At 72.0% G+C, this 54,409-nt stretch carries 55 protein-coding genes and 1 riboswitch (2 of these 56 running past the window's edge); of the genes, 20 read left to right on the forward strand and 35 right to left on the reverse strand.

Annotated features, from left to right (window positions below; all coding sequences use genetic code 11):
* The 4 genes from ACFYV5_RS31870 to ACFYV5_RS31885 form a co-directional block, all read right to left on the reverse strand.
* Window positions 1–130, reverse strand: partial view of a peptidase inhibitor family I36 protein gene (locus ACFYV5_RS31870; protein WP_355114760.1) — the 5' portion only. It extends 242 nt beyond the left edge of the window; the window shows 130 of its 372 coding nt (coding positions 1–130); it begins with the start codon at window positions 128–130; its stop codon lies beyond the left edge, outside the window.
* Window positions 130–828, reverse strand: coding sequence for a hypothetical protein (locus ACFYV5_RS31875; RefSeq protein WP_389174250.1), 699 nt, complete (start codon window positions 826–828; stop codon window positions 130–132). Before ACFYV5_RS31875 ends, ACFYV5_RS31870 begins: the two co-directional genes overlap by 1 nt.
* A 388-nt stretch (window positions 829–1,216) precedes the next feature.
* Window positions 1,217–1,993, reverse strand: a complete 777-nt coding sequence (locus ACFYV5_RS31880) for a polysaccharide deacetylase family protein (RefSeq protein ID WP_389174252.1) — start codon at window positions 1,991–1,993, stop codon at window positions 1,217–1,219.
* 228 nt (window positions 1,994–2,221) lie between these two features.
* Entirely contained in the window at window positions 2,222–2,599 is a 378-nt protein-coding gene (locus tag ACFYV5_RS31885) for a hypothetical protein (protein ID WP_355114766.1), read from the reverse strand.
* Window positions 2,600–2,769: 170 nt separating this feature from the next.
* On the opposite strand from ACFYV5_RS31885, the gene ACFYV5_RS31890 reads away from it, so the two are divergent.
* Window positions 2,770–3,291 carry a DUF6328 family protein gene (locus ACFYV5_RS31890; RefSeq protein ID WP_355114767.1) on the forward strand — a complete coding sequence of 174 codons (522 nt, stop codon included), beginning with the start codon at window positions 2,770–2,772 and terminating at the stop codon, window positions 3,289–3,291.
* A 10-nt stretch (window positions 3,292–3,301) separates the two neighbouring features.
* Here the strand turns inward: ACFYV5_RS31890 and ACFYV5_RS31895 are convergent, their stop codons facing one another.
* Window positions 3,302–4,849, reverse strand: coding sequence for an ATP-dependent DNA ligase (locus ACFYV5_RS31895; protein WP_389174256.1), 1,548 nt, complete (start codon window positions 4,847–4,849; stop codon window positions 3,302–3,304).
* A 74-nt stretch (window positions 4,850–4,923) separates the two neighbouring features.
* Here ACFYV5_RS31895 and ACFYV5_RS31900 point away from each other — a divergent pair, with 74 nt between their 5' ends.
* Complete coding sequence (locus ACFYV5_RS31900; RefSeq protein ID WP_389174259.1) at window positions 4,924–5,067, forward strand: hypothetical protein; 144 nt, start codon at window positions 4,924–4,926, stop codon at window positions 5,065–5,067.
* A gap of 44 nt (window positions 5,068–5,111) precedes the next feature.
* Here the strand turns inward: ACFYV5_RS31900 and ACFYV5_RS31905 are convergent, their stop codons facing one another.
* Complete coding sequence (locus ACFYV5_RS31905; RefSeq protein ID WP_355114770.1) at window positions 5,112–6,098, reverse strand: DUF6397 family protein; 987 nt, start codon at window positions 6,096–6,098, stop codon at window positions 5,112–5,114.
* 128 nt (window positions 6,099–6,226) lie between these two features.
* Window positions 6,227–6,640: a roadblock/LC7 domain-containing protein gene (locus ACFYV5_RS31910; RefSeq protein WP_355114772.1), complete on the reverse strand. Its 414-nt coding sequence runs from the start codon at window positions 6,638–6,640 to the stop codon at window positions 6,227–6,229.
* 138 nt (window positions 6,641–6,778) lie between these two features.
* On the opposite strand from ACFYV5_RS31910, the gene ACFYV5_RS31915 reads away from it, so the two are divergent.
* Window positions 6,779–7,204 carry a PPOX class F420-dependent oxidoreductase gene (locus tag ACFYV5_RS31915; protein WP_389174263.1) on the forward strand — a complete coding sequence of 142 codons (426 nt, stop codon included), beginning with the start codon at window positions 6,779–6,781 and terminating at the stop codon, window positions 7,202–7,204.
* An 85-nt stretch (window positions 7,205–7,289) separates the two neighbouring features.
* Here the strand turns inward: ACFYV5_RS31915 and ACFYV5_RS31920 are convergent, their stop codons facing one another.
* The 5 genes from ACFYV5_RS31920 to ACFYV5_RS31940 all read right to left on the reverse strand — a co-directional run bounded on the left by ACFYV5_RS31920 (window position 7,290) and on the right by ACFYV5_RS31940 (window position 12,712).
* Window positions 7,290–7,910 (reverse strand): ATP/GTP-binding protein, encoded by a 621-nt coding sequence (locus ACFYV5_RS31920; RefSeq protein WP_389174266.1) that lies wholly within the window; start codon window positions 7,908–7,910, stop codon window positions 7,290–7,292.
* The gene (locus tag ACFYV5_RS31925) at window positions 7,891–8,307 is read right to left on the reverse strand and encodes a DUF742 domain-containing protein (protein WP_389174269.1); all 417 of its coding nucleotides are present in this window, start codon (window positions 8,305–8,307) and stop codon (window positions 7,891–7,893) included. The genes ACFYV5_RS31920 and ACFYV5_RS31925 overlap by 20 nt, the downstream gene beginning before the upstream one ends.
* Window positions 8,308–8,335: 28 nt before the next feature.
* Window positions 8,336–8,770, reverse strand: a complete 435-nt coding sequence (locus tag ACFYV5_RS31930; protein WP_389174272.1) for a roadblock/LC7 domain-containing protein — start codon at window positions 8,768–8,770, stop codon at window positions 8,336–8,338.
* Complete coding sequence (locus tag ACFYV5_RS31935) at window positions 8,767–11,616, reverse strand: nitrate- and nitrite sensing domain-containing protein (RefSeq protein WP_389174275.1); 2,850 nt, start codon at window positions 11,614–11,616, stop codon at window positions 8,767–8,769. Before ACFYV5_RS31935 ends, ACFYV5_RS31930 begins: the two co-directional genes overlap by 4 nt.
* A gap of 172 nt (window positions 11,617–11,788) precedes the next feature.
* Window positions 11,789–12,712, reverse strand: a complete 924-nt coding sequence (locus ACFYV5_RS31940; RefSeq protein ID WP_389174278.1) for an MHYT domain-containing protein — start codon at window positions 12,710–12,712, stop codon at window positions 11,789–11,791.
* 151 nt (window positions 12,713–12,863) lie between these two features.
* Between ACFYV5_RS31940 and ACFYV5_RS31945 the strand changes: the two genes are divergently transcribed.
* From ACFYV5_RS31945 to ACFYV5_RS31960, 4 genes are all read left to right on the forward strand, one after another.
* Complete coding sequence (locus tag ACFYV5_RS31945; RefSeq protein ID WP_389174281.1) at window positions 12,864–13,466, forward strand: class I SAM-dependent methyltransferase; 603 nt, start codon at window positions 12,864–12,866, stop codon at window positions 13,464–13,466.
* A 213-nt stretch (window positions 13,467–13,679) separates the two neighbouring features.
* Complete coding sequence (locus ACFYV5_RS31950) at window positions 13,680–13,985, forward strand: hypothetical protein (RefSeq protein WP_389174284.1); 306 nt, start codon at window positions 13,680–13,682, stop codon at window positions 13,983–13,985.
* A gap of 99 nt (window positions 13,986–14,084) precedes the next feature.
* Window positions 14,085–15,062, forward strand: a complete 978-nt coding sequence (locus ACFYV5_RS31955; RefSeq protein WP_389174287.1) for a hypothetical protein — start codon at window positions 14,085–14,087, stop codon at window positions 15,060–15,062.
* Between the two features lie 145 nt (window positions 15,063–15,207).
* Window positions 15,208–16,605 (forward strand): tannase/feruloyl esterase family alpha/beta hydrolase, encoded by a 1,398-nt coding sequence (locus tag ACFYV5_RS31960; RefSeq protein WP_389174290.1) that lies wholly within the window; start codon window positions 15,208–15,210, stop codon window positions 16,603–16,605.
* Window positions 16,606–16,627: 22 nt separating this feature from the next.
* Here the strand turns inward: ACFYV5_RS31960 and ACFYV5_RS31965 are convergent, their stop codons facing one another.
* The 3 genes from ACFYV5_RS31965 to ACFYV5_RS31975 all read right to left on the reverse strand — a co-directional run bounded on the left by ACFYV5_RS31965 (window position 16,628) and on the right by ACFYV5_RS31975 (window position 18,540).
* Window positions 16,628–17,176, reverse strand: coding sequence for an MOSC domain-containing protein (locus tag ACFYV5_RS31965; RefSeq protein ID WP_355114791.1), 549 nt, complete (start codon window positions 17,174–17,176; stop codon window positions 16,628–16,630).
* Between the two features lie 85 nt (window positions 17,177–17,261).
* Window positions 17,262–17,444: a hypothetical protein gene (locus ACFYV5_RS31970; RefSeq protein WP_355114793.1), complete on the reverse strand. Its 183-nt coding sequence runs from the start codon at window positions 17,442–17,444 to the stop codon at window positions 17,262–17,264.
* A gap of 16 nt (window positions 17,445–17,460) precedes the next feature.
* Entirely contained in the window at window positions 17,461–18,540 is a 1,080-nt protein-coding gene (locus tag ACFYV5_RS31975) for a fatty acid desaturase family protein (RefSeq protein ID WP_389174294.1), read from the reverse strand.
* Between the two features lie 276 nt (window positions 18,541–18,816).
* Here ACFYV5_RS31975 and ACFYV5_RS31980 point away from each other — a divergent pair, with 276 nt between their 5' ends.
* Both ACFYV5_RS31980 and ACFYV5_RS31985 read left to right on the forward strand, forming a co-directional pair.
* Window positions 18,817–21,906 (forward strand): DEAD/DEAH box helicase, encoded by a 3,090-nt coding sequence (locus ACFYV5_RS31980; protein WP_389174297.1) that lies wholly within the window; start codon window positions 18,817–18,819, stop codon window positions 21,904–21,906.
* Window positions 21,903–23,243 carry an SWF or SNF family helicase gene (locus tag ACFYV5_RS31985; protein WP_389174300.1) on the forward strand — a complete coding sequence of 447 codons (1,341 nt, stop codon included), beginning with the start codon at window positions 21,903–21,905 and terminating at the stop codon, window positions 23,241–23,243. The genes ACFYV5_RS31980 and ACFYV5_RS31985 overlap by 4 nt, the downstream gene beginning before the upstream one ends.
* Before the next feature lie 65 nt (window positions 23,244–23,308).
* Here the strand turns inward: ACFYV5_RS31985 and ACFYV5_RS31990 are convergent, their stop codons facing one another.
* Window positions 23,309–24,100, reverse strand: a complete 792-nt coding sequence (locus ACFYV5_RS31990; RefSeq protein WP_389174303.1) for a hypothetical protein — start codon at window positions 24,098–24,100, stop codon at window positions 23,309–23,311.
* A gap of 123 nt (window positions 24,101–24,223) precedes the next feature.
* Window positions 24,224–25,078: a bifunctional 5,10-methylenetetrahydrofolate dehydrogenase/5,10-methenyltetrahydrofolate cyclohydrolase gene (locus ACFYV5_RS31995; protein WP_389174305.1), complete on the reverse strand. Its 855-nt coding sequence runs from the start codon at window positions 25,076–25,078 to the stop codon at window positions 24,224–24,226.
* Between the two features lie 28 nt (window positions 25,079–25,106).
* Window positions 25,107–25,213, reverse strand: a riboswitch (ZMP/ZTP riboswitch).
* A 112-nt stretch (window positions 25,214–25,325) separates the two neighbouring features.
* Here ACFYV5_RS31995 and ACFYV5_RS32000 point away from each other — a divergent pair.
* The 3 genes from ACFYV5_RS32000 to ACFYV5_RS32010 all read left to right on the forward strand — a co-directional run bounded on the left by ACFYV5_RS32000 (window position 25,326) and on the right by ACFYV5_RS32010 (window position 29,417).
* Window positions 25,326–26,648 carry a GAF domain-containing protein gene (locus tag ACFYV5_RS32000; RefSeq protein WP_389174308.1) on the forward strand — a complete coding sequence of 441 codons (1,323 nt, stop codon included), beginning with the start codon at window positions 25,326–25,328 and terminating at the stop codon, window positions 26,646–26,648.
* A gap of 46 nt (window positions 26,649–26,694) precedes the next feature.
* Window positions 26,695–28,218 carry an aldehyde dehydrogenase family protein gene (locus tag ACFYV5_RS32005; RefSeq protein ID WP_389174311.1) on the forward strand — a complete coding sequence of 508 codons (1,524 nt, stop codon included), beginning with the start codon at window positions 26,695–26,697 and terminating at the stop codon, window positions 28,216–28,218.
* A 221-nt stretch (window positions 28,219–28,439) separates the two neighbouring features.
* Window positions 28,440–29,417 carry a teichoic acid biosynthesis protein C gene (locus ACFYV5_RS32010; RefSeq protein ID WP_355114806.1) on the forward strand — a complete coding sequence of 326 codons (978 nt, stop codon included), beginning with the start codon at window positions 28,440–28,442 and terminating at the stop codon, window positions 29,415–29,417.
* Window positions 29,418–29,542: 125 nt separating this feature from the next.
* Here the strand turns inward: ACFYV5_RS32010 and ACFYV5_RS32015 are convergent, their stop codons facing one another.
* The 4 genes from ACFYV5_RS32015 to ACFYV5_RS32030 all read right to left on the reverse strand — a co-directional run bounded on the left by ACFYV5_RS32015 (window position 29,543) and on the right by ACFYV5_RS32030 (window position 31,354).
* A complete protein-coding gene (locus tag ACFYV5_RS32015) occupies window positions 29,543–29,809 on the reverse strand; it encodes a DUF4235 domain-containing protein (protein ID WP_355114807.1) in 267 nt (88 codons plus the stop codon).
* Complete coding sequence (locus tag ACFYV5_RS32020) at window positions 29,806–30,270, reverse strand: DUF3618 domain-containing protein (protein WP_389174315.1); 465 nt, start codon at window positions 30,268–30,270, stop codon at window positions 29,806–29,808. The genes ACFYV5_RS32015 and ACFYV5_RS32020 overlap by 4 nt, the downstream gene beginning before the upstream one ends.
* On the reverse strand, window positions 30,267–30,683 hold the full coding sequence (locus tag ACFYV5_RS32025; protein ID WP_355114962.1) for a phage holin family protein: 417 nt from the start codon (window positions 30,681–30,683) through the stop codon (window positions 30,267–30,269). Before ACFYV5_RS32025 ends, ACFYV5_RS32020 begins: the two co-directional genes overlap by 4 nt.
* Before the next feature lie 173 nt (window positions 30,684–30,856).
* Window positions 30,857–31,354 (reverse strand): phosphatase PAP2 family protein, encoded by a 498-nt coding sequence (locus ACFYV5_RS32030; protein WP_389174318.1) that lies wholly within the window; start codon window positions 31,352–31,354, stop codon window positions 30,857–30,859.
* A gap of 349 nt (window positions 31,355–31,703) precedes the next feature.
* Here ACFYV5_RS32030 and ACFYV5_RS32035 point away from each other — a divergent pair, with 349 nt between their 5' ends.
* Window positions 31,704–32,909 (forward strand): esterase/lipase family protein, encoded by a 1,206-nt coding sequence (locus ACFYV5_RS32035; protein WP_389174321.1) that lies wholly within the window; start codon window positions 31,704–31,706, stop codon window positions 32,907–32,909.
* A 197-nt stretch (window positions 32,910–33,106) separates the two neighbouring features.
* Here the strand turns inward: ACFYV5_RS32035 and ACFYV5_RS32040 are convergent, their stop codons facing one another.
* From ACFYV5_RS32040 to ACFYV5_RS32055, 4 genes are all read right to left on the reverse strand, one after another.
* Window positions 33,107–34,237, reverse strand: a complete 1,131-nt coding sequence (locus tag ACFYV5_RS32040; protein ID WP_389174323.1) for a serine hydrolase domain-containing protein — start codon at window positions 34,235–34,237, stop codon at window positions 33,107–33,109.
* A gap of 36 nt (window positions 34,238–34,273) precedes the next feature.
* A complete protein-coding gene (locus ACFYV5_RS32045; protein WP_389174326.1) occupies window positions 34,274–35,461 on the reverse strand; it encodes a DUF4185 domain-containing protein in 1,188 nt (395 codons plus the stop codon).
* Window positions 35,462–35,522: 61 nt separating this feature from the next.
* Window positions 35,523–36,623: an alpha/beta hydrolase gene (locus tag ACFYV5_RS32050; RefSeq protein WP_389174329.1), complete on the reverse strand. Its 1,101-nt coding sequence runs from the start codon at window positions 36,621–36,623 to the stop codon at window positions 35,523–35,525.
* Window positions 36,624–36,772: 149 nt separating this feature from the next.
* On the reverse strand, window positions 36,773–39,268 hold the full coding sequence (locus ACFYV5_RS32055; RefSeq protein WP_389174332.1) for a helix-turn-helix domain-containing protein: 2,496 nt from the start codon (window positions 39,266–39,268) through the stop codon (window positions 36,773–36,775).
* 156 nt (window positions 39,269–39,424) lie between these two features.
* On the opposite strand from ACFYV5_RS32055, the gene ACFYV5_RS32060 reads away from it, so the two are divergent.
* Both ACFYV5_RS32060 and ACFYV5_RS32065 read left to right on the forward strand, forming a co-directional pair.
* Entirely contained in the window at window positions 39,425–39,652 is a 228-nt protein-coding gene (locus ACFYV5_RS32060; RefSeq protein ID WP_355114819.1) for a hypothetical protein, read from the forward strand.
* Between the two features lie 141 nt (window positions 39,653–39,793).
* A complete protein-coding gene (locus ACFYV5_RS32065; protein ID WP_389174335.1) occupies window positions 39,794–40,459 on the forward strand; it encodes a hypothetical protein in 666 nt (221 codons plus the stop codon).
* A 34-nt stretch (window positions 40,460–40,493) separates the two neighbouring features.
* On the opposite strand, the gene ACFYV5_RS32070 is transcribed toward ACFYV5_RS32065, so the two are convergent.
* Window positions 40,494–40,832, reverse strand: coding sequence for a thioredoxin family protein (locus ACFYV5_RS32070; RefSeq protein ID WP_389174338.1), 339 nt, complete (start codon window positions 40,830–40,832; stop codon window positions 40,494–40,496).
* A 304-nt stretch (window positions 40,833–41,136) separates the two neighbouring features.
* Here ACFYV5_RS32070 and ACFYV5_RS32075 point away from each other — a divergent pair, with 304 nt between their 5' ends.
* Complete coding sequence (locus ACFYV5_RS32075) at window positions 41,137–41,313, forward strand: hypothetical protein (protein WP_389174341.1); 177 nt, start codon at window positions 41,137–41,139, stop codon at window positions 41,311–41,313.
* An 8-nt stretch (window positions 41,314–41,321) separates the two neighbouring features.
* On the opposite strand, the gene ACFYV5_RS32080 is transcribed toward ACFYV5_RS32075, so the two are convergent.
* From ACFYV5_RS32080 to ACFYV5_RS32090, 3 genes are all read right to left on the reverse strand, one after another.
* The gene (locus tag ACFYV5_RS32080; protein WP_389174343.1) at window positions 41,322–42,143 is read right to left on the reverse strand and encodes a DUF6042 family protein; all 822 of its coding nucleotides are present in this window, start codon (window positions 42,141–42,143) and stop codon (window positions 41,322–41,324) included.
* Between the two features lie 281 nt (window positions 42,144–42,424).
* Entirely contained in the window at window positions 42,425–42,763 is a 339-nt protein-coding gene (locus ACFYV5_RS32085; protein WP_355114827.1) for a MerR family transcriptional regulator, read from the reverse strand.
* Between the two features lie 840 nt (window positions 42,764–43,603).
* Complete coding sequence (locus ACFYV5_RS32090) at window positions 43,604–45,844, reverse strand: glycoside hydrolase family 9 protein (RefSeq protein WP_389174346.1); 2,241 nt, start codon at window positions 45,842–45,844, stop codon at window positions 43,604–43,606.
* A gap of 321 nt (window positions 45,845–46,165) precedes the next feature.
* Between ACFYV5_RS32090 and ACFYV5_RS32095 the strand changes: the two genes are divergently transcribed.
* Together ACFYV5_RS32095 and ACFYV5_RS32100 are read left to right on the forward strand one after the other, a co-directional pair.
* Entirely contained in the window at window positions 46,166–47,287 is a 1,122-nt protein-coding gene (locus tag ACFYV5_RS32095; RefSeq protein ID WP_389174349.1) for a cellulose binding domain-containing protein, read from the forward strand.
* A gap of 69 nt (window positions 47,288–47,356) precedes the next feature.
* On the forward strand, window positions 47,357–48,475 hold the full coding sequence (locus ACFYV5_RS32100) for a lytic polysaccharide monooxygenase (RefSeq protein ID WP_389174352.1): 1,119 nt from the start codon (window positions 47,357–47,359) through the stop codon (window positions 48,473–48,475).
* A gap of 44 nt (window positions 48,476–48,519) precedes the next feature.
* Here ACFYV5_RS32100 and ACFYV5_RS32105 read toward each other — a convergent pair whose 3' ends face one another.
* The gene (locus tag ACFYV5_RS32105) at window positions 48,520–49,578 is read right to left on the reverse strand and encodes a hypothetical protein (protein WP_355114833.1); all 1,059 of its coding nucleotides are present in this window, start codon (window positions 49,576–49,578) and stop codon (window positions 48,520–48,522) included.
* A gap of 171 nt (window positions 49,579–49,749) precedes the next feature.
* Here ACFYV5_RS32105 and ACFYV5_RS32110 point away from each other — a divergent pair, with 171 nt between their 5' ends.
* Window positions 49,750–50,205 (forward strand): SsgA family sporulation/cell division regulator, encoded by a 456-nt coding sequence (locus ACFYV5_RS32110; protein ID WP_355114834.1) that lies wholly within the window; start codon window positions 49,750–49,752, stop codon window positions 50,203–50,205.
* Between the two features lie 55 nt (window positions 50,206–50,260).
* On the opposite strand, the gene ACFYV5_RS32115 is transcribed toward ACFYV5_RS32110, so the two are convergent.
* From ACFYV5_RS32115 to ACFYV5_RS32135, 5 genes are all read right to left on the reverse strand, one after another.
* Window positions 50,261–51,214, reverse strand: coding sequence for an aldo/keto reductase family oxidoreductase (locus ACFYV5_RS32115; RefSeq protein WP_389174356.1), 954 nt, complete (start codon window positions 51,212–51,214; stop codon window positions 50,261–50,263).
* Between the two features lie 53 nt (window positions 51,215–51,267).
* Entirely contained in the window at window positions 51,268–51,771 is a 504-nt protein-coding gene (locus ACFYV5_RS32120; protein WP_389174359.1) for a DUF6328 family protein, read from the reverse strand.
* Window positions 51,772–51,836: 65 nt separating this feature from the next.
* Window positions 51,837–52,520: a DUF4230 domain-containing protein gene (locus ACFYV5_RS32125; protein ID WP_389174362.1), complete on the reverse strand. Its 684-nt coding sequence runs from the start codon at window positions 52,518–52,520 to the stop codon at window positions 51,837–51,839.
* A 157-nt stretch (window positions 52,521–52,677) separates the two neighbouring features.
* Window positions 52,678–53,073 (reverse strand): hypothetical protein, encoded by a 396-nt coding sequence (locus ACFYV5_RS32130; protein WP_389174364.1) that lies wholly within the window; start codon window positions 53,071–53,073, stop codon window positions 52,678–52,680.
* 428 nt (window positions 53,074–53,501) lie between these two features.
* Entirely contained in the window at window positions 53,502–54,131 is a 630-nt protein-coding gene (locus ACFYV5_RS32135; RefSeq protein ID WP_389174367.1) for a hypothetical protein, read from the reverse strand.
* Between the two features lie 177 nt (window positions 54,132–54,308).
* On the opposite strand from ACFYV5_RS32135, the gene ACFYV5_RS32140 reads away from it, so the two are divergent.
* Window positions 54,309–54,409, forward strand: partial view of a YkvA family protein gene (locus ACFYV5_RS32140; RefSeq protein WP_389174370.1) — the start only. 223 nt of this gene lie beyond the right edge of the window; 101 of the gene's 324 nt are visible here — the first part of the coding sequence; the start codon lies at window positions 54,309–54,311; its stop codon lies beyond the right edge, outside the window.

Genomic DNA, 54,409 nt, shown 5'->3' on the forward strand with positions numbered 1-54,409 from the left:
CGAAGTTGGAGTCCTGCCAGGTGCAGAAGTGGCCGCTCGGACACTCGGCCGCCTGGACCGGCGCGGTCAGAGCGAGGCCGCCGGCGAGGGCGAGCAGGGCCGCGGCGGCGGTGGTGAGCATGCGCTTCATCAGGTGTGGATGCCTTTCCGTGTGGTGGTGCCCGCGGACAGTTCGGCTGCCCGCTGCAGTGCGCGGCTGCGCAGCTGCCGGTAGGTGGTGAGCTGATCGGCGCGCAGGGCGCGCACCTTCGCCAGCTCGGCGGGTTCCAGCCGGGCCCGTACGTCGGCGAGTCCGCTCTCGCGCTCGCACCGGGCGGCGACGGCGGGGTCCGGGCGGTCGGGGCGCGGGGCGCCGGGCGGGGCGGCGCACCGGGTCCAGCGCTCGAGCGCCGCGCGGTGGGCGGGATCGTTCTTCATCCGCGCCTGGGCTTCGGCGCGCAGGTTGTCGACGGTCACCTGGGCGCGGAACCAGTGGGCCTGGTCGCCGTACAGGGTCTGCCGGGCGGTGGCGAGGCAGCCGTCGGTGTGGGCTCTGACGGTGTGGCCGGTGGCGAGCGTGAGGGACAGCTCGCGGGGGCCGGTGCCGAAGAGGGCGGTCTGGAGGCGGCGGTCTTCGCCGTCCGTACGCGGCCGGACGGCGAGGGTGAGTCCGCGGGCGGCGAGGCAACGGTCGACGAGGGTGCGCTCGACGGTCTTGAGCAGCTCGTCCTGAGCCCTGGGTGACGGTGGGACGATCGGCCCGGGCGTGGTGGTGACGCAGCCGGCGAGGAGCAGCGCGGTGACCGCGGTACCGACGGCGCTGCGGACATGCGCGGTCCTGCGGAACATGGCGATCCCCCTCGCGACGCACCTGGTCAGCGGGCATCGTGGTGGTCGTCACGGCCCGTGGCGATCACTGCCCGGGTGGGTGCCGGCCATGCGGGAGGTCACTCGAAGGGGTCGAACGCGCCGGAGTGTGCGCCGCTCGCGGGACGGCTCGCGCCTGCGGGCGGAATCCAGTCCTCCGGGAACGACGCAGCCCCGGTTGGACGGGGGATTCCAACCGGGGCCGCTTGCCGTGACGACGAAGAGCGGTCACCTCTGGGGGGGACCTGGGGACCGGGCCCCTTCGCAGTCACATATGAATGAACGATAAACCTTCACTGCGTGTTCCGCGGTACCCGGGGTGCCCGATGTGAGACACCTCACCCCGTTTTCGCCACTCTCGCGTCTCGCCCTACGGGCGGTAGACCTCGCCGGGCTCGGCCTTGCCGGGCGCCAGCAGCTGCGGCACGGTCACGAATGTGAACCCCCGCCGCTTCAGCTCGTCGATGATCCCGGGGACCGCGGGCACGGTCCCGTCGTAGATGTCGTGCAGCAGAATGATCCCGTCACCCTCGGCGCCGTCGAGTATGCGCTGCCGTATGAGCGTGGAATCGGTCGTGGAGTAGTCCTTGGCCGTGACGCTCCACAGGATCTGCGCGAGACCGAGTTCGCGGCTCACCTCGGCCACCGTGCCGTCGGTGCGCCCCTGCGGCGGACGCATCAGCGTGGGCCGGCGCCCGGTGATCTTCTCGATCGCGTCCTGGGTGCGGGAGAGCTCGTCGCGCACCTCCTCGGCCTCCAGGTCGGTCAGTATCCGGTGGGTCCAGGTGTGATTGGCGACCTCGTGCCCTTCGTCGGCGATGCGCTTGACCACCTCGGGGTAGCGGTCCACGTGCTTCTTGCCGAGCAGGAAGAAGGTGGCGGGGACCTGCTCCTCCTTGAGCACGTCGAGGAGGTGCGGCGTGTCCTTCCCCGGGCCGGCGTCGAAGGTCAGCGCGATGCACTTCACCTTGGCGCAGTCGACCGTGCCGCCCGCACCCGCCTTGTCGTCCGAGCCGGCGGCCTCCCCCCTGGCTTCCTCCGGGGTGAGGGGGTCGACCCCGCAGCCACTGAGCGCCAGCACCAGAGAGGCCGCCGCCAGAAGGGCGACGGCCGGTCCACGGCGCTTCCCCGGCTTGGATCGAAACATGGTGCAACCCGCTTTCCCCGTAGACGACTCGAAGAGCCACTCGCGCCTGGTCAGAGCGGCTACGAGTGGCACGCCGAGCACACTACACACGGTGTATACATGCCATGCATAGGGGGTGGGGCAGCGATCTTCCCTACCGAGGCCGACGGTCGCCCGGGGCACACCTGTGCCCCGGGCGGCGCCCGTCCGCTCCGCCCGGGGCGTCTGCGTGCCGGTGGGGCCGGCCTGTCAGCGGGAAGCGAGCAGCAGCCGCGCCTCGGTCTCCTGGTCGCCGGAGACCGACTGCAGCGACCGGACGTCGAAGGTGGCGGCGAGTGTCTTCTCCATCTCGTCGACGGCGTGGTAGCCGCCGGTCAGGGTCGCTCCGACCAGGCCGTTCAGATGAACGGGAGTGATCTCCTCGCGGCGGCCCGCGGCCGTGTCGAAGGTGGCCATCCAGACCGTGGCCGCGGATGTCGTGGCCCCCCGTGGGCCTGGCGACGTCATGTCCTCGAGCTGGTAGAAGTGGTCGAGGGCGTCGAAGACCGCCTGGGCGTCCTCGCGGTCGCAGTCGCTCAGCTGCACGGTGACGTCGGTGTCGATGTGCATGTCGTACACGTCGCTCATCTCCTCGCGGCCAGACGGGCCGGTCGTCCTGCCAACGCTTCCAGCATCCCTCGCACGCGGAGGTCCCGCGAGGCTCCGAGGGCGCTTCGGAAACGATTCCCCGTGCGCGGTTGAGGATGCGCCCGTGCGGTTATCCGCAAAAAGGGGACGGGACGACGACTGGAGGTTCCGTGTCCAAACGACCAGGCCAGGACGGGGCGGAGTCCGAAGGTCTCAACCGCGGGCGTCACGAGACGCCGGAGGAACGCGCGGACCGGCAATGGGCCGAACTCATCCAGGAGATCAGGGTCGCCCAGACGGGCGTCCAGATCCTGTTCGGCTTCCTTCTCACCGTCGTCTTCACCCCCCGCTTCCCCGAGCTGTCGACGGCCGACCGGACCATCTACATCGTCACCGTCTCGCTCGGCGCCGCGGCAACCGGCGCTCTGATCGGCCCCGTGTCCTTCCACCGCCTGGTGGCGGGGCGGCGGATCAAGCCGCAGGCCGTGGAGTGGGCCTCCCGCCTCACGTTCATCGGGCTTCTGCTGCTGGTCGCGACGCTGGCCTCGGCGCTGCTGCTGGTGCTGCGGGTGGCCACGGCAACGCCGCACGTGCCCTGGCTGGTGGTGGCTCTCGTCGTCTGGTACCTGCTGTGCTGGTACGTACTGCCCCTCTGGGTGCGCCACCGGTACACGAACAGAAACGAATCGTGAACGCCGCGGCTCACGCCGTGCCGGTCACCTGCTCCACGGTGTCGGCCTCGGCGGCTGATTTGTCGGGGCGGTGGCGTACGACCCGGGCGAAGCGCAGGGTGACGCCCGCCGGGTAGCGGGTGGAGCGCTGGAGGCCGTCGTAGGCGATCTCGACGACGAGCTCGGGCCGTACGCGTACGGTGAATCCGTCGTCGCCCACGGCCAGTTCCCCCAGCTTCTCGGTCTGCCAGCGCAGCATCTCGTCGGTGAGGCCCTTGAACGTCTTGCCCAGCATCACGAACGTGCCGTCGGCGGCACGGGCGCCGAGATGGAGGTTCGAGAGCAGCCCGGTGCGACGGCCGTGGCCCCACTCCGCCGCGAGCACGACGAGATCGAGGGTGTGCACGGGTTTGACCTTCAGCCACGTACGGCCCCGTCTTCCTGCCACGTAGGGCGCGTCCAGCGCCTTGACCAGGACTCCTTCGTGCCCGCGCGCCAGGGTGTCGGTGAAGAACCGCTCCGCCGCCTCGACCTGGTCGAGGGAGCCGGGATCGTCGACGACGCACCGCCGCACCCGCAGGGGCTCGGGAAGCAGGCCGGCCAGGGCGGCATGACGCTCCTGCCCGGGGCGGTCGATGAGGGCCTCGTCGGCCACGGCGAGCACGTCGAAGAACACGGGCGAGAGCGGCAGCGCCGCGCTGGCCGTCTCCACGTCGACGCGTGAGCCGACCCGCGAGGCGATGTCCTGGAACGCCATCGGCCGGCCGGTGGCCGGGTCCAGGGCGATGACCTCGCCGTCCAGGATGAACGACTCGGCCGGCGTCTCCCGAGCACGGGCGACGACTTCGGGCAGCCGCCCGGTGATGTCGTCGAGGGAACGGGTGAACACCTGGACCCGTTCCCCGTGCCGGTGCACCTGGATGCGGAAGCCGTCGAGCTTCTCCTCCACGACGCAGGGGCCGAGGGCGGCGACGGCCTCGGGCACCGAGCCGGCGGTGTGGGCGAGCATCGGCAGGACGGGGGTACCGACCCGTAGGTCGAAGGCGCCGAGGGCGGCCGGGCCGTCGGCGAGCACGGCCTGCGCCACGCGCGGCAGGGACCCTTCCAGCATCACGGCACGGCGCAGGTCGGCGGAGGGGACGGTGGCGGCCCGCGCGACGCCCTCCAGCGCGATGGCGTCCAGGGCGCCCTGGCGCACGTCGCCGGAGAGCAGGCGGAGCAGGAACTCCTGCTCCGGCCGGGTGGCGGCGGCCATCAGCTCATGGACGAGCCGGGCCCGCTCCGCCTGCGAACCGGCGCCCGACACGGCCGCGAGCGCGGTCATGGCGGCGTCGGCGCCCGCGAGTGTGAGGGTGGGGTGCTCGGCGGGCGGCACGGCCGGCGGGAGGACGCCCTTGAGCACGCTCCAGCCGACCCCGATACGCCCCTGCGGGAGCCGGCCGGAGAGATACGCGATCACGAGCGGGCTCTCCTCGGGCGCCGCCTCCGAGAAGAGCTCGGCCAGCACGGCGATCTTCCGCGAGCGGGCTGAGGTGGCGGCGACCTGCTGGGAAGCGTCCGCGACTCGGGCCAGAAGCATGGCCCCATCCTGCCCCGCAGCCACGCGGAGCCGCACGTCGGACGAGGGCGCCTGCCCCCGCCGCACCGGTCCCCGTGCCGCGCGCAGGACGCCGACCGCAGGACGCCGACCGCGCCGCCGAGCGCATGAACCCGACGGACGCGGCCATCACCGCGTTCCCCGCGGGCCGTTCCTCGCAGCAGCTCGGAGCGGTCGCCGCGACCCGGCTCAGGCCATGACCGCGAACACCACGACCGCGCCGGTGCCGCCCCGCTCGTGATCCCTACGCCTCCCCCAGCACCACCGCCTTCTTCTCCTCGACGGTCGCCGCCCTCCGGCGTCGGAGGCGGTCGAGGAGTCCCCGGCGGGTGCGGCCGACACCCTGGGCCCCGCGGGCGGCCGGGCGCGGAAGCACAGCCGGACGCGGTGGCCGGGCGACGCCCTGCACCGCTCCCCCGTCCGGGCGCGGGGCCGGGCGGTCCGCGCGGGCCTCGTCCAGGGCGAGCGCCAGGCTCATACGGTGCCAGAGGATCTCGTCCGGGTCGTCCGCCAGCATCAACCGGTCCGCGATCTCGCGGGAGGCCGCCGACTCCGGACGCCCCGAGGGCGGTTCGGGGCGCAGCCGGTCCAGATGGGTGCGCTCGTAGGGGTCGTCGACGACCTCCCCGAGCTGGACCGGGTCGAGGAGCGAGGCGATCGCCGCGGCCCGCACCCACGGGTCCTCGGTCGCGCGGAGCAGCAGCCCCAGCCGCCGTGCCCGCCAGTTCCGCGGCCGCCGGTCCTCGCCTCCGTCGATCCGCTCGCGAAGCTCCTGCGGAAGCCTGCCGGTCAGCAGCTCCTGCCGCGTCAGGGCGAACTCGCCCAGCTCACCGGCGAGATAGAGCCAGACCACCGCGCGATAGCGGTTCAGATAGAACCGCACCGGGCTGAAGTGCCCCGTCCTGGCCAGCTTGGTGAAGCGGTCCGGTGTCACGGACAGCAGCGCGGCCGCCTCCGTCGTTCCGACTGTGCGGACGCGCTCGCGCAGTCCGCACGGAAAGTCCGGTGCGGCTCTGAGCCGGTCGACCTCTGCCTGCTCCACCCGGCGCCGCGCACCCGGGGCGCCGAGGACGCCGGCGGCTCCCGGTCCCCTCGGCGCACCGGGCGCCGCTCCCGGCACCGTCCTCACCAGGCCCAGTTGAACGGCGAGCTGGAACTCGTCGCGCCTCAGCTCCAGTTCCTGTGCGGCCCGCGTCGGTGCCAGTGCGCGCATGCCTTCTTCCACCGTCATGACGGTCCCCCCCGTGAGCGACGAATACTCTCGGTGACGACCGTAGCCCGCAGCGCCCCGTTCCCGCTCGGCCTGTGGACAACCGTGAGAGCGTCGTCAGGCGGCACCGACTCGCCCTGTGGACAACCTCAGAGCTCGGCGACGCCCGCCCGGCCCGGCTGCCGCGCCGACACTCCGAGGTGCTCACCGACCCGGTTCACGAGCAGTGTCATCTCGTACGCGACCTGACCGACGTCCGCCTCCGCCGCGCTCAGCACGCACAGGCAGCTCCCCTCCCCCGCCGCCGTCACGAAGAGCAGGGCCTCGTCGAACTCGACCATCGTCTGCCGCGCGCGCCCGGCCTGGAAGTGCCGGCCCGAGCCACGGGCCAGGCTGTGCAGGCCGGAGGACACGGCGGCCAGATGCTCGGCGTCCTCCCGCTTCAGACCACTGCTCGCGCCCGTCACCAGCCCGTCGTTCGACAGCACCAGCGCGTGCCGTATGTACTCGACCCGCTGGGTCAAGTCGTCAAGGAGCCAGTCGAGTCCCTTGTCCAGCGCCATGTGTCGGTCCTTCCCCCTGTGTGTTGCGTCCCCGTCGACCCGAAGTCCCCGTGGTCCGCGTGTCGCGCGCAAGCCTTACGCACTGTCGTGGACAGAGCAAGCACCCCCGGGCGCCTTGCGTGCCGCACCATGGGGGGCATGGCGAAGATGACCGAGGAACAGTGGCGGGCGTTCGTGTCCACGGGAACACGCACCGGCAAGCTGGCGACCGTGCGCGACGACGGCAGTCCGCACGTGGTCCCGGTCTGGTTCGTTCTCGACGGCGACGACGTCCTCTTCAACACCGGCAAGGACACCGTGAAGGGGCGCAATCTGGCCCGCGACGGGCGGGTGGCCCTGTGCGTCGACGACGACCGGCCACCGTTCGCCTTCGTCACGCTCCAGGGCCGCGCCGAGATCAGCGAGGATCCGCTCGAACTGCGCCACTGGGCGGCGCGGATCGGCGGCCGCTACATGGGCGAGGACCGCGCCGAGGAGTTCGGCGAGCGCAACGGCGTCCCCGGCGAACTGCTCGTCCGCGTACGGATCGAGAAGGTGGTCGCCGAGGGCGGCGTCTCCGACTGACCCCGTGACCTGCCGGCCTGCCCGCGTAGCCCGCCGCCCTGCCCTCGTAACCTGCCGGCCTGCCCTCGTAACTCACCGGCCTCCCTCACCCGACGGAATCCAGCAGCCGGGCCGTGTGCATGCGTCCGGCGTACTCGACGAGCCGGATCAGCACTTCCTTGCCCGAGTCACGGTCCCGCGCGTCGCACAGCACGACGGGCGTGCCGCGGTCCAGGTCCAGCGCGCGGGAGACATCGTGCGCGCCGTAGTTCCGGGCGCCCACGAAGCAGTTGACCGCGACGACGAAGGGGATCTTGCGGTGCTCGAAGTAGTCCACCGCGGGGAAGCAGTCCTCGAGTCGTCGCGTGTCGGCGAGGACGACGGCGCCGAGCGCCCCCTGGGACAGCTCGTCCCAGAGAAACCAGAAGCGGTCCTGTCCCGGTGTGCCGAAGAGGTAGAGGGAGAGGCCGGAGCGGATCGTGATGCGGCCGAAGTCCATCGCCACGGTGGTGGTGGTCTTCCGGTCGACGCCTCCGGTGTCGTCAACGGTCTCGCCGGCCCGGCTGAGCTGTTCCTCGGTGCGCAGCGGACGGATCTCGCTGACCGCGCCCACCAGGGTGGTCTTGCCGACGCCGAATCCGCCGGCGACCAGGATCTTCAGGGCGAGCGCCGTGGTGTCCACGCCGCCGTCCGCACCGGTGTTGCTGTCAGAGCGCTCGTAGGCCATCGATGACTTCCCTCAGGATCCGTTCGTCGGGCAGCTGTGCGGGCGGTACGGGTCGGCTGACCTTGACGAAGCCCGCTTCGAGGAGGTCGCCGAGGAGGACACGGACGACCCCGACGGGCAGATCGGCGTCGGCGGCGAGCTCGGCCACCGACTGCGTCTCGGCCCGGCACAGCGTGAGCAGGGCGCGGTGCTCCGGGCCGAGGAGCGACTCCTCGGCCCGGCCGGGCGGGTCGTCGTCGACGACGACGAGTGCGATGAGGTCGAACCGTACGTTGCTGGGTCCCGGTTTCGTACGGCCACCGGTCATGGCGTACGGCCGGACGAGCGGCCCCGCGTCCGCGTCGTACCACTGGCTGCCCGGCACGGTCGGGCCGTCGCCGGTGCTGTCCTCGTTCATGGTGTCTCCGGTGTCTCCGGTGCTCCGGTCAGCCGGCGGCCGGCGGGGTCGCGGTGAGCCGCGGCGGGGTGTGCAGGTGCTCGCCGACGCGCTTCACCAGGCGGGCCATCTCGTAGGCGATGAGCCCGATGTCCGCGCTCACCGAGCTGAGGACGGCGAGACACGAACCGTCTCCCGCTGCGGCGACGAACAGGAAGCCGTCGTCCATCTCCACCATCGTCTGGCGCACGCCTCCGGTGTGGAACTGGCGGCCCGCGCCCTTGGCGAGGCTGTGGAATCCGGAGGCGATGGCGGCCAGGTGCTCGGCGTCCTCCCGGCTGAGTCCGCTGGAGGCGCCGACGGCCAGACCGTCGTTGGACAGGACGACCGTGTGCCGGACTTCGCGGACTCGGACGACGAGGTCGTCGAGGAGCCAGTCGAGTTCACCGGAACGGTGGTGGGACACCCTCTCGTGGTCGATCATGCGTGGTCTCCTTCACTGCCGAGGTCACTGCCGAGGTCACTGCCCAAGTCGCGGCCGTGGTCCCGGCCGTAGTCCCGGGCGGGGACACGGTCGGGGGCACGGTCGGGGTCGTTGCCGAAGGCGCGTCCGGAGCCGGTGCCGAGGGGGCGCCGGGTGCCGGGAGCCGCGCCGCCGCCTCGCGTCCAGCCGTCGCGGTAGGCGGTCATGCGGTCCCTGACCTGTTCAGGGGTGCGTTCGTCCGCGCCCTGGACGGCCGGGGCGGACGGGAGGTCGGCCGGCGCCTCGCGCAGCTGCGGTACGAGGCTGGCCTGGCGTACGCGACGGGGCAGGTCGCCCGATTCGTCGACGATGCCGGGAGCCTCCGAGGCACGGGGGCCGCCCGGAACGGACGGGGCATGCGGCGCCGGGGCATGCGGGGGCGGTGGTCCCTGGGGTGCCGGAGCCGAACGGCCGCGCTGCCGCAGGGTCGTGACGCCGGCCGGCGTCTGCTCAGGGGATTCCGACCCCTCCGGCCCCGCGCCCTCCGGCTGCCCCGCCAGGGCCGGAATCCGCGGCGGCCGCGGCAGGGGCTGCGCCGGGGACGGTACGGGAGCCACGGCGGCGGGCTGCTGCCGCCGGTGGTGCGGGAAGGGGGCTCCCGGCCCGTTCTCGCCCCGTCCGCGCTCCCCGTGCGCGCCCGGCTGTGCGTAGCCGTGCGTCGCTTCGGAGGGCGTCGCGTCGGCGGGCGTCGCCCGGGACGCCGGCGGGCTCGGTGTGCTCCGCCCGGGCGGGAGCGCGCTCTGCAGCACGTCGTTGGGGAGCAGGACGACCGCTGTCGTACCGCCGTACGGCGAGGTTCGCAGTTGGACCTTGATGTCGTGGCGGGAAGAGAGCCGGCTGACCACGAACAGGCCGAGCCGGTCGCTGTCGAAGAGGTCGAGGGCCTCGGACTGCTCGATTCGCGTATTGGCCTCGGCGAGGCTCTCCTTGCCCATGCCGAGGCCCCGGTCCTCGATCTCCAGGGCGTATCCGTTGCCGACCGGTTCCCCGCTGATCCGCACCTTGGTGTGGGGCGGGGAGAACTGGGCGGCGTTCTCGATGAGTTCGGCCAGCAGATGGGTCAGGTCGGCCACGGCGCCGCCGACGACGGCCGTCTCCGGGAGCTGACGCACCTCCACGCGCGCGTAGTCCTCGATCTCGGAGACGGCGGCCCGTACAACGTTGGTCAGTGGGACCGGCATGCGCCAGGCCCGACCGGGGGCGGCGCCGGAGAGGATGATCAGGCTCTCGGCGTGCCGCCGCATCCGGGTGGTGAGGTGGTCGAGCCGGAAGAGGTCACCGAGTTCGTTCGGGTCGTCGACCCGGCGCTCCATGCTGTCGAGCAGGTTGAGCTGGCGGTGGACCAGGACCTGGCTGCGGCGGGCGAGGTTGACGAAGACGCCCGAGATGCCGCTGGCCAGTTCGGCGCGCTCCACGGCGGCGGAGAGCGCGGCCCGGTGGACGGTGGTGAGCGCCTCTCCGACCTGCCCGATCTCGTCACCCGGGGCGGGTCCCGGCGGGGCCTCGGCGTGCACGTCGATCTCCTCGCCGGCGCGCAGCCGCCGCATGGCGGCGGGGAGTTTACGGCGGGCGATCTGCAGAGCGGTGTTGCGCAGGCTGACCAGTTCGATGACCAGGGCCCGGCCGATGCGTACGGAGATGACGAGGGAGGCGGCGACGGCGGCGAGGCCGAGCAGCACCGCGGCGCCTCCGGTGGTCAGCACGCCGCCGGCGAACGGGTCCGCGCGGTCGGTCGCGGCACGCCGGGCGTCCGTCTCGAGGGCGGTGAGCCCTCCGCGTACGACGGCCATGGCGTCGTCCCAGGTCGCGGCGGGCACGGCCTGGGCGGCCTGCCGGCCGGGGGCCGCGGCCCGTACCCGGTCCTCCGCCGCGGTGAGCTGCTGGTAGCCGCGCTGGGCGGCGAGCCTGTTCCAGGCGGCCCGCTCGGGGCCCCGCAGGTCGGCGGTGGCGGACTCGGTGAGGACGCGGCGGGTCTCGACGGCTCCGGTGAACTGCCGAAGCCTGTCCGCGCCGAGCTCGCCGCCGAGGTGGGCGGAGCCGAGCAGGGCGTCCTCGCGGGCGAGCATCTCACCGGCGCGGCCGAATTCGAGCAGCACGCGCGCGTCGGCCCCGATCTCCGCGTCCTGGATGCCGGTCAGCGCGCCGTCGACGGCGAAGGCGGCGGTGATCGCGGCGGTGTACTCGGTGTACACCCGGTCCCAGTCGGCGGTGCCGGCGGTCGCGGCGGTACGGAGCCGGCCGAGTCCCTCCGCCTTGGCGACGAACTGCCCGACCCTGTCGGCGACGTCACGGGGCAGGTCCCCCGTGTCGCCGACGGTGTGCCCGTCGTCGAGGCGGAGGCGGGCGACGGCGGCGTCGGTGCGGCGCCCCTGCTCCTTGAGCTCCGTGACGCGTCCGGCACCGGGCGCCGTGACCTGGCGTACGGCGGCGCGGCGTTCGGCCTGCAGCGCGGTGACGGCGGCGGCGACGGGTTCGCGGATCTCCGCGTCGACCCGCTGGAGCTGGCGGAGGCGTGCGATGTCCTGCGCGGTGGTGACGGTGGCGAAACCCCAGAGGGCCAGCAGCGACACGACGGGGACCATCAGCAGCGAGACGATCTTCGCCCGGACCGTCCGGGGGCGCGGACCACGGCGTCGGGGCGGAGCGGCCGGCCGGGCCCGGCCGGCCGGCCCCATCGGGGCGGCCTGCCCGTCGGGGGCGCGCTCGGGAGGTTCGTCGGCGGGCGGCCCCGCGTGCGCGCGCCGTCCGCGCGCCGCCTGCGTCGGCGCGGTGGTGTCGGCGTCCTGGGTCCTGCGGGGAGTTCGCATGGCCTCCTCGTTCCGGCTGCGTCAGTCCTGGTGCGGTGTGCGTCCCTCGCGCCGGGCCGCCCGTTCGCCGCCCTTGCGGCGGTGGGCGGCAGACGCCGAGGGGGCGTGGCCTGGGTGTCGGCTGTGGCCCAGGCATGTCCCGGGTTTGGCCCGGGTGCGGCCTGGGTGCGGCCTAGGGGTACGCCCGCCCGCCGTCCACGTGGCCCGCCGGGTACGCGGAGGAGGCGCCGGCCGTCTCCCCCGGGTACGCGGAGGAGAACCTGGCGGCCGCGGTGCCGGCGGCAGACGGTTCGGGGCGGTAGCCGGGGGGTGCTACGTCCACCGCGTGCTCGTCGGGCTCGGCGAGGCGCTCGGCCGAGGCGTACGCGGCGCGTTCCCCGGCCGTCGGGGAGAGGGCGACGAAGGCCGAGGTGATGAAGAGGTAGGAGCCGAGTCCGACCGCGAGGGGGAAGATGAACTGCATGGCCGTGGCACCGGGCAGGGAGGCCGCGGAGGGCACGACCTCGACCCGGACGGCGGCCATGCCGGTGTAGTGCATGCTGCTGACGGCCGCTCCCATGACCAGCGAGGCGACCGCCACGGCGGCCGGTGCGTGGATGTTGAGCGCCGCCCACAGCGCCGCCGTCGCGGCGACGACCGCGATGACGACGGAGAGCGCGACGAGCAGGGGGTCGTACGTCACCTGCCCGTGCAGCCGGAGAGCGGCCATGCCCATGTAGTGCATGCTCGCGACGCCGACGCCGGTCGTGAGACCGCCGATCAGGAGGGAGCGGACCCGGTCACGGCCGTGACCGACGGCGAAGACGCCGACTCCGACGACTGCCATGGCGATGAGCAGGCTGAGGATGGTCAGCGGAACGTTGTAGCGGATGTCGGTCCCGGTCACGCCGAAGCCGAGCATCGCGACGAAGTGCATCGTCCAGATGCCGGTGCCGATGGCGGACGCGGCGGTGAGCAGCCAGTTGCGTCGCGATCGGCCGGTCGCTTCGAGCGCGCGTACGGTGCAGCGCAGTCCGAGGGCGGCGCCGGCGCAGGCCATCGCGTACGACAGCGCGGGTGTCAGCCAGCCGAAGGTGGCGTGGTCCAGGTGTCCCATGACTCGGGGACGCTAGTCCGGACAAGGGGGCGCATCAGGGGCGCATTTCGAAAGCTGATGGAATATGACATAGAGATGTTCCAGAACGATCGTGCCGCGCTCGAACGTGCGCACAGGACGTTCACCCCTGAGGCTGAGGCATCATGCACGCATGAGCGATGACCCCACCCACGTCCAGGAGTTCTTCGGTCCCCGCGCCGCCGACTGGGACGCCCGATTCCCCGACGACGGCCCCGCCTACGCCGCCGCCGTCGCCGATCTCGGGCTCCGCCCCGGGGACGCGGTGCTCGACGCGGGCTGCGGCACCGGCCGGGCCCTGCCCGCGCTGCGGGCGGCCGTGGGTCCGGCCGGGACCGTCATCGGCGCCGATCTCACCCCGGAGATGCTGGCCGAGGCGGTACGCGCCGGGCGCGACGGGTCCGCCGGGCTGCTCCTGACGGATGTCGCCCGGCTGCCGCTGCGCGACGAGGCGCTCGACGCGGTGTTCGGGGCCGGTCTCATCTCCCACCTGGCGGACCCCGCGAAGAACCTGCGCGAACTGGCGCGCGTGGTCCGCCCCGGCGGACAGCTCGCCCTCTTCCATCCCATCGGCCGGGCCGCCCTCGCCGCCCGCCACGGCCGGCGGATCACCGACGACGATCTGCGCGCCGAGCCCAACCTGCGCCCGCTCCTCTCCGGTGCCGGATGGCGGATGGTCAGCTACGTGGACGAGGAGGACCGTTACCTGGTGCTGGCCGTCCGCCAGGACCGGTGAGGCGCCGTCGTACAGGGTGAGCCCCCGTCGTACAGAGCGACGAGGACGAGGTTCATCCCCGCGGTCGGGACCGCGTCCGCTTCGACGCGGAGCGGCACGATGACGGCGGTGTTCCGCCGGGCGTGACGCGAACTCGACGCGCCCTTCTGTCCCGGCACTTCCGTGTCTACGGTGGAGGTGCCGGGCAACCGTGTCCGGGGAAGGCGGCAGGCCATGGCCCGTGTGCGAGCGATATTCAACGCCCTTCTGCCGACCGCGCGACGCGCGCCCCAGGATCCTGCCCAGCAACCTCGGGTGCGACGGCAGCACAACCTCTTCGAGGCCGCCGCGGTCTATGTGGTCGGCTGCGTGGAGGACGATCAGGACCGGATGGACGAGGCCGCCACCTGGGTCTCCCCCGAGGCCCTCTCCTTCGGCGTCAACGAGCTCGCCTGCCGCGCCGTCATCGCCCTCGCCCGCGAGCGCGACGAGTCGCCGCAGACCGTGGCTCGGTCGCTGCTGGGACTGCCGGGGGCCTGAGCCGTACGGAATCGGCCGCGCCACTTTCCTTCCAGGGACTCTCGACGCGCGGGTTACCCACTGGTTAAGGTGCGCCGACGACCAGATGGGGAGGCTGATGTGGCTACCGCCGACGACGACGCGCTGTACGTGCTGACCGCGGTGCTGCTCACGCCCGCGCAGTTCCCCAGCGTCCTGGGGGACGACTACCCGGCTGCCTGCGCGGCGCTGGGTCTCGAGCCGTACGCCGAGGGGTACGGGCTCGTCCTCGGCCAGGACGGCGAGGGTGCACGGTGGACCGTGATCATCGACGACGTGTCGCTGGTCGCGGTGGCCATCGCGTCCTGGGACTGCGGGATGGAGTACGACCTCTCCCCCGACGAGCGCTCGGTCGTGGCCGCGCTCCCTGGCTGGCCGCTCGCCGTGGCCACGGCCGCCCCTGGCCTCCCCGCGCCGCACGATCCGGAGCCCGAGGAGGGCGACCGCACGCCGCTGTCCCCGCCGGACGGCACCACCTGGGGACCGGCCCAGCGCAGGCTCGGCGCGGACGAGGTGGCGCTGCAGTGGGCGGCCTGGCGGGCGGAGATGGACGGCGAAGGGGACGGCAAGGACCCCGCGGCGGAAGCCGACGACGGCCCGGCGGACCGGCCCGGCATGGCCGACATGGCCGCCCGGGGCGGTAACGCTGCGGCGGTGGGAGCCGGTGACGGCCCGGCGGACCCGGCCGGTATGGCCGGCATGGCCGGCATGGCAGAACGCGCCGAGGGGGCTGGACCTGGCGGCGTTGCCGACGGCCGCGTCACCGCCCAGGGGGACGACCCTCGCGACCCCTACGACGGCGTCCGTCGCGCGCTCGCCGAGCTGCGCGGTTATCTGGAGGACGCTCCGCCGGTGGGCCGTGTGCGGTCCAGCTTCGCCGCCGGCGGGGCGCGGATGCTGCGGGCCGACGGCCCCGGCTGGTCGCTGGTCGCGCGGACCGACGACATGGCCTTCGTCCTCCTGGACGACGAACCCCACGAGGTCCTCCCCGTGGCACGCGGCCCGAAGCTGCCGGGCCTTCTGAAGGCCCTGGACGCGATGGCGGTACGTCCCTCCTGACGTCCCGTAGCACCTGACCCCGCCGGCCGCGGCCCCACATGGGCCAAGGGCCCGAGGTGTGGCCCCGGACCATGGCCGCACGGGAAGGGCGCGCCGCACGATGTGGCGGCGCACCCTCGTCCCGCCGTCCCGCCGGAGGCCGTCCATGCCGTCCCCACGCCTGAACCGAGGCGTCCCGCTGCTCGCCGCACTCCTCACCGCCCTGACCGTCGCCGGTCCCGCCGCGCCGGCAGGGGCCGCCGGGGAGCCGTCCGGCCCTCCGCCCACCTGCGCGGAGCACCACCGGATCCACGTCCTGGGCGCCGAGCACCGGCGGACGGCCTGCCTGGGGGATCTGACGACGGCCGGCCTGGCCGGTACCCCGTACACCGACATGGCCGATCAGGCGGGCCTCTCCGCGCAGGGCAGCAAAAATCCCTCCGGCGTCCCCGGCATCCAGATCGACGGCTACTTCCCCGACGACTCGCGGCTCAACGCGACACACGGCTGGGCCCACGACGCGCAGTTCGTGATCAGGCTCCCCGAGAACTGGAACGGCGGGCTCGTCGTGACCGGCGCCCCCGGCACCCGGCGCCAGTACTCCACCGACACGCTCATCTCCGACCACGTACTGGCCCAGGGCTTCGCCTACGCCGCCACCGACAAGGGCAACACCGGACCGGACTTCTTCACGGACGGGCGTCGGCCGGGCGACGCGGTCGCCGAGTGGAACGACCGGGTGACCGAGCTGACGAAGGCCGCGAAGAAGGTGGTACGGCAGCGCTACGGCCGGGCGCCCCACCGCACGTACATGACAGGCATCTCCAACGCCGGCTATCTGACCCGCTGGCAGCTGGAGAACCGCCCGGAGCTGTACGACGGCGGGGTCGACTGGGAGGGCGTGCTCTGGACGACTCGCGGCCCCAACCTGCTGACGAGTCTTCCGGTCACCGTGGCCCGCGCCCTCGGCCGGGCCTCCGACCAGGACATGATCGACGCCGGTTTCGCCCCCGGTTCGCGCTTCCTGTGGCCGTACCACGAGAAGGCGTACTGGGGCCTGACGCAGAAGGTCTTCCGGGCCGAGTTCGATCCGTCGTACGACCCCGGGTGCCCGGGCGCCACGGCGGGTTCGACGATCGAGCAGATCCTCTCCCCGTGCGTCTCCGACGCCTCGTACGACTACGCCTCCCGCCCCGCGTCCGTGCGCCGGGCCGTCGCCAAGGTCGCGCTGACCGGGCGCATCGGCAAGCCGCTGATCACCCTGCACGGCGATCTGGACACCTTGCTGCCCATCGCGACCGACTCCGACGTATACGCGGGGATGGTCGAGGCGCGGGGCCGGGCCGGGCTGCACCGGTACTACACGGTCCAGGACGGCACCCACGCGGACGGCCTGTACGACACCTATCCGGACCGGTTGCGTCCGATCCTGCCCTGCTACCGCTCGGCGTTCACGGCGCTCAGGGAGTGGGTCGAGGCGGGCACGGCTCCGCCCGCGGACCGTACGATCGCACGGCCGGCGAGCGGTGACGTGGTCAACTCCTGCGCGCTGGCGGCCCCGTAAGGGACCGGAACGGGGACGGAGCTCAGACCATCTCCAGAGGGCGGTGCGGCTCGGCCGGCAGCTCGACCCGGATCGGGTCGCCGGGCCGCACCTCTCCGCCGGTCAGCACGATGCTCATGATCCCGGCCTTCCGGACGACCTGTCCGTTCTCGTCCCGGCGGAGGACCTGCTTGAGCAGGCCGTGCCGGTAGGCGTCGATCTGGGCGCAGGGGTTGCGCAGGCCCGTGACCTCGACGACGGCCTCGGCGCCGAGGTGCAGCCGGGTGCCGGTCGGCAGGCCGAGGAGGTCGATGCCCCGCGTGGTGATGTTCTCTCCGAGAGCGCCCGGTGCGACCTCGAACCCGGCCCCGGCGACCTCGTCGAGGAGTTCCGCGTGGATCAGGTGCACCTGACGCAGGTTCGGCACGGTCGGGTCCTTGGCCACGCGGGAACGGTGCTTGACCGTGACGCCGGCGTGCACGTCCCCCTCCACTCCGAGACCGGCGAGCAGCGTGATGCTGTCCCGGTTCGGCTTGGTGAACGAGTAGACGCCGTTGCTGCTGACCGTCGTGACGGTAGCGCCGCTGCTCATGAGGTGAGCTCCTCTTCCCGATCCGATGATCACATGCGGGTGATCATCGTCGAGCCTACGCCAGACGCTCCCCGAGCGGTGGAGGTCAGCGGTGGAGCTCCTTGCGGGAGATCCGGCGTACGCGGCGCCGCTGGCCCGGGTCGAGGGCCAGGTAGGCGACGGCTGGTACGCCGAGCACCACCAGCAGGGACATCCAGAATCCGATGAGGGGCATGAGGAGGAGGCCGACGGCCACTCCCCCGATCACGATCTTCGTCCGTGTCGACATGTCCGACGCCTCCTTGTCACGCTGCCGAGCGCAGCGGCTCCCCGACCTCGTGCAGATGTCCGAGCGCCTGTCGGTAGGACTCGACGAAACCGGTCTCTGTGTAGGGGATACCCACCGTACGGCAGTGCGCACGCACGGCGGGCTGGGCGAGTCGCAGATGGGGCCTCGGCATGCTCGGGAAGAGGTGGTGCTCGATCTGGTAGTTCAGACCGCCGAGGAACCAGTCCGTCAGGGCCCCGCCCCGGATGTTGCGCGAGGTGAGCACCTGGCGGCGCAGATGGCCCCAGCTGTCACCGTCCGGATGGTCGTCGGGCATTTCCATGCCCTTGTGGTTGGGGGCGAAGGCCAGGCCGAGGTGCAGTCCGAGGAGCATCTGGTGGATCAGGGCGAAGACGAGGGCCTGGCCGACGGTGAGGGTGGTGAGCAGCAGGGTCGCGCACCCGGCGACGTGGGCGAGGAGCAGCGCGCCTTCGACGAGCCGCTCGCGCCGGGTCCTGTACGGACCGTCCGTGGAGAACAGCGCCTGGAATCCGTACACCTTGAGCGCGATGCCCTCGAGGGTGGTCAACGGGAAGAACAACCAGGCCTGGTGGCGGGTGAGCCAGCCGCGGAAGCCGGCCCGTCCGGTGGTCTGGGCTTGCGCGAAGACGAGGATGTCGGCCGCGACGTCCGGGTCCTTGTCGAGGTGGTTGGGGTTGGCGTGATGGCGGTTGTGCTTGTCGTTCCACCACTCCTGGCTCATGCCCAGCAGGAGGTTGGCATGGACCAGCTGGATGAGCCGGTTGCGGCGCCGGTCGGCGCAGATCTGGGCGTGCCCGGCGTCGTGACCCACGAAGGCGGCCCGGGCGGAGAGCAGGGCGAGCGGGACGGCCAGCGGCAGGGCCCACCAGGAGGGGCCGAGCAGGACCAGGCTCGCGACGACGGCGGCGAGTCCGAGGAAGTTGACGGCGATGCCGCGGGCGTACCACCCGGTCCTGCGTTCCAGCAGCCCCTGCTCCCTGATGGTGCGCAGCAACGGGGTGAACTCGCCGGCGCCGCCCCTTCTGGTGGCGGTGCCCCGATCGGGCGCCGTGAGCGTTGCTGTGGCCTGGGGCATGGCGGTCTCCGGTGTCCGTGGGCGGGGGCCCGGGCGCGGGCCGCCCGGACTCCCTCGAACGTACGGATCGCAGGTCGTCCGCAGGAATGACGGCATCCCCCGGGGTTCCAGGGGGATTGCCGGGGGACGGGGGTGGGGTTGGCTCCACCCTCCGGGTCCGGACCCGCCCCGGCGTGAGCGGGCGACGTGAGCCAGATCACGGCGGTTCCGTTCACGGGCGACCGGTCGGTTCGAGTACCCTCGGCCGCTCGACCCCGGTAGTCAAATTTGAGGAATGTGTTGTCGCCGTCCCGGAGACTCGATGAACTCGCCCGCTGCTCCGCCGTGTTCCTGCCCGCCGATCCGCCCCGCGCCGGCCGGATCGCCTTCCTGTCCCCGGACGCGACGTCTCCGTCGGCCACCGACGAACTGACGACGACAACCGCTACGACGACCGCTACGGCGACGGGGCTGACGGCGGTCGCCGACGCGCTGACGGAAGCGATGGGGGTGACGGCGGTCGCCGAGGAACTGACGGTCGTGACGGCCGTCGCCGACGGCGTCCGTCCGCACTCCGTTCCCGCCCTCCTCCTTCCGGTACGGGACGCCCTGCCGGCCCTCACCCGCGCCCGCTTCTCCGGCGCGGCCTCGCCCGCGGCCGCCTTCTGGGGGGCCGCCGCCCTCTTCGGCCTGCACCTCGCGGCCAAGGGGCTCTTCCTGCCCGGCCTCACGCCCACCGACCGGGACGCGTGGCGGGCCGGTCCCCTCGGCCCGGAAGAGCTGGCCGAGCTACGGGCGCTCGCCGCCTCGATGCCGCCCACCGCCCACTCCGTACCGCTGTCCCACTCCGTACCTCTGTCCCACTCCGTACCGCTGTCCGGCTCCCGCCCACTCTCCGACTCCGGCCCGCTGCTGCTCCCCGAGCCCGAGGGGCTGCTGCGCGCCTTCGTGGACGCGGTCGCGGACGGGCTGCCGCGCACGCCGGCCGCACCGCTCGCCGCCGGCGGGCCCGCGTTCGCGGCCGACGAACCGCAGGTGCTGCCCGCGCAGCGGGCATGGGCCGCGGACGTGGCGGCCGGCCATGACGCGGGCGTACGGCTCTCGCTGCGCCTCGAACTGCCGGGCCTGGGTGAGCAGGAGGCTCCGGCCTTCCGGGCCGTCCTGCAGATCCACAGCGTCGCCGACCCGGCGCTGGTCGCGGACGCGGCGGAGGTCTGGGCCGGATCCGGTCCGGCCGGCGGAGCGTTCGGGCCCCGGGCCCGGATGGACGCCCTCCTCGCGCTGCGCCGCGCCGCCCGCGCCTGGGCGCCGCTGGCTCCGCTGCTCTCGGCTGCCGTCCCGGACGCCGTCGAGCTGGCGGACGAGGAGGTCACCGATCTGCTGGGGCCGGCGGCTCGGGCACTCGCCGCGACGGGCGTCCAGATCCACTGGCCGCGCGACCTGGCACACCGGCTCAGTGTGCGCGCGGTGATCGGCCCGCCGGACGGCGATCCCTCCGCGACCGGGCGACCGGGCCCCGAGGCCCCGCACACCGCCGGCGCCGGCGTCGGCGCCGGCGTCGGCGCCGGCGTCGGCGTCGCGGACGACCCCGGCAGCGGCCCCGTCGGTCACCGCTCCTCCGCGCTCCCCTCCTTCCTGTCCGCCGACGCCCTCCTCGCCTTCAACTGGCGTTTCGCGATCGGTGACCAGGAGCTCAGCCGTGCCGAACTCGACCAGCTCGCCGAGGCCGGTCGCCCGGTGGTCCGGCTGCGCGACCAGTGGGTACTGGTCGATCCGGCCGAGGTGCGCCGCGCCCGCGCCTCGCACGACCGCAAGGTCACGCCCGTGGACGCGCTCGGCGCCGTGCTCACCGGTACGACCGAGGCCGACGGCCGACGGGTCGAGGTCCAGGCGACCGGCTGGCTGGAGCAGTTGCGCGCCCGTCTCGCCGACCCGGAGGGCGGACCGCAGGAGGTCGCCCAGCCTGCCGCGCTCGCCGCGACGCTCCGCGACTACCAGCTGCGCGGCCTCAACTGGCTGCACCGGATGACCTCCCTCGGCCTCGGCGGCTGTCTCGCCGACGACATGGGCCTGGGCAAGACGATCACGCTCATCGCGCTGCATCTGCACCGGCAGAGCGAGCCCGCCGCCGCAGGTCCCACGCTCGTCGTGTGTCCGACCTCGCTCATGGGCAACTGGCAGCGGGAGATCGAGAAGTTCGCGCCCGGCACGCCCGTGCGCCGCTTCCACGGCCCGTCCCGCAGCCTGGAGGGCCTGGCCGACGGCGAGTTCGTCCTGACGACGTACGGCACCATGCGGCTGGACACCGAAGCGCTGGCCGGAACGCCCTGGGGCATGGTCGTCGCCGACGAGGCCCAGCACGTCAAGAACCCGTACTCGGCCACCGCCAAACAGCTGCGCACCATCGGGGCCAAGGCGCGCGTCGCCCTGTCCGGCACTCCCGTCGAGAACAACCTCTCCGAGCTGTGGGCGATCCTCGACTGGACGACGCCCGGCCTCCTCGGCCGGCTCGGCACCTTCCGATCCCGCTACGCCTCGGCCGTCGAGGGCGGCGAGGACCCGGCCGCCGCCGAACGGCTCGCCGCGCTGGTCCGTCCGTTCCTCCTGCGACGCCGTAAGTCGGACCCCGGGATCGCCCCCGAGCTGCCACCGAAGACCGAGACCGACCGGGCCGTCTCCCTGACGAAGGAACAGGCGGGTCTCTACGAGGCGGTGGTGCGGGAGACCCTCGCGGCCATCGCCGAGGCCGACGGCATGGAACGGCGCGGTCTGGTGGTGAAGCTGCTGACCGGACTCAAGCAGATCTGCAACCATCCCGCCCAGTACCTGAAGGAGGAGCGGCCGCGCATCGACGGCCGTTCGGGGAAGCTGGAGCTCCTGGACGAGCTCCTCGACACGATCCTCGCCGAGGACGCGAGCGTGCTGGTCTTCACGCAGTACGTGCAGATGGCACGGCTGCTCGAACGGCATCTGGCGGCGCGGGGCGTACGGACGCAGTTCCTGCACGGGGGCACGCCCGTCGCCGAGCGCGAGGCGATGGTCGCGCGCTTCCAGGACGGCGAGGTCCCCGTCTTCCTCCTGTCGCTGAAGGCGGCGGGCACCGGGCTCAACCTCACCCGGGCCGGGCATGTCGTGCACTACGACCGCTGGTGGAACCCGGCGGTGGAGGCCCAGGCCACCGACCGCGCGTACCGCATCGGGCAGACCCAGCCGGTGCAGGTCCACCGGCTGATCGCCGAGGGGACGATCGAGGACCGGATCGCGGAGATGCTGCTGCGCAAGCGGGCGCTGGCCGACTCCGTGCTCGGCTCGGGCGAGGCGGCGCTGACCGAACTGACGGATGCCGAGCTGGCGGATCTGGTCCAGCTGCGAGGGGACGGACGATGAGCGGGTACGACGGGATGCACGACGCCGAGCGGACCTTCGCGGCGCTGCCGCCGGCCCAGGGGTCCGGTTTCGCCCGCACGTGGTGGGGCCGGGCCTGGCTCAAGGCGCTCGAGGACACGGCTCTCGACGGCGAACAGCTGAAGAAGGGGCGTAAGCACGCCCGTGGGGGTGCGGTGGGCGCGGTCTCCGTGCGCCCCGGGCGGATCACGGCGGTCGTACGGGACGGCGACGGCACGTCGTACCGCAGTGACGTGCTCCTGCAGGAGCTGTCGGAGGACGAGTGGGACCGGCTCCTCGACCTCGCGGTGGAGAGCGCGGGCCACATCGCGGCCCTGCTCGACCACGAGATGCCGCCGCACCTGGTGGAGGACGCGGCGGCGGCCGGGCTGGAACTGCTGCCCGGCATCGGTGATCTGGATCCGGAGTGCGGCTGCGAGGCGTGGGACCACTGCCCGCACACGGCGGCCCTCTGCTACCAGGTGGCGCGGCTGCTCGACGAGGATCCGTTCGTGCTGCTGCTGATGCGGGGGCGCGGCGAGCGCGGGCTCCTGGACGAGCTGCAGAAGCGCAGCGCCGCGCGGGCGGCTCCGACGAGCCCGGGCTCGACCCCTGGCTCGGCCTCGGCCTCGACCTCGGAGAATGCGGAGAGGGCGGTCGATGCGCAGGCGGCGGCCGGGGGCGTATCGGCCGAGGAGGCGTTCGCCGCGCGGAACATCCTGCCTCCGCTGCCGGCCCCGCCGGTGCTCCCTCCGGCGCCGGGCACGCCGCCGTCCCTGGACACCGAGACGGACCCTGCGCCCGGCCTCGACCCGGTGGCGCTGGAGTTCCTGGCGGCGGACGCGGCCGGGCGGGCCCACCGGCTGCTGGCCGAGGCGCTCGCCCCGGGACATGAACGCGCGGCGGTGGAACCGTCCCTGGCGGTCGGGCAGGACGCGGTGCGACTGGCCGCCGCCGAATCCGTCCCGCCGGGGATCGCGACCCGGCTCGCCGACGGGTCCGGTCGTCGGCGGGCGGATCTGGACCTGGCCACGCGCGCGTGGCGGTTCGGGGGCGCGGCCGCCCTGTCCGTACTGGAGGAGGAGTGGACGCCGGGACCCGAGGCGCTGGCCCGGGCGAAGACGCTGCTCGCGGAGGCCTGGGAGGACGCCGACCGTCCGGTGCTGCGGCCGGCGGGGGCGGCGCGCTGGACGGTGGTCGGCGCGGAGGCGCAGCTGCGGCTGGGCGAGGACGGCCGCTGGTGGCCCTACCGCAGGGAGCGCGGCCACTGGGTCCCGGCCGGCCCGGCGGACCAGGATCCGGCCGCCGCGCTCGCGGGTCTGTCGCTGGGCGACGGCTGAGGCGCGGGCTGAGCGTCAGCCGGATGCGCCGGCCGGATGCCTCACCCGATGCGCCGGCCGATGCGTCACCGGAGCGGCGCGGTGAGCTTGCGGGCCGCGCCGCCCGCGCCTCCGTCCGGCGTGTGCGCGGCGAGACTGCAGGCCACGGTGTCGGAGCCGAGGAGGTAGCCGCTGCGGTACGGGTACTGGACGAAGGTGGTCCAGCGCGTACCGTACGGCTGCTCCGCGGCCTTGCGGCGCAGCGGCTCCCGGCAGAGCGCCGCGGCCCCGTCGCGTACGTCCCGGTCGGTGCGGTGGTCGCCGGTGAGCCGGACCACGGCGACGAGTTGGGCGTCGTGCGGCTGGCCGCAGCGGCGCCGCACGACGGTGCCCGGCGCCTCCCGGTCGATGTCGAAGCACTCCCCCGGCCCGAGCCGCTGATAGGGCACGGGGACGGACGGGCCGGGCGCGGACGGGCCGGGCGCGGAGGGGCCGGGCCCGGTGGCGACGGACGACGACGGGCGGGATGAGCCGGGGCCCTGTGAGGTGGAGGCCGGTGAGGTGGAGGCCGGTGAGGTGGAGGCCGGTGAGGTGGAGGCCGGTGAGGTGGAGGCCGGTGAGGTGGAGGCCGGTGCCCCGGAGGCCCGCGAGCCGGTGCGGGGAGCGGGCCCGTCCGTGGGCGACCCGCCCTGGGGTGCGAGCTCCCGGCTCCCGCCCTGGGCGGTCCGGGCTGACGTACGATCCGTCGGCTCCGCCGAGAACCGGCCCGCTCCCCCGCCGGCGTGGCAGCTCGCGGCCACGAGACCCGCCACCACGAGCAGGACGGGCAGCACGAAGTACCGGAGCGGCGACAACAGGTCGGCGGAGAGCGTGGACATGCCGACCAGGGTCACTCACCGGCCGTCAGCTGCCGCGGTTCGAGAACAAGTTGCAGCACACCTTGTACCGAACTGTGATCAAACCCGTTCGCCCACGGCTCGTACGCGGCCCCCACCCCCGTGCTACAGCCCGAGCTGACGCTCCGCCCCCTCGACGGTCTGCGCGAGGAGCACGGCGATGGTCATCGGACCCACGCCACCGGGTACGGGCGTGATCAGCGAGGCCCGCTCGGCGGCGGTCTCGAAGTCGACGTCACCGACGTTGCCGGGGTTGTAGCCGGCGTCGATCACGACCGCGCCGGGCTTGATGTCCTCGCCCTTGATGAAGCGGGGCCGGCCCACGGCCGCCACGAGGATGTCGGCCTCGGCCACGATGGAGGAGAGCTCGGTGGTGCGCGAGTGGCAGTACGTGACGGTGGCATCGCGTCCGAGCAGCAGCAGGCCGGCCGGCTTGCCGAGGATCGCGGAGCGGCCGACGACGACGGCGCGCTTGCCGCTGGGCTCGACGTCGTACGCGTCGAGCAGGCGCATGATGCCGCCGGGCGTGCAGGAGACGAAGCCGGGAAGGCCGAAGCCCATGGCGGCGAAGGAGGCCATGGTGACACCGTCGACGTCCTTCTCCGGGGCGATCGCCTCGAAGGCGGCGCGCTCGTCGATGTGCGGTCCGACGGGGTGCTGGAGCAGGATGCCGTGGACCTCGGGGTCCTCGGAGAGCGCGGTGATCGCGGCGACGAGCTCCTCGGTGGTCGTCGCGGCGGGCAGCTCCACGTGCCGGGAACGGATTCCGGCCTTCGCGCAGCGGTTCTGCTTCATCTTCACGTACGTGACGGAGGCCGGGTCCGAGCCGACGAGCACCGTGGCGAGACAGGGCGTGACGCCGGTGCGGCGGGTGATCTCGGCGGCGCGGGCCGCGGTCTCCTCGACCGTGCGGCGGGCGAGCGCGGTGCCGTCCATGAGGGAAGCGGTGCTGGTGGACATGGGCCACTCCTGGGCGTCGTGAAGGACAGGTGATCGCCCAGGCGCACGGCAGTGACGGGTCCACGCGGGTGCGTGGAGTCCGCCGGGCCGCTCCCCGGTGGTGATCCACCTCAAGCGCCAGTCACGGCCCGAGCTCCACTCTACGTGAGGACCTCGTGAGGACCTGGGGGCGGCATGGGGCGGCATCCGGACAGGGCGCCATGCCGCGCTGTCCGGACGCTTGTGGGCGGCCTGCGCGCGGACGACGATGACCACGAACGGAACGGTGGACCTCGACGTGGAGGCCGAGTTGAGCGATGCGTGGGTGACCTCGGAGCCGGACCCGGGAGCGCTGCGGCGGGCGCACGACGCCTTCACCGGTGGGGGCCGGATGCCGCTCCCTCCGGTCCGTCCGCTGGTCGCCGACTCCTGGCGGCGCTCGGCCCGGGCCCGGGTGAGCCCGGACGGCGCGGCCTGTGTGGAGCTGGCCGACGAGGAGCTCGCCGGGCATCGCGAGGAGCATCCGCTGTCGGCCGCCATGCCGGTGATCCGGGAGCTGATGGGCACGTACGCGACCGATGGCGAGCATCTCCTCGCGGTCTGCGACGCGGCGGGGCGGATGCTGTGGGTGGAGGGCCACCCAGGGACGTTGCGGCGGGCCCGCGCGATGAACTTCGTCGCCGGGGCCCGCTGGTCGGAGTCGGTGGCCGGGACGAACGCGCCGGGGACCGCGATCGCCGTGGACCGACCGGTGCAGGTGTTCAGCGCCGAGCACTTCCAGCGGCCCGTGCAGGCCTGGACCTGCGCGGCCGCCCCCGTGCACGATCCGCACACCGGACGCCTGCTCGGTGCGGTCGACATCACCGGCGGGGACCGGCTCGCCCATCCGCACAGCCTGGCGTTCGTGCAGGCGGTGGCGCGGGCGGCCGAGTCCCACCTGGCCCTGCTCGCGCCCCCGCCGGCCGCGGACCGGGTACGCCTGACCGCGCTCGGCCGGGACGAGGCGCTGATCGGCGTGGCCGGCCGCCGGCTGCAGCTGAGCCGCCGACACAGCGAGATCCTGGTCCTCCTGACCCACCGCCCCGACGGAGTGAGCGGCGACGAACTCCTGACGCTGCTGTACGAGGACGAGTCGGTCACCCCCGTCACGCTGCGGGCCGAACTGTCCCGGCTGCGCGGGCTGCTCGGCGGGGAACTGGTGCGCTCGCGCCCGTACCGGCTCGACGCGGTGGTGGACGCGGACTTCGGCACGGTGGACCGGCGGCTCGGTTCGGGCGCGCTGTCGGCGGCGCTCGGCGCGTACGCGGGGCCGCTCCTTCCCGGTTCGCGCGCGCCGGGGGTCGTACGGCTGCGTGAGCGGCTCTCGGACCGCCTGCGGGCGGCGCTGGTGGACCGGGGTGATCCGGGGCTGCTCGCGGACTGGACGTACAGCACCTGGGGCGAGGACGACGTGGAGATGTGGCGGGCGCTGTCCGAGGTGGTGCCGGCTTCCGGGCAGGCCCCCGTGCTGGCCCGGCTGCGGGCGCTGGACGCGGAACTGTCGGCGGGCGCAACGGCCTTGCAACGTAGGGCTCCGCAGACTCGGCGGTGAGCGCCGGCCAGGGACGGCCGGCGCGGTCCCGAGGGAGGCCATGTCCATGACCCGTTACGCCGCACCCGGTACCGAGGGCGCACTCCTGTCGTACCAGGCCCGCTACGACCACTGGATCGGCGGTGAGTACGTCGCCCCGGCCCGCGGGCAGTACTTCGAGAACCCGAGCCCCGTCGACGGCCGTCCCTTCACCGAGGTCGCCCGCGGCACGGCCGAGGACGTGGAGCGCGCCCTCGACGCGGCGCACGCCGCCGCGCCGGCCTGGGGCCGTACCGCGCCCGCCGAACGTGCCGGGGTCCTGCTGGGGATCGCGGCCCGGATGGAGGAGCATCTGGAGGCGCTGGCGGTCGCGGAGAGCTGGGAGAACGGCAAGCCGGTACGCGAGACCCTCGCCGCCGACATCCCGCTGGCGATCGACCACTTCCGCTACTTCGCGGGGGCGCTGCGCGGCCAGGAGGGCGCGCTGAGCGAGATCGACGACGACACCGTGGCGTACCACTTCCACGAGCCGCTGGGCGTGGTCGCGCAGATCATCCCCTGGAACTTCCCGATCCTGATGGCGGTCTGGAAGCTGGCCCCGGCGCTGGCCGCGGGCAACGCGGTGGTCCTCAAGCCGGCCGAACAGACGCCGGCGTCCGTGCACTTCTGGATGAGCCTGATCGCCGATCTGCTGCCGCCGGGCGTGGTGAACATCGTCAACGGCTTCGGCGCGGAGGCGGGCAAGCCGCTCGCGTCCTCGCCGCGCGTCGCGAAGATCGCCTTCACGGGCGAGACGACGACGGGCCGGCTGATCATGCAGTACGCCTCCGAGAACATCAAGCCGGTCACGCTGGAGCTGGGCGGCAAGTCTCCGAACATCTTCTTCGACGACGTGTGGGCGGCGGACGACGACTTCCGCGACAAGGCGCTCGAGGGTTTCACGATGTTCGCCCTCAACCAGGGCGAGGTCTGCACGTGCCCCTCCAGGGCGCTGATCCAGCGCGGCCACTACAGCGAGTTCCTGGAGGCCGCGGTCGCCCGCACGGAACAGATCGTCCCGGGCCACCCGCTGGACACGGCGACGATGATCGGCGCCCAGGCGTCCAACGACCAGCTCCAGAAGATCCTTTCGTACCTGGACATCGGCCTGCAGGAGGGTGCGAAGATCCTGACGGGCGGTCAGCGTATCGAGCCCGGGGGTGAGTTGGCGGGCGGATACTACGTCCAGCCGACGATCTTCGAGGGGGACAACCGCATGCGGATCTTCCAGGAGGAGATCTTCGGCCCGGTCGTCGCGGTGACGTCCTTCACCGACTTCGACGACGCGATCCGCACGGCGAACGACACCCTCTACGGCCTCGGCGCGGGCGTCTGGACCCGCGACGGCAACACGGCCTACCGCGCGGGCCGCGCGATCCAGGCGGGCCGCGTCTGGACGAACTGCTACCACGCGTACCCGGCACACGCGGCGTTCGGGGGCTACAAGCAGTCGGGCATCGGCCGCGAGACGCACAAGATGATGCTGGACCACTACCAGCAGACGAAGAACCTGCTGGTCTCGTACTCACCGAAGAAGCTCGGCTTCTTCTAGGGGCGGAAGAGGAGGCGCCTGACCTGGGCTTCTGCCCGTCAGGCGCCTTTCGGCCGCCTGATGCACCGCACCGTTTGGCTGGTGCGGCACTCCCGGTTTCCCGCACCCCCGTCCTGTTCCGCGAACCTCTCACCAATGCCCACCAAGATCCGCACGGCACACCCACCTGTGACGGATAGCATCACGTGCCCCTGCCGCCACCCATGCCCCTGGAGTACCGCATGAACCACACCTCCGGCTTCTCCCTCTCCCGCCGCGGACTCATACGCACGGGCGCCGGAGTCTCGCTCGCCGCGCTCGGACTGGGCGTCGGCGCGCAGACCGCCTCCGCCGCGGTGGCCACCACCAAGCGGTTCGACCTCACGCAGCCGTCGTACGACCTGTTCCGGTCCAAGGACACGCACGGTCCGCGGGTCCAGCAGAGCTTCGCCTTCGACTGGGTGAACAAGTTCCTGTTCGTGGCGACCAAGCGGAGCGGAAGCGAGGAGTCCGCCGGCGACCTGTGCATCAACAAGATGGACTTCGACGGGAACTACCTCTCGTACATGCACCTCAACGGCTTCGGCCACGGCGTCGCCTTCGCCGCGCTGCCGAGCGGTTCCGGCACCGAGCTGTGGATCGAGTGCGCCACGAACACCAACGGGTTCGGCACCGCGCTCACCCCCGTCCGTTACACCGCCGACACCACCCTGGGCTCGCCGGCTGCCTCGGCCGCCTACCGGCCGATCTCCGGGGCCCTCGAGTACACCTGCTCCGTCGACCCGGTCCACCAGCGCATGATCGTGCGCTACCACACCAGCGCCGGCAAGCGCATCGCCGTGTACCCGCTCTCCGACTTCGAGACGCGCAGCTTCGGATCTCCGCTGGTCGACTTCAAGCAGCCGACGATCTCCGGCACTGCGCAGGGGTACACCCTCTACGGCTCGTACATGTACTACCTGACGGGTGACCCCTACCCCGGCGACGGCACCCCCACCGGCGACGGCAACACCTACGTCACCAGCATCGACATCAACACGGGAACCGTGAAGCAGGGCCCCGTCCTCACCAAGGCCGGCTCCACCCTCCACTTCCGCGAGCCCCAGGGCCTGGCGATCTACCGCACCGACGCCGGCGAGGCCCGCCTCTTCATCGGCTTCGCCACCGGCGTGGAGGGCGACCGGCGCTCCAGCATCTTCTACAAGAACGCGCTGATCTGAGCCAAGTGCGCCCGGTGGCCGACCGTCGGCCGCCGGGCGCCGACGGCCACGACGTTCCTCCCCGGGTGGCGAACGGCTTGCGGCGGCGCCTGCCCCCGGCAGGGCGGGCGCCGCCGCTGGTCGGTTCAGCCGGGCCAGGTGCCGGTCAGGCGCCGGGTGGTCGCGGCGCCGGCTCGGTCGACGGCGGCCTTGACGACGGCGAAGATCGCACCTTGCAGGGCCGCGGCGATCAGGACCTCTTGCCAGGTCCGGTTCTCGTCGGTGGCGTCGGGGGCGTCGTCGTCGTGGCCGATCATCTTCCACGCCTGCTTGAAGGCCGCGCCGGCGATCATGCCGCTGGCGGCGCCGAGGGCCAGGCCGACCGGCTTGTAGGCGATCTTCGATGCCTTCATCGACGCCTCCGGCTACGGCGCAGCAGGAGGAAGGCGATGAACGCTGCGGCTGCGGCGAGCAGCGGGGCGCGGTTGGTCTTCGCCATGCTCACAGCTGTCTCGGCCTTCTCGCGGACCGGGTCGGGGGTCCTCTCGGCGGCGATGTGTCCGGCGCGTGCGGCGCTGTCGCGGACCTGGGCCGAGGCGTGAGCTGCCTTGTCGAGGACCGGGTCGGGAGTCTTGTCCTTGACCAGCTGAGTGGCCTGCGCTGCCTTCTCCCTGAGCTGGTCGGTGACGTGGGTGGCCTTCTCGGCGGCCTGTTCCTTGAGCTCGGCCGCCTTCTCCTTGGCCTGGGCCTTCACGTCGGCCTTGGCCGCCAGCGCCTCCACGGTCTGACCCAGCTCGTCACGGGTGTGCTCGACCTGCTCGCGCAGTTCCTCAGGTGTGGGGGCGGATTCATGGCCCTGGGGCTGATTTTTCATCGGTGCGCCTTCTCCTTGATCTCGGCCACGTCGGCCTTGACGCCGGCGATGGCCTGCTCCGGGGCGGGGGTGCCTGCCTTGGCGATCTGCTTCTTCCCGGTGGCGGCCATCACCGCGGCAACCGCGGCCAGCAGGGCGGCGATGATCAGAGCCGAAGCCCACACCGGCAGGAGCAGGGCGAGGGCGGCGATCGCCCCGGCGACCAGGGCCTGCGCGGCCAGAATGCCGACCAGGCCGGCGCCACCGAACAGGCCGCCGCCCACACCGAAGCGTTTGCCCTTCTGGGTCATCTCCGCCCGGGCCAGCTGCATCTCTTCACGGACCAGCTCAGAAAGCTGCTGCGACGCTCGTGAGACGAGATCGCCCACCGACTCGTCGGTACTGCCGTGGCCCGGCCGTCCAACGGTGCTCATGGAATCCTCACCTTCCTCCCCGTGCTTGGCCGAACTCCGCAGCGCGATGGCGGCCACCAGCGTCGTTCCTGGTTGCCGCGTCAGCCGGCGGGCCTCCACCCTGTCGAGCTGTGCACGCTGCTGTGTGGGCGCGCCTACCCTGCAACCCGCCCGTCACTCGTCGGCCACGCGTCTCAGCCGAGGTTGCGGATCAGGAGACGGGGTGCTGTCCGGACCAGGGCGGCGGCGACGACGCCGGTCACCGCGCCGACCGCGACGTCGGAGGCGTAGTGCGCACCGCTGTGGACCCGCTCGAGGGCCACCAGCACTGTCGGTGCGGCGCAGGCGGCTCCCGCCGCCGGCCAGGACGGAGCGGCGGCCGCGGTGAAGGCCACGGCGGCGGCGGTGTGCCCGGACGGGAAGGAGGAGCTGTCGGGCCGGTCCTCGGCATCGTCGTGCGGGATCCACTCCTTCGGCGGACGTCGTCGCTCGACGAGCTTCTTGGCCACCCCGTTGGAGAGCAGTTCCGCGACCACCATGGCGGTGATACCGGCGGCTGCGGCCTTGCGGCCCCGCCGGCCACCTCCGGCCGCCATGGCGGCGGCGGCCGTCCACCACAGCTTCGTGTGCTCGGCCGCTTCCTCGACCGGAGGCAGGAGCCGACGTGCCCAGGCGGAGTCCCAGGCTGCCATCTGCCTGGTCAGCCGATGATCCTCGCCTCGCAGCTCCGCCCAAGGTTTCACGTCCTGCGACTTCCCGGCCCGCGCCCGTTCCACACGGTATTCACTCCAGACGGCGGCGGTCTTCATCACTCCTCTCGGGACGGCCGCCGGCGACGGCGTGACGCCGGTGGTCCGACCGGCCCCGGCGTCGGTCGGGTGAGCGATGAGAACAGGCCAACGACCTATGCCGGGGCGCGTCAAACACTTCCCGCGCGTGCTCCATCAGATGTGGTGAACTCCGCAGCTCAGAGGCGTGGTGGGGCCGGATCGCCTCCATGATGACGTCGTCTCACCCGCCCCCCGCACGAGGAGTACGACCATGTCCGAGACGGCCGAGCCCAACGTCGGTTCGTTCACCCTCGGCGGTCCGCTGACCGCCGAACCCGCCGGGACGATCGAGGTACCGGAGCACGAGGAATGGTCCCTGCCCAACGGCTTCGCCTGGGTCTTCCCCGGCGATGGCAACAGCGGCGGTCTCGTCCGGCCCGTGATCATGGCCGACGGCTTCAACCTCGGCCGGAGCAAGCTCGACGAGCTCTACCACGGGTTGGAGAACGGCTGCGAGTTCATCAGCGAGCTGCGCCGGCGCGGCAGGGACGTGATCCTGCTCGGCTTCGAGGAGCGCAGCGCATCGATCCTGGACAACGCGGAGGCGGCCGTCACCGCCATCATGCGGGCCACCGCCGAGCAGCGGGGCGATGCCCCCCTGGTCGTCGGCGGCTTCAGCATGGGCGGCATCGTCACCCGCTACGCACTCGCCAAAATGGAGCGGCAGCGGATGGACCACCGAACCGCGCTGTACTTCTCCTACGACAGCCCGCACCGCGGCGCTTCCATCCCGGTCGGCGTGCAGGCGTTCTCCCACTTCATCCCGCTCCCGAACAGCTTCGCGAAGCAGATGAACAGCCCGGCAGCGCGCCAGATGCTGTGGCAGCACTACGACAAGGACACCGGGAAGATCGGCATCGCCCCGGAGCGTACGGAATTCCTGGCCGCCCTGGAGCGGCTCGGTGGCTGGCCGATGATCCCGCGCAAGATCGCCGTGGCCAACGGTCGCGCCGACGGGGTCGGCCTGCCAGACGTGACGCCCGGCGAGGCCGCGCTGCGCATCGACCAGATCTACCCGGGCACCACCTTCTACACCCAGGCCCGGGGCGACGACGTGACGGCCGCCTTCCTCAACCGCAGGTTCCCCAAGGCCGACAAGACCATCACGACCGACGGCTTCCCCGAACTGGACGGCGCGCCGGGCGGAACCCTGCACACCTACAAGATCCTCGCCGACACGATGGAGAAGTTCGGCGGCAAGGCGGACCTGCGGCACGAGGACGTGTGCTTCGTCCCCTCGGTCAGCGCGGTGGCGGTCCGTGACATCGACAGGCAGGACGACCTGTACGTCGACATCAACGACCTGAACCCGGAGGAGAGCGAGCTGGACGACTTCCTCTGCTCGTCCACGACCACCGCACACACGGCCATCACCGGCGAGCTGTGCACCTGGATCATGGACCAGCTCCCCGACTGATCCCTGCCGCGCGCCGCCCGGGGCCGCCGCCCACCCCGCTGACCAGGCCGTGGTCGGCGGCCAGAGGTTCGGCGGCCGCGCCGAGCAGCCGACGCCTGCCGGCGGCGGCCCGGCTGTCCGGCGTGATCTCGAATGCCTGAGCAGCGGTGTTGGGCCCCTTCGTCACGTTTGCGGAGCCGACCCTTCGGACTCGGCCATCAGGCCCGGTTCTCGCACAGGGCCGTGTCCAGCAGTGTGGTCAGCTTCTGGCCGGATGGATTGCTGGCGAGGTAGGCGTTGGTCATCACGGCGGCGTGCCGACCGTCCTTGGTGACCATGGTGTGGCTGAAGTAGCCGGGGACCGCGCCGTTGTGCCCCCATGCCTCGCCGCCGCACGACAGGTCCACCTTGACGATCCCCAGGCCGTAGCCGCCGCCTCCGATGTCTCGTGCCTTCTCCATCTCCGCCAGCGCCGCCGGGGACACGACCTTGCCGGCGGTCAGGGCCGCGTAGAAGGCGCTGAGGTCCTGCATCGTCGAGATCATCGCTCCGGCCGCGCTGAAGACCGACGGATCGTAGGAGAGGACCGGGCTCCAGAAGTAGAACGATCCGATCCGCGCGCCGTGGTAGCCGGGCACGGCCGGGGCGGGCAGGGCGCGGTCGCCGGGGGCGGGGAAGACGGTGCGGGTCAGGCCGAGGGGCTCGATGATCCGGCGCGTGACGGCCTCGTGGACCGGCAGGCCCGTCACCTTCTCGATGAGCATGCCGAGGATCAGGTAGTTCGTGTTCGAGTACGTGAAGCCGGCGCCCGGCGCGGAGACCGGAGCCCGCTTCAGGCCTTCCTTCACGAGGGTGGCCATTGTGTAGGTGCCGTCCGGTTCGGCCAGGGCGACGGAGGCCAGGGGATCGTACGCCGCGATACCACTGGTGTGCTGGAGCAGGTGTCTCACGGTGATGCGGGTGCCGTCGTATCCGTTGCCGTTCACGGTGCCCGGCAGGTAGGTGCCGATGTCCGTGTCGAGGGCGACCCTTCCTTCGTCGACCAGCTGCAGGACGGTCGCCGCGGTGAAGGTCTTGGTCTGGCTGCCGATGCGGTAGTGCTCGTCGGCCCGGATCGGCTTGGTGGTGTTGATCGTGCCGGTGCCGGCGGACAGCGTCCAGGAGCCGGTGCTGTCGCCGGCGTGGACCGCGGCGCCGGGGCCCGCGGCGGACTGGAACGTGTTGAGCGCCGTGCGTGTGGCGGGGTGGTCGTCGGTCGAGGCGGCATGTGCCGTGGTCGTCGTCAGCGTGACGATCGCCGCGGCCGCCGCACCGATGGCGGCCGTGAGCCGCTTCCTGCTGTGCTTCACTCTGTTCTCCTCCGTCTGGCGGTTGCGGTGGTCCGGCTAGGGGTTGATGCCGTCGAACTGCAGGACCCGGTAGGGCGGTTGGTGTACGACGCCGGGCCACTGGGAGACGATGAGGGTCAGCGAGGTCGGGCTCGCGCTGCCCGGATGGATGTAGCCGCCGTACAGGTGGGGGACCTGCGGCTTGCCCCAGTGGCTCGCCGGCCAGCGGTTGTCGCCGACGATCTGCGGTTTGGGCGCGCTCCACACGGCGTCGGGCCGTGACGCGGTCCGGGTGCAGATCGAGTAGTCGGTGACGTCGAAGTAGCTCATGCAGTACCGGCCGCCGACGCGCTTGACCGAGAACTCGCCGATGTTGTTGCCGGTCAGGATGGGCGAGGGCGAGGCGGTGCTGGTCCACTGCCAGCGGCCGTCGAGGTACGCCCAGTTCTGCTGCGCGCCGAAGTTGCCGGCCCGGAATTCGTCGGGCCATATCCGGAAGAGCTGGATCGCGCCGCCGTCGGCGGTGTTGCGGTGGCTGCCGTTCCAGCGCTTGGAGAAGATGTACAGCCAGCCGTCGGGATCGACGCCCGCGAACGACCACATCCCGTACATGGACTGGTTCACGCCCTGCATGTCGCCGGCCCAGTGGTAGGGGTAGTCCCGCCAGGTGACGCCGTGGTCGTCCGAGTAGGCGATGCCGGACATCAGGGACCCGTCGTAGCCCGCGGGCGGTTCCCAGGTGCCGACCGAGGTGTACTGGATGTATGTGCGGCCGCCGAACTCGATGCAGTCGTTGGGTATTCGGCTCACCTCGAAGCCGAATCCGTTGTTCGCGTTGGTCCGGTAGTCGAACAGCTGCCCGGCCCGGCCGCCGGTGGGCATCGCCCAGGTGAACGAGATGGGGGTCGAGCCGGAGGCGTCGAAACCCGACTGGCAGAGCATGAGCGGCGATCCGAGGTAGTCGCCGTACTGCTGCATCTGGGACCAGGTGTCGCCGAAGACGTAGCCCCAGGTGCCGTCGTGCTCGCGGTAGTACGGGATGCCCAGGTCGCTGGAGCCCACCCCCTGGGCGGCGGCCGAGTCTCCGGGCTCGTCGCACAGCGGGGTACCGCGCTGCGCGGCCGAGGCGGGGGCGGCCGGGGCGAGGGCGGTCAGGCCGGCGCCGAGGGCGAGACCGCCTCCGGCCCTGAGGGCGGTGCGGCGCGAGACCTGGGGCCGGTGGTCGATGGGGGACGGTTCGGGCATGGTTGTTCCTCCGCAGGAGAGACAGGGTGTGGAGGTGTGCGCGGGCGCGCGTCGTGGTCGGTCAGCCGGCCGCGGCGAAGGCGGCTTCGAGGCGCGGGACGTAGTCGGCGAAGGCCGGGGCCCAGCAGCCGTAGTTGTGGCCGCCGTTGCAGCTCGGTGCCAGCGACGCACCGTTTCCGTAGTCGACGAGGCGGCTGGGGATACCCAGCTGGTCCAGGCGGCCCTTGACGGTCTTGGAGGCCGCCGCGGTGTGGACGTCGATGAGGTCGTTGTTGCCGGTGTAGAGCGTGATGCCGGTGCCGGACAGCTTGGCGAGGTTGGCCGGCGCGGCCGGATCGACCGCCTTCCACACGCGGTCGGCGTTGAAGACCGGATACGGGGAGCCGAAGATCGCGTCGCTGTCCACGTAGGGGCCGTGGCCGACGCAGGTGCCGGATCCGGAGCCGGACGAGCTGCTCGCCGCGCACCAGGCGCCCGCGAGGTTGAGCTCGGTGGCCAGGACGGCCCCGCGGACCTCCCACTTGCCGAAGTCGACGCCTCCCGACAGGGCGGCCACGTGACCGAACAGGTCGGGCCGGACCTGGGCGTAGTGGAGGGAGCCGTAACCGCCCATGGACAGTCCGACGACGGCCCGGTGGCCCCGGTCGGTGCGGGTACGGAGATGGGCGTCGATGAACGGGACGACCTGCTTGAGGTGGAAGGTCTCCCAGTTCGCGGCCCCCTCGGCGGTGTTCTGCATCAGCCAGTCGGCGTACCAGCCCTTCAGCCCGCCGTCCGGGACCACGGTGATCATCGAGTCCGAGTGCAGTGCCGGTGCGGCCGCGACGTCGTTCACGTTGCCGCCACCGCCGTGCAGGAAGTAGGTGACCGGCCAGCGCCGGCCGGGGTCGGTGTCGTATCCGGCGGGAAGGAGGATGCGGATCTTGTGCTTCCCGGAGAGCTGCTTCGTGGTGACGGTGATGGTGACGTCGGTGGGGCTGTGCACCTGCGTGTCTTCGGGGACCAGCGTCAGGCCGTAGCCGTCGCTGAAGGTGGGAACGGCGGTGGCGGTGGCCGAGGATGCGGACGCGGACGCGGAGACGGTGGCCGCCGACGCGGCGGTGCCCGTCAGGGCGGCGAGCGCGAGTGCCGCGCCGAACGCGGTGAGGCGCAGGGGTGTCATCGGGGACCCTTCGTCGAAGAGGCTCGCGACGCGGTGAGCTGCCGCGAGCCGGACGTCCCTCATGCTGCTGTCCCGTACCTCCCGGTGGACAGGCCACACCACCGGCCATTGGTGACCGGCCGCCCTCGGCCGGTGTCACGCTCCTGCGGTCACGAGGTGCCGGTCGAAGAAGGCGGGAAGACGGCCGGTGCGAAGTCCGGGTGGTGCCGGCGATACGTACTTCCGAGGTGGTGCTGCAGCCGGACGTGGCGGAACTGGTACACGGCGCCGGTCTGGCGCAGCACCCCTCGACGGTAGGCATCGTCCAGGAAGGCGGCGGGGTCCCAGGGGAGCCGGCCGGTCAGGGGCAGCCAGACACGGGCGAGCAGGAGCCACTGCCCCCAGGCGGTGAAGGCGAGCACGTAGGAGGCCGCGCCGCCGAGGCCGCCGACCGTTCCGATGAACAGGCTGTCCTTGAGTCCCCAGTTGAGTTGTCCCAGCGAGCCCTGGAGCAGCAGGACGACCAGGTGCCCGCCGAAGGCGATGGCCAAGGTGAACGTCGGGGCCAGGATGAGGAACTGCCGGCCCACCGTCGTACGGTTCGCGAACAGCAGGCTGACCGGGGTGGCCGCGGCGGTGACGTCGACGGGTGCTTCGAGCGCGGCCATGAGCCCGAAGACGAGACCGGCGGCCGAGCCGAAGATCAGCCCGAGGACCAGCATGTTGATCAGCGTGCCTTCGACGACGCGCGGGTCGGTGAGTGATGTCCCCGCCGCCAGCGCGCGTCCGAGGGTGAGAGCGCATGCGCATCCGATCCCCATGACGGCCCCGCCGAACAGACCGTGCCCGAACCGAACCGTGAAGGTACGCAGGGGCCGGCGGCCGAGACTGTCGTGCGTGGGGCGCAGCCTCAGCCGGACACGGGCCGGTTCGAAGGTCGCTCCGCGATCGGACCTGTCCGCCATCGCGTAGACGGATCCGAAGGCCAGCCCTGCCGCCGGTCCCATGAGGCTTCCCTGCAGAAGGAGTTCGCCGATGCCGAGCGGGGTGAGCAGCAGGCCGACCAGCCACTCGGCCAGGGTGATGCTCAGGGCGGTGGCCAGGACGACGGCCAGGGTCCGCGTCGAACGGGGCAGCGCGTCGCGGAGCTGCCACCACGCGAGGTCCTGCTGCTCACGGTCGAGACGGACGAGGTGGTGGGCGAGGTGGCCGAGCCATCGCTCGGCACGGACGGGGTCCGCGTACGGCGTTTTCGGCTGCCGGCCGGCGGTGTCCCGTTCCGGGGCGTGGCGCCGGTAGACGGCGGGCACGAATCCCGCCAGCAGATGCTCCTCCAGGCTCTTCACCGAGGGGAACCGGGTGGCGTCGAGGAGTTCGGCGGGATCCCGTCCGGGCGTCTCGCTGTACAGGGTGCGGGCGAGGATGACCATGAGCGGGGTGGTCAGCACCGTGGCGAGGTCCGCGGCCGTCGGGGTCTTCGGCGTGCGGAGTTCCGCGAGGAGCGCGTCCCACCCCGTCCCGTGCGCGCTGGTGCTGTCGCCGCTCTCGTCGGACGGGACGGTACGGGTGGTGCGCGGCAGGTAGCCGGCGAGGTCGTCGAAGGTGAGGTCCGTGAGCTCGATGCCGCCCGCCCAGACGAGCGGCGCGTGCGCCGCCCGGACCGCTTCGGCGTATTCGTCGCGTCGGCTGGTGAGGACGAGGGGGGTGGAGGTCGCGTTGAGCGCGTCCAAGGCTTCGCGCCGCAGTCCTTCGGCGATCTCGTCGAATCCGTCCAGGACCGGGAGGATGAGGTCGGCGTCGACCAGCGCGACGGCCAGGGTCGCCCCGCGGGATCCGCGGCGGGCCAGATGGGGGTGGTCGCGCAGCAGCCGGCCGATCAGCCAGTCCCGCAGAGTGGTGGTCGACGGGTCCCAGCCACCGATGCTGAAGATGACCGGCACGCGTCCGTCCGGGGCCGGGGCTTCCAGGAGGTCCAGGGTGAGCCTGATCGTGAGGATGGATTTGCCCGAGCCGGCCCGTCCGAGGATCGCCATGCGTCCGGACGGGATCCTGCGGTAGATCTCGGCCACGCTCCGCAGGTCGCCGTCCAGATCCACCTCGCGCGGTGCCTCACCCGGCCCGAGACGCTGGATGTTCTCCGCACGGTCGGTCAGACCGGCGGGCGCCGGCTTCCACCGGACAGGGAGGGGGAACGGGTCATGGACCCGGCGTTGGGCCTCCTCGCGGCGCCAGCGGCGCCGGACCTCCGTCGCGAGCTCTCGCGCGGCGTCGGCGAGTGCGTCGGGGACGGGCAACAGGGTGGGCGGGGCGGGCACAGGTGGCGGCAGTTCTTGGCCGGGGTGGCGAGTGTCGGCGATCGGGGGCGCGAGCGCGGGCCCGTCCTCTGGTCCGGGATCGGTTCGGGGTTCCGTCCCGGCTCCGGATCGGGCAGCAGGGACGCTGCGCGCTCCGGCGAGGGTGGCCGCCAGGCGTCGGCGGCTCTCCTCCCCGAGGTCGAGCGCGTCCGCGAGCAGATTCACCGTCCCCATCCGGTGGTTGGTGGATCCGCCGCTCTCCAGCCGGCGAATGGTGCGCACGCTGACCCCGGACCGCTCGGCCACCTGTTCCTGCGTCAGGTCCGCCTCCTCGCGCAGCCTGCGTAACAACGTGCCGAGGTCGTCTGCCACCGAGCGTCTCCCTACCCACCAGTACGAACGGCGGTGAGCCTACCCGCGGCCACCGGTCACGGATGGCCGGTTCCCTGACCTGTACAGCCGACATGACCAAGGTCACCGTCGGGGTCGGCGTCCCGTGGGCACACCGACGCGAGGCAAGGAGTCGACATGGCCAACCGCTACTGGTGCGGCGAATGCAGCTTCAAGACGCCCTGGCGTGGGGAGTCCGAGGGACTGCGCCGGCAGATCGAGCACTACGCCGACAAGCACCCCGGCACTCCCCCCGGTGGCCAGGTCGAGACCCGAAGGAAGGGCTCCGTCAAGGGGAACGCATGCCTCCTGCTGGCGGCCGTCGCACTGGTCCTGCTCACCGCTGTGGCCACCTGCCGGCACTGAGCGCGCGCGTGCGGGTCCCTGCCGACGGAACGGCCTGCCGTCTCCTACGGTTCGCAAGGCGATGGCGCACGTGCGGTCGTGACCCCGCTCACGTACCTCGACATGATCGGCCGCTGATCGGCCGCTTCTAGAGTGGATCCCGTGCCGATTCCCGTACATGCCCTCGCCCACCGACCGTTGACCGCTGCGGCTGTCGCCGAGCTCGTCGCTCTGCCATCCGAGCCGCAGGTTTCCGACGACGCCGTCGAGGCGGTGGTCCAGCGGCGTGGATGGAGCTGGGAACACGACCTGGTCTGCGACTCCTTGCGCACCGGACACGGGCATGTGCTGTGCACCGAGGGCTACATTCCGTTCGGGCGACCGGACGCCCGGCACTTCCTGGTCTTCGGCGAGGTCTACCCGGTCGACCCGGACGACGAGAGCATGGCCAACGAGCGGTGGCTGTCCCGCCTCATGGACGCCTGGCAGAGGCAGCCCGGCTGGAGTGGCCGCCGGCCGGGCACGGCCCAGGACTGCGAGAACGTGCTCACCCAGGCAGCGCAGGCGGTGACCGAGTGCCTCGGCTCAGCGCCCGAGCGCACGGTCGTGTCATCCGCAGCCGTGGTCACCGGTCCCGCTCTGACGCACCGCGTCTGGCGCACCCCCACCCACGCGCTGGTACTCGGACCAGCGGCGGACAACGGCCCCTACGGCTACCTCACCCACCTTCAGCTCTCCTACACCTCACTCCACTGCGGCCCTGAACTGCCGCCCCAGGAGGACGAAGACGGCCTGGCCGGATGGATCACCGCGCACGTCGACTGGTGACCCACTGGGCCCGCCTTGGAGAAGGTGTCAGGTGTCAGAGGTGGCTGTCCAAGACCTCCCGGACCTCGGCGATGGTCATAGGCGCCGTACCGTGCGCCACCGCCTCGCCCTCCTTCAGCAGGACGTAGGACGCGGGTCCGGTGACCCCGTATCGCTCGGTTGCGGCCGGACAGCGCGTCATGTCGGTGCGGACGGCCGTCAGACGGCCCGCGTATTCGTCGGCGATGCCGCCCACGACGAGGTCCATCGCCCGGCACGGCTCGATCGCCTTGGGCCATGTCCCGGTGAAGTACGCGAGGACCGGGACTCCGCTCATCCTGAGGATGAAATCGAACTCCGCATCCTCACGGGGTTGGTGAACCCGCTTCGCCATGGAAGCTCCTGACCTCGCGTTCCGTCATTCCCTCCCCATTATCCCCCGCACCGTGCGGCAGACCGGCCCGTCGGCACCGACCGTCCACGTCGGCAAGAACCGGGCTCCACACCCGCGGTTCGTTTGCGCACGGCCCGTACGACGGTTGGTCAGCAGGTACCACTCGCTCGTCCCGCCTCCTCCGGGACACGACACGTAGCTCCCGTGCACGATCTGGGTGATGGTCGCGCCGTCCCCGGGATAGCCCAGCCCCCTGACGCTCGCGGTGAGGTACGGCCCGGACCGGATGCGGACTCCGGACTGCTTGAAGTCGCTGACCCAGTCGGCGGGCGCCGTCACGGCCGCCGGAGCCCCGGTTCCGGCCGTGGCGGTGGTGGCGGCGGAATGCTTCATGGACGGGGCGGCGGCGCCGGCCGCTGCCGGCTGGGCCGTGAAAGCCGCCGTGGCGACAAGAGCGGCGGAGAGGACCCCGACGGCGTGAAGGTCCTCTCAGCCGCGCGTGAACGTGAGGCGGTACTCGTCGAAGTGCGCCCAGTCCAGCACGAGGTGGAAGCGCTCGTGGCTCTTCAGGGTGTCGAGGGCTACCTGCGCGCGTGCCTTGCCGCGCTCCAGACGGGCGTCGCCTTCCTCGATCAGGCGGGCCAGCGCGCCACGCGCGTCGTCCTCGGTCAGGTCCGTCGCGGTGGCGAGGCGATCCAGCGAGGTGAAGAGCTCGTCCGGGCGGTTCAGGTCGTCCCGCAGGTGCCCGATGAGCGCGTTCTCGGCCGGCCCGAGCTCGAAGATCCTCCGCATCTCCGCGAGCTTGGCGCGGTCGTCCTCCGGCAGGTCCAGGATGTCCTCGGGGCGCGGGAGGGGTTCAGGCATCGACCAGACGCCGTCCTGTTGGGTCGCGATGCCCAGAGCCACCATGGTGTCGGCCAGTTCGCGGACCGTGGTCGGGACCGCCAGTCCGGCGCTGCGCAGCAGACCCTCGCACTTGGCCTGGTGGGCAGCGGCGTCCGCGCGGATCTCGGCCTTCTCTTCCTCGGTCTCCGCGTAGTCGAGCTCATCGGGGTCCTGCCACATCACGGGTGAGTCCAGGTCCCCTCCGTCTCTGCCGAAGAAGGATCCGAGCCGGCCACCGAACAGCTCCTGCGTCACGTCGTCGATGGTGCCGCTCATGCCCCGGACCGAGGCGGTTCCGAAGAGCATGCACAGCACCATCGACTGGTACTGAGGCAGATACTTCGGCCATCCCGTGGCGAACCATCCGGTGTGCATGGCCAGGGAGCCATCGTCGCTGTGCTCCGTGGAGTCCTGGTCGACGGACACGCGTCTCCTTGCTGGGTCGGTGGCCTGGCGCGTACGGCGCGAGCCCACACAGGATGTCGGTGCTGTCCTGTCGGGATGAGCTCGCGGCACGAGCACTCACGGTAGGGCCGGTGAACGCGTTGCTCGGGATGTTCGATCAGAAACGTCCCGATCGAGTGACGCCCGAGCAATCCACGTGAGTATCGATCGGATCCCTTCAGCGGCCGTACGCGCCGCCGAGACGGCACCCGTCCGTGCACCACGTCATCGCAGGAGACGCCTGTACGGGTGCGCGCGCCGTCTCAGGCTGCGGCCGGTGGAGGGGGTGATTCGGCGGCGCGGCGGTATTCGGCGTTGATGCGCTGGGCTTCCTCGAGCTGGTCCTCGAGGACGATGATGCGGCAGGCGGCCTCGATGGGGGTGCCCTGATCGACGAGTTCCCGGGCGCGGGCGGCGATCCGGAGCTGGTAGCGGGAGTAGCGGCGGTGTCCGCCCTCAGAGCGAAGCGGGGTGACAAGGCGGGCTGCGCCGATGGCGCGGAGGAAGCCCTGGGTGGTGCCGAGCATGTCGGCGGCCCGGCCCGTCGTGTAGGCGGGGTAGTCGTCGTCGTCGAGACGGCCGTACGAGTCGTCTGCTGTCATCGCACCTCTCTGTGGAACGCGTGGAGGGGCCCTGGTGCCGTACGGCACCAGGGCCCCGAAGGAACTGCTACACCATCGGCCGACCCTGATCCTGCGTCGGCCTTCTGTGTCCGCCGACCCGACCCAGTCGCTGTCGGGGGTGCGGGGATCGCGGTTGCTTGACCGGAGACCACCTCACTATCGATGTCCTGCGGTACCCGGGCTCAAGATTCCGCCCGGGCGATCCTGATGGCGCTTCGTTCCTCCGTTCTACCCTCGGTGATCAACTACTTACCATGGGGGTACTGCGTACTGCGGGTGATGCGACCTGCTCAGTGGCCTGTGACAGCGCCACTCTTCGGCAGCCAGCCCCGTCGCCCGTCCTGCGTCTGCTCTGGCTTGGAACCCCACTGCCGAACTTCCCGGTGCGCGCGTCCGCAGCCGACGCCTTCACCGAGGTACCGCTCACTGACTTCACTGCGGGGTACTGCGAACTGCTCCAAACGGGTACCGCAACTGCCATGACCGCGGCCCCGCTCACGGCGGCCCCTGATCACTGCGGGCCACCCGGTCCGGCCGTCAGTCCCGTCGCCGTCCTGCAACAACCCTGGCTTCGAAACTCCACCGCCGAACCGTCCTGCGTACTGCGACTACGGGTACTGCCGCCCGGCAGTTCGTCTCTGCCGGGCCTTGTTGTCTTCCTGGGCTACGAGAGAAACCATAACCAGACCACCACCCAATGTCTACTCCAGCCACGATAGATTTTCGCGTGTCCGGTGATGAGGTAATCGACCTCGAACAGCGACGCGGGTGGGGGCACGCCCGTGCAGGCAGGAGTGGGCATCCCCCGCCCGATGGCCCTCAGCCCTGGTCGGCCACGAAGGAGGCCATCCAGGTCAGGGCCGAGTTCCAGTTGATCGTGAGTTCGTTGGTCGACCAGGACTGGATGTCGTCGATGTAGCAGAACTGACCGACGCATCCCTGGAGTTTGCTCTGTGCGAGCGGGTCCTGAATGCTCGAGTTCGGACCGCCGGACAGCGAACCGGCGGGCGGCGGAGGCAGCTTCGGGTCGAGTTGGCGGGCGTACCAGCGGCTGTGCTGGTTCTGCGCGTTGACCTCGCCGAATCCGGTGACGTACGAGATGTTCAGGGCGTTGCGGCCCAGGATGGAGTCCATGCTCTGGACCGCCCCGTCGCGGTACTTCGTGCCGCCGGTGATGTCATAGGCGGTGGCCAGGACGACGGCGTTGTTCAGGAGCTGGTGGGTGGAACCCCAGTCGTACCTGTGGCCCTCCGGGGCGTACGGCATGCCGTAGGGGTGTGCCTGCAGCGTGGCCAGGTACCGGTCGGCTCCCTTGCGTACGGACTGGCGGACCTGGTCGCGGCCGGGCAGCCGGTTCGGGACGGTGGCCAGGTCGAGCCGGGCGGGGACGGCCGTGCGCGCCCAGTCGAAGCTGATCGGTCCGAAGATGTCGGCGGTGTGGACCGGGGAGTTCAGGATGTGGTCCTGGAACTCCTTCCCGCCCGTGGTCAGGTACAGCTCGGTGGCCGCCCAGTAGAACTCGTCGGTGACGTCACGGTCGGCGTAGGTGCCGCCGCCGATGCCGTCGCTCTCGGAGGCGAGGACGTCGGGGTGGGCGAGGGCCGCGGCCCAGGCCGTGCGGGCCGCCGCGAGCGCGGTGGCGGCGAACCGGGGGTCGTACGGCTTGTACAGGCGGGCCGCCTGGGCGGCGGTCGCCGCGAGGTTCAGGGTGGCCGCGGTGGTCGGTGGGTGCAGCTCGCGCTTCTGCGGGTCGTCGGAGGGCATCAGCGGCAGGCCGGTCCACTGCTCGTCGTGGATCTTGTGGTGGGCCATGCCGGCGAGCGGCTTGCCGTCCGGCACCTGCATCTTGAGCAGGAACTCCAGCTCCCAGCGGGCCTCGTCGAGGATGTCCGGGACCTTGTTGCCGCTCTCGGGGATGTTCAGCGTGCCGTCGCCCAGTTTCCCAGCCTGCCCTGTGCGGGCGAGCCGGGCGCGCTCGTAGGTGCTGAGGAGCTGCCAGACGGAGATGCCGCCGTTGACGACGTACTTGCCGTGGTCACCGGCGTCGTACCAGCCGCCGGTGACGTCGAGCATGTAGTCGCACACACCCGGCTGGCAGGGCACCTTCCCGTCGCCCTGGTTGGGGGCGACGTCGACGTGGCCGGCCGCGCGGCCGTACCCGGGCCGCAGGTCGTCGCGGATCGCGACCCCGCTGCGCTGGGTGTAGTAGAACTTCGCGGCATCCAGGCGGAGTTTCTCGTAGGCGGCGGTGCCGATGTCGAAGGGGCGGCTGGTCTCGCCGTCGGCGACCAGGGTGAGGCCCTCCCCGGCGCCGCGGTGGTCACTGAAGTGGATCGAGTGGACGTTCTGTCCGGAGGAGGGGTCCACACCACGCGGCACGGTCCAGCCGCCCGCGACGACGGCGCCGGAGGCGTTCTTCAGCTTCCAGGGCAGCCGCTCGGTCGCGTCGGTGACGAGGGTGGCGTTCTTCGGCCCGCGGGGCAGGTAGGCGACCTGGTTGACCCGGACCCGGGGCCCGGTGTCGGGCTTGTACTGCTCCGGCGGCACCCCGCCCAGCAGGGACACGTCGTCGAGGCAGAACCGCCAGGGGTCGGCGCCGCCGCCGAGCTGGAAGGCGACCTGGCCCTGGGTGGTGTCGACGGGGGAGGCGAACGTGTAGGTGTAGGTGTTGCCGGAGACGCTCAGTTGCGGGGTGACCTCGTGGTACGTGTCGTACGGCGGCACCTGCAGGCCCACGACCGCGCGGACCGAGTTGCCTTCGGGGGCGCCCGTCGCGCTGAAGCTGAAGAGGTACGACTCGCCCTTGACGAGCGTGAGGTCGTTCTGGCCGACGGCGGCGTCCCAGCGGTTCGCCGTGCCGCCCGGCACGTCGGCGCAGAGCCGGCCGTCGGACAGCCCGCTGGTGACGCCGCTCGTCCACCAGGGGTCGGTGGTCGCGTCGAAGGTGCCGTTCCTGATCTGTTCGACCTCGTCCGCCCCCGCCGGGCCGGCGGGCACCGCGGTGAGACCCGTCGCCAGCAGGGCGGTCAGCGACAGCAGAGCGGTTCTACGTCTGTTCACGTGTGGGCTCCTCGAAGAGGGCGGCGGAGCGGCGTATTGGTGGGAGCGCTCCCATCGGCGGAGGACATCGTTACGGTCGGACCGCGGAGACGTCAACGGCCCGGACAGAAACCGGTCGAGGGGCCGACATCGACACGGAGTTGGCGCCGTGGCGTCACCCGGTCCCGAGGGATTGTCAGGGGCACTTCAGGCTCCTACAGTGCCCACCAGCACCGCATGGGAGCGCTCCCAAGGTCATCGTCGTCGGGGAACGCTCCGATTCGCCAGCACGGTCACCACCGTCCCACCGTCCCGGAGAGCTTCACCCAGAGAGGTCCCCCCATGCGAGCGTCACCGCACCGCCCCAGAACCGCGCGCGGCTTGCTCGGCGCGCTGCTCCTCGCTCTCGCCACCGTCGCGGCTCTCCTGGCCGCCGCGCCGACGGCCCGGGCAGACACCCTGGTCTGCGAACAGTACGGTTCGACCACGATCCAGGGCCGTTACGTGGTCCAGAACAACCGCTGGGGCACCAGTGCCACCCAGTGCGTCACCGCAACCGACACCGGCTTCCGGGTGACCCGCGCCGACGGTGCCGTGCCCACCGACGGCGCCCCGAAGTCGTACCCCTCGGTCTTCAACGGCTGTCACTACACCACCTGTTCGCCCGGAACCAACCTCCCGGCGCGGATCAGCGGCATCGCCAGTGCCCCCAGCAGCATCTCGTACGGCTATGTCGGCGACGCCGTGTACAACGCCTCGTACGACATCTGGCTGGACCCCACGCCCAAGACCGACGGGGTGAACCGGACCGAGATCATGATCTGGTTCAACAAGGTCGGGCCGATCCAGCCGATCGGCTCACCGGTCGGCACCGCCACCGTGGGCGGGCGCACCTGGCAGGTGTGGACGGGCAGCAACGGCTCCAACGACGTCATCTCCTTCGTCGCCCCCTCGGCCGTCCCCAGCTGGAGCTTCGACGTCATGGACTTCGTCCAGGAGACCGTCTCCCGCGGCATGGCTCAGAACACCTGGTATCTGACCAGTGTCCAGGCCGGCTTCGAGCCGTGGCAGAACGGCGCCGGGCTCGCGGTGAACTCCTTCTCCTCGGCCGTGAACCTCGGTGACCCCGGCACCGGCGAACCCGGCCCGGCGACCGCCTGCAAGGTGACGTACACGACCAACGTCTGGACCGGCGGCTTCACCGCCGACGTCACCGTCGCCAACACCGGTCCGGTCCCCGTCGATCCCTGGACGCTGTCCTTCACCCTGCCCGCCGGGCAGCGCATCACCCAGGCGTGGAATGCCGCCGTCACAGGGACCTCCGGGGCCGTGACGGCGACCGGTCTGCCCCACAACGCGCGGATCGCGGCCGGAGCGGCCCAGACGTTCGGCTTCCAGGGCACCTACGGCGGCACGTTCGCCCCGCCGTCCGGGTTCAGCCTCAACGGCGCCCCCTGCACGTGATCCCGGACCGTCACCGCAAGAGGAGAACACCCACCGGAGAACCGTTCCCCCACACGCACAGGAGACACCATGGCTGGACGCAGGAAACGACTCGCCTCCCTGATAGCGGTACTCGCGACGCTGCTCGCCGGCATCGGCCTGACCTTGCTGGGCCAGGGCAGCGCGCAGGCGCACGGCGTCACGATGATGCCCGGATCGCGCACGTACCTCTGCTGGCTGGACGCCAAGACCAGCACCGGCGCCCTGGACCCGACCAACCCGGCGTGCAGGGCGGCGCTCGACGAGAGCGGCGCGACCGCGCTGTACAACTGGTTCGCCGTACTCGACTCCAACGCGGGCGGACGCGGCCCCGGTTACGTCCCGGACGGAAAGCTGTGCAGCGCCGGTGACCGGTCGCCGTACAACTTCACCGGGTACAACGCCGCCCGCGCCGACTGGCCCCGCACACACCTGACGTCCGGGAAGACGATCCGGGTGAAGCACAGCAACTGGGCCGCGCACCCGGGCTCCTTCCGGGTGTACCTGTCCAAGCCCGGCTACTCGCCGAGCACCGAACTGGGCTGGGACGACCTGGAGTTGATCCAGACCGTCACCGACCCGCAGCAGAGCGGCTCGCCGGGCACGGACGGCGGCCACTATCACTGGGATCTGAACCTGCCCGCGGGCCGCTCGGGTGACGCGGTCATGTTCATCCAGTGGGTGCGCTCGGACAGCCAGGAGAACTTCTTCTCCTGCTCCGACATCGTCTTCGACGGCGGCAACGGCGAGGTGACCGGCATCCGCGGCTCGGGCGGCACCCCCACCCCGACCCCGACGCCCACCCCCACCCCGACTCCGACCCCGACCCCGACCCCGACGCTCACGCCGACCGACCCGCACACCGGGTGCATGGCCGTCTACAGCGTGACCAACTCCTGGAACGGCGGCTTCCAGGGCTCCGTCGAGGTCATGAACCACGGCACGACAGCGCGTGACGGCTGGGCCGTGACGTGGAAAGCCGGCCCGGGTACCCGGGTGAGCAGTCTGTGGAACGGTGGCCTGACCACCGGATCCGACGGCACGCTCACGGTCAGGAACCTCGACCACAACCGGACCATCCCGCCGGACGGCAGCGTCACCTTCGGGTTCACGGCGACATCGACCGGCAACAACCTTCCGGTCGGCTCGATCACCTGCGTCAACCCGTAGCCACTGATGGAGGTGCCGGTTCCCGCGTCAGGGAACCGGCACTGTCAGCCGGTCGGCAGGCCCAGCCCGTAGTAGGTGACGTCGTAGCCGTTCACGTACCCCGCCTCCCCTCCGACGATCAGGTCGGTGGGATCGCTCACCCCCGCCGCCCTGGCCGTCGCCACGAGCATCTCCGCGAGCGCGCGGCCCTTCGGCTCGCCGGGCCCGCCCGCGTCCACCCGCCACACCGGATCGTCGTCGCTGAAGACCGACGCCGTATGCGGATGCTCGGCGACCGTGCCCCAGCCGAGAGCGGCCGCGTCGACCTCGTCCGGAGGGAAGCAGCCGATCGAGAGCCGGTCGCCGCACGCCACCTCGAAAAGGAGGGGCGCGCTGCGGCTGTTGCGCCCGTACAGCGGCATCCCGATCCGGATGCCCAGGGCGGTGGTCTCGGCAGGCAGCGCTCCCAGGAAGTCCGCCAGCGACCGCGTGACGGTCTCCCAGCTCTGGGCGGTCCAGCCGCCGGGGAAGCCGAGGCCGATGTTGGCCTCGTCACGGTTGCTCCCGAAGAAGCCGCTGATCGAGTGCTCCTCACCGACACCTTGACGCCAGAACCAGTTCTCCGCCGGGTGGGTGGGCTGCAGGACCAGCTCCGGCCCCGACGTCCCGGCGCGCAGTTCGAGGGTGTTCGGCCTGCCGCGCCAGCGCAGGAAGGGTGCGCCCCAGTGCGGTCCGCTGTCGTAGAACGGGCCCATCTCGCCGTGCGAGCCCATGATGGACGGCTCGCCCAGCACCGCGGTGACGTCCTCCTTGGCGGCGCGGAAGGCGGCTGCCTGCGCTGCGGTGTCCGGCCCGGGGGCCGCTACCGGGACCGCGATCTCCACGTACGACTCGCCGCTGACGTAGCGCTCCTCGTACCGGCCGACCGGCCGCAGGCGGGCATGGCCCGTCGACCGACCGGTGATCAACACGGGCGCGTCCGACGTCTCGCTCCAGGCCCACCCCAGCTCGGCCGCCGCGGCCTTCACGCCCTCCGGCGTCCAGCCGTCGGTGTCTGCCGCGACGAGCCGCAGGGCGAGCTCCCCGATGGATTCCTGTGCGTTGCTTCCCCGTTGTACGTTCATCCGGCCATCGTCCCGCACCCCTGGCCGGACCATGGAGGCGGGGGCGGGGCGCGCGGCTTTCACTCCGCTCTCACACGAAGATGATGCGTGAAATCCTCGTCCGGGGTTACGAGCGAGGGGTACGGCGCCGCACAGGCAGCGGCGCGATCTCCCCCGACGGAACGGGTGACGATGTCTGAAGCGAGCCGGCACGAGACCACCCCGCCGCCCCCGGCACGCCCGGTGCGGTCCTGGCACACCACCGCCCGTCAGGTCCAAGGAACGACCGGCCTGCCCATCGAGGCGACGTTCCACTACGACCCCGACGACCCCTGGGCGGTACGCATCGCCTTCCGGCTTCCGCTGGGCAGGGTCGTCGACTGGACCCTCTCCCGGGAACTGCTGCGCTCCGGAACCCGCGTCCTGAGCGGCGAGGGCGACGTCCGGCTGTGGCCGCTGCGCTGTGGCGGCAGGGAGGGGCGGGTCCGCATGCGACTGGGCCCGGCCGAGGCGTTCGCCGTGGTCGACATCGACCGCTCGGGCCTGCGGAGTTGGCTGGGTGAGACGTACGTCGCCGTGCCCGAGGGCGAGGAGTCCGCGCGGATCGACTGGGCGGCCGAGACCTCTCAGCTCTTCGCGCGGCCGTAGAGCCGGATTCCCGCGCGACGGACGAACTCACCCTCCGCGTGGGGCTCGTCGTGGCCTACGGGAGCGCGGCGCCGCGGGCGGAGACCCACAAGGCGTACCACTCGTCGTGGCTCAGGTCGGGCTCGCCCGTCGCGGCGTCGCGGCAGGCGCGGATGCGCTGCGGATTCGACGTGCCGATGACGGGGGCGATACGGGCCGGGTGGCGCCGCAGCCACCAGAGCACGATCGTCTCCGGCGTCGTGCCCTTGGCCTCGGCGAGCGAGGTCACCAGCGCGGCCGTGGCCGGCTCCTGCGCGGTGCCCTGCGCCCCGGTGTAGCGCCCCTGGGCCAGTGCTCCCCACGCCTGCAGCGCGATGCCGTGGGTCAGGCAGTGCTCGACCGTGCCGGCGGGAAACCCGTTGGCCGCGGACTCCGGGGTGTTGACGAGGACGCCGTCCTCCAGCCAGGCGCGCCGGTGCAGGCTCATCTCCAGCTGGTTGGCCACGAGCGGCAGGTCCATGTGGGCCTGGAGCCGGGCGATCTGCGCGGAGTTCATGTTCGAGACACCGAAACGGCGGACGAGCCCCTGCCGGTGGAGCGAGGTCAGGGCATCGCCGATGTCGGCGGGGTCGGCCAGCGGGTCGGGGCGGTGCAGAAGGAGGACGTCGAGGACGTCGGTGCGCAGCCGCTCCAGGCTCTCCTCGACCCTGCGGACGATGGAGGAGCCCCGCAGGTCGTACAGGCCGGGCCGGTCTCCTTCGGCCAGGCGGATGCCGCACTTGGTCTGCAGGGTGATCCGCTCGCGCAGTCCGGCCGAGCGGGCCAGGATCTCGCCGAAGACCGCTTCCGACTTTCCGTGCCGGTAGATGTCGGCATGGTCGAAGGCGGTGATGCCGCTGTCCAGCGCCGCTGCGACGGCGGCCTCCGCCACGTCGATGTCGGCGGCTGTGTGGGGCTGCGCGTCCCAGCTTCCGCCCAGGCCCATGCAGCCGAGGAGGAGGCGGTGGTCGGTCTTCTGGGGCGTGGTCACCGAGACACTTTCGCACACGTACGCGGCACGGTGCCCCGGGACCGCGAGCGAGGTCAGCCGCCGTCGGCGCCGCTGGTGTAGCGGGCACGGACCCACAGGGGCAGGGCGAACCAACAGGACAGGTACCAGACGAGGACACCGGAGACGAGCCAGGGCACGTAGGGGTCGTGCGTGGCCACCCTCAGGATGAGGAACAGCGCCGACGTCAGCGTCGCGAGGAGCAGCAGGATGCCGGTGAAGGTGAGCCGGGAGGCCCAGACGACGGCATGGGGTTTGATCCGCCGTCCGGACACGATCCGGTGGAAGGACACCGGACCTATCAGCGCGCCTGTGGCGAGGGAGCCGAGGACGACGGTGACGATGTAGATCGTCTTGTCCGTCTGCTGCAGGTCCTGGAAGAGCGGGGTGAAGACCACCGTGAGGAGGAAGCCGAGGAGGATCTGCACGCCGGTCTGGGCGACCCGTATCTCCTGGATCAGCTCCTGCCAGCGCCGGTCGGCACGTTCCTCTTCCGTCTCGACGCGCCCGTCCGTCCGCGCGTCCGTTCGTTCATCCATGGAAGCTTCCTCCTGAGGAGAGACTGTCGCTCTGCCTTCACGCGTCCGCGGTCCGGTGTCAGGTGTCAGGTGTACGTGACGGTGATCTGTTCGAAGCCGAGGGCGCGGAGCAGTCCTTGGAGCATCGACGTGGTGTTCTTCTCGGCCCGCAGTGTCAGGTCGCTCTCCTCGGCGGCCGCGCCGATGCGGTCGGCGGCGAGGATGTGGACGGCGCGCTCGTCGGCCGGATTGTCGGAGAACAGGTCGCCCAGTCGGTCGATCAGGCCGCGCTGCTTCGAGACGGTGTAGGAGCGCTTGGGGTCCACGGCCGGCTCGGCGAGCCGCGCGTGCGGCAGACGGAGGGTGGCGGTGGTGCGTTTCTCGTTGACGGTCACGCTGCCCCGGCCGATGCTGCCGAAGTCGACGTACGCGGCCACGCTGCCGCTCGCGACGAAGAGTGTGCGCGTCCCACGGATCGAGTCGGGCAGCAGGCGGGCGTCCTTCTCCAGGTCGACCACCACCTGGTAGTTGCCGGCGGCGCCCTCGTACCGGTGCATGTCCTGGATGGACTTCAGCACCGCCGGGCCGGATCGGTCCTGCGTGTCGACGCCGAACACATCGCCCAGGCCCGGCACATGGACGAACCGTCCCAGGAGGAAGAGGACCAGGGACAGCGCGACGAGCCCGACGGCGACGGCGGGCCACCTGCGCGGGCCCCGTTCCCGTCTCGGCGTTCTGCGCGGAGGCGTGTCTTCTGCGTCTTCTCGCATGGGTTCCTGGTGCCCTGCGAACGGGCCTCCACTCCCCAGGAGCCTCGATCCGGGGCTGGTCGGGCTTCCCGGGACCGATGCCGTCGATCTGCCGCGCACGGCAGAAGCCCCCAGGGAGTCCTGGGGGCTTCTGTCCTCTGCGGTGGGTGGTGCCGGGTCACGCCCGGAGCAGCCGTTCCGTCACCTCACGGTAGGTCCGCAGGGTGAGCCGGAGCTGCTCGGTGTCGGGGCCCGGGCCACCCGGAGGGCCGCTCTTCTGCCAGCCCGCCCGCAACGCGGTACGGCGGTCCCTCAAGGAGGCGATGAGCTGTTGCTCCGCCTCGGCGAGGACCTCGGCCGCCTCGGCGACCGAGTCGTGGGGCGAGTCGACGAACCCCGCGAGCGCGTGATGCAGGCGCTGTGCGAGACGGTCGCGTTCGACGTCGCCGAGCAGTTGTCCGGCCGGCCCGTCGCCGTCGGCGGCGGGCCCGTGTCCCGTACCGGACGCGGGATCGCCACGGTCATGCCCCGGGCTGTCCGTCGTGTCCCGTCCGCGCGGCGCGGCGGGGGGCACGGCGGGAGCGTTCGTGCGGCTCCCACCGCTCCGGCCCGTGGCGCTGGGGTCGTCGGACGGGACGGCGGACTGGGGCGCCTGCGACAACATCACCGGAGGCGGGGTAGGCGGCGGCGTCGGCCCCGGTGACGCACCGGCCGGCGGTGCGGGACGCGGTGCCGCGGGCGGCGGTGCCGCGGGCGGCGGTGTCGCGGGATGCGGCGGTGCGGGATGCGGCGGTGCGGGACGCGGTGCCGCGGGCGGCGGAGTCGCGGGATGGCCGGTGCGCTGGGCGGGCACGGCCGGGGAAGGTACTTCCCCGCTTCCGGTGGGCGCCGGTCCCCCGGCGCCGCCCGCCGCGCCCGTGGCCCCGCCCGAGGTCGCGGATGCGCGCCGCCCGTCTCCCTCGTCCCCGCCCGTTGCCCGCTGATCCCGGTTCTCGCGTGCCATCAGGCGCCACTTCCCTTCGGCTTGAGGAGATGCCCGCGGTGTCGCCCGGACGCCGGGCGTGCTCCGGCGGCCTCGGTGCCGGCCGGACTCCCGGCCGCCGTCAGGTCCTCGAACAGGGCACGTGCGTGGACCAGCGCCTCCCGCAACTCCTCGGTGGAGGCGGATGCGGAGTGCACCGCACGGCGTACCGTGCGCAGGCCCTCCACATGGCTCGGGTGGTGCACCGACAGGGCGGCGAGCTGCTCCTCGCGCCGGTGGGGATCCGGGAAGCCCCGGGTCGCGGCGATCCGCGTGAGGAGCTCGTCGGCGTCGGCGACGGCCTGCCGCGGCGCGTCGACGAACCGCTCCTGGAGCATGGTCCATTGAGCGACGTAGTGCTCGCGGATCGCCGGCTCCAGCGGCAGAGGGCGGATGCCGCCGTGCCGCTCGACCCGCTCGCGCAGGTCGTGGTGGGCGGATTCGCTGTCGCCGCCGTGGCGTTCGAGGGTGCGGTCGTACTCGGGGCCGAAGCGCCGCTTGAGGGAGCGCGTGCCGCTGCCCTTGCCCCTGCGGGCCCGGAACAGGACACCGGCCGCCAGTAGCGCGGCGACCAGCACCGCGAGGATGAGAACTGCGGTCAGGGTCGACATGGTTGCCTTCCTGGACGGTGACTCCTGGCTGGCTGTTCGTCACTGCTTGCTGGGCACCCGTCGATTCGCCTTGCCGCTTGTCGGGCGGTCAAACCCGAAGCCCGCCGGTATCACCGATGCGGCGGGTCGAGGACCGCCGACGGGCACGGCCGGGACGGCACGGGGTAGGAGAGCGGCATGGACAGCTCCCTCTGGCTCATCGTGGCCGTGGTTCTCGTGCTCGTGGTCGCGGGATGCGCGGCCGTTCTGCTCGTACGCGTCTTCCGGGCGCGCAGACT

The organism is Streptomyces sp. NPDC003035 (assembly GCF_042888285.1).
Lineage (GTDB): Bacteria > Actinomycetota > Actinomycetes > Streptomycetales > Streptomycetaceae > Streptomyces.

What these genes read in the sequence shown, in the direction of transcription:
- ACFYV5_RS31875 (WP_389174250.1), bottom strand. Translation starts at nt 828, where the DNA reads ATGTTCCGCAGGACCGCGCATGTCCGCAGCGCCGTCGGTACCGCGGTC.
- ACFYV5_RS31880 (WP_389174252.1), bottom strand. Translation starts at nt 1,993, where the DNA reads ATGTTTCGATCCAAGCCGGGGAAGCGCCGTGGACCGGCCGTCGCCCTT.
- ACFYV5_RS31885 (WP_355114766.1), bottom strand. Translation starts at nt 2,599, where the DNA reads ATGAGCGACGTGTACGACATGCACATCGACACCGACGTCACCGTGCAG.
- ACFYV5_RS31895 (WP_389174256.1), bottom strand. Translation starts at nt 4,849, where the DNA reads ATGCTTCTGGCCCGAGTCGCGGACGCTTCCCAGCAGGTCGCCGCCACC.
- ACFYV5_RS31905 (WP_355114770.1), bottom strand. Translation starts at nt 6,098, where the DNA reads ATGACGGTGGAAGAAGGCATGCGCGCACTGGCACCGACGCGGGCCGCA.
- ACFYV5_RS31910 (WP_355114772.1), bottom strand. Translation starts at nt 6,640, where the DNA reads ATGGCGCTGGACAAGGGACTCGACTGGCTCCTTGACGACTTGACCCAG.
- ACFYV5_RS31915 (WP_389174263.1), top strand. Translation starts at nt 6,779, where the DNA reads ATGGCGAAGATGACCGAGGAACAGTGGCGGGCGTTCGTGTCCACGGGA.
- ACFYV5_RS31920 (WP_389174266.1), bottom strand. Translation starts at nt 7,910, where the DNA reads ATGGCCTACGAGCGCTCTGACAGCAACACCGGTGCGGACGGCGGCGTG.
- ACFYV5_RS31925 (WP_389174269.1), bottom strand. Translation starts at nt 8,307, where the DNA reads ATGAACGAGGACAGCACCGGCGACGGCCCGACCGTGCCGGGCAGCCAG.
- ACFYV5_RS31930 (WP_389174272.1), bottom strand. Translation starts at nt 8,770, where the DNA reads ATGATCGACCACGAGAGGGTGTCCCACCACCGTTCCGGTGAACTCGAC.
- ACFYV5_RS31935 (WP_389174275.1), bottom strand. Translation starts at nt 11,616, where the DNA reads ATGCGAACTCCCCGCAGGACCCAGGACGCCGACACCACCGCGCCGACG.
- ACFYV5_RS31940 (WP_389174278.1), bottom strand. Translation starts at nt 12,712, where the DNA reads ATGGGACACCTGGACCACGCCACCTTCGGCTGGCTGACACCCGCGCTG.
- ACFYV5_RS31945 (WP_389174281.1), top strand. Translation starts at nt 12,864, where the DNA reads ATGAGCGATGACCCCACCCACGTCCAGGAGTTCTTCGGTCCCCGCGCC.
- ACFYV5_RS31950 (WP_389174284.1), top strand. Translation starts at nt 13,680, where the DNA reads ATGGCCCGTGTGCGAGCGATATTCAACGCCCTTCTGCCGACCGCGCGA.
- ACFYV5_RS31960 (WP_389174290.1), top strand. Translation starts at nt 15,208, where the DNA reads ATGCCGTCCCCACGCCTGAACCGAGGCGTCCCGCTGCTCGCCGCACTC.
- ACFYV5_RS31965 (WP_355114791.1), bottom strand. Translation starts at nt 17,176, where the DNA reads ATGAGCAGCGGCGCTACCGTCACGACGGTCAGCAGCAACGGCGTCTAC.
- ACFYV5_RS31970 (WP_355114793.1), bottom strand. Translation starts at nt 17,444, where the DNA reads ATGTCGACACGGACGAAGATCGTGATCGGGGGAGTGGCCGTCGGCCTC.
- ACFYV5_RS31975 (WP_389174294.1), bottom strand. Translation starts at nt 18,540, where the DNA reads ATGCCCCAGGCCACAGCAACGCTCACGGCGCCCGATCGGGGCACCGCC.
- ACFYV5_RS31985 (WP_389174300.1), top strand. Translation starts at nt 21,903, where the DNA reads ATGAGCGGGTACGACGGGATGCACGACGCCGAGCGGACCTTCGCGGCG.
- ACFYV5_RS31990 (WP_389174303.1), bottom strand. Translation starts at nt 24,100, where the DNA reads ATGTCCACGCTCTCCGCCGACCTGTTGTCGCCGCTCCGGTACTTCGTG.
- ACFYV5_RS31995 (WP_389174305.1), bottom strand. Translation starts at nt 25,078, where the DNA reads ATGTCCACCAGCACCGCTTCCCTCATGGACGGCACCGCGCTCGCCCGC.
- ACFYV5_RS32000 (WP_389174308.1), top strand. Translation starts at nt 25,326, where the DNA reads ATGACCACGAACGGAACGGTGGACCTCGACGTGGAGGCCGAGTTGAGC.
- ACFYV5_RS32005 (WP_389174311.1), top strand. Translation starts at nt 26,695, where the DNA reads ATGACCCGTTACGCCGCACCCGGTACCGAGGGCGCACTCCTGTCGTAC.
- ACFYV5_RS32010 (WP_355114806.1), top strand. Translation starts at nt 28,440, where the DNA reads ATGAACCACACCTCCGGCTTCTCCCTCTCCCGCCGCGGACTCATACGC.
- ACFYV5_RS32015 (WP_355114807.1), bottom strand. Translation starts at nt 29,809, where the DNA reads ATGAAGGCATCGAAGATCGCCTACAAGCCGGTCGGCCTGGCCCTCGGC.
- ACFYV5_RS32020 (WP_389174315.1), bottom strand. Translation starts at nt 30,270, where the DNA reads ATGAAAAATCAGCCCCAGGGCCATGAATCCGCCCCCACACCTGAGGAA.
- ACFYV5_RS32025 (WP_355114962.1), bottom strand. Translation starts at nt 30,683, where the DNA reads ATGAGCACCGTTGGACGGCCGGGCCACGGCAGTACCGACGAGTCGGTG.
- ACFYV5_RS32030 (WP_389174318.1), bottom strand. Translation starts at nt 31,354, where the DNA reads ATGGCAGCCTGGGACTCCGCCTGGGCACGTCGGCTCCTGCCTCCGGTC.
- ACFYV5_RS32035 (WP_389174321.1), top strand. Translation starts at nt 31,704, where the DNA reads ATGTCCGAGACGGCCGAGCCCAACGTCGGTTCGTTCACCCTCGGCGGT.
- ACFYV5_RS32045 (WP_389174326.1), bottom strand. Translation starts at nt 35,461, where the DNA reads ATGCCCGAACCGTCCCCCATCGACCACCGGCCCCAGGTCTCGCGCCGC.
- ACFYV5_RS32050 (WP_389174329.1), bottom strand. Translation starts at nt 36,623, where the DNA reads ATGACACCCCTGCGCCTCACCGCGTTCGGCGCGGCACTCGCGCTCGCC.
- ACFYV5_RS32060 (WP_355114819.1), top strand. Translation starts at nt 39,425, where the DNA reads ATGGCCAACCGCTACTGGTGCGGCGAATGCAGCTTCAAGACGCCCTGG.
- ACFYV5_RS32070 (WP_389174338.1), bottom strand. Translation starts at nt 40,832, where the DNA reads ATGGCGAAGCGGGTTCACCAACCCCGTGAGGATGCGGAGTTCGATTTC.
- ACFYV5_RS32085 (WP_355114827.1), bottom strand. Translation starts at nt 42,763, where the DNA reads ATGACAGCAGACGACTCGTACGGCCGTCTCGACGACGACGACTACCCC.
- ACFYV5_RS32095 (WP_389174349.1), top strand. Translation starts at nt 46,166, where the DNA reads ATGCGAGCGTCACCGCACCGCCCCAGAACCGCGCGCGGCTTGCTCGGC.
- ACFYV5_RS32100 (WP_389174352.1), top strand. Translation starts at nt 47,357, where the DNA reads ATGGCTGGACGCAGGAAACGACTCGCCTCCCTGATAGCGGTACTCGCG.
- ACFYV5_RS32105 (WP_355114833.1), bottom strand. Translation starts at nt 49,578, where the DNA reads ATGAACGTACAACGGGGAAGCAACGCACAGGAATCCATCGGGGAGCTC.
- ACFYV5_RS32110 (WP_355114834.1), top strand. Translation starts at nt 49,750, where the DNA reads ATGTCTGAAGCGAGCCGGCACGAGACCACCCCGCCGCCCCCGGCACGC.
- ACFYV5_RS32120 (WP_389174359.1), bottom strand. Translation starts at nt 51,771, where the DNA reads ATGGATGAACGAACGGACGCGCGGACGGACGGGCGCGTCGAGACGGAA.
- ACFYV5_RS32125 (WP_389174362.1), bottom strand. Translation starts at nt 52,520, where the DNA reads ATGCGAGAAGACGCAGAAGACACGCCTCCGCGCAGAACGCCGAGACGG.
- ACFYV5_RS32135 (WP_389174367.1), bottom strand. Translation starts at nt 54,131, where the DNA reads ATGTCGACCCTGACCGCAGTTCTCATCCTCGCGGTGCTGGTCGCCGCG.